We start from the raw sequence: 57,671 nt of genomic DNA, 5'->3' as shown, positions 1-57,671 counted from the left end.
CCGTCGGCGTCGACCGAGACCACCGCGGCCGTCAGGTCGGGGCTGTTCTCGGCCACTGGCGATCTCCTGAAGGACGTCTCTGATGCTGCTGGGGCCGGATGAGTCTACGAGGTCGGGCGTGGCTTGCCCGACCTCGCCGGTCCCGCGCCGAGGCGCGCCCGGACCGCCCGCACTCAGAGGACGTCCAGCCCGGAGCCACTAGACTTCACTCGCTGCTCGACGACGAGCCCCTGTCGCTCCGTCCAGGAACGGCAGGGCGTCTGTCCGGGCGCCACGCACGTGGCACGGCTTGGCGGCGTGGTACCGGAAGACCTACGAGCACCTTGGGAGCGATCGTTGATGCGGCGACGCAGTAGGATCCAGACGGCGCTGGCCGACGTCGGCACGGCGCACTTCGACGCCGTCGACGTCGCGCGCCTCCAACCGGTCGGCCAGCGCGAGCCACTGGGACGGTACGTCTCCTCGCTGTGGGGCCGCCGCCATTTCATCTGGGCGGACTCCCGGGCCCGGGCCTTCAGCGGCAACCGCGACACGGTCCTCGGCCGTTTCTGGATCGTCGGCCGCCCGATCCTCGACGGCGCCACGTACTTCCTGATCTTCGGCGTGCTGCTCGGGGCGTCGCGAGGCGTGCCCAACTACATCGGCTTCCTCCTGACCGGCGTCTTCATGTTCTCCTTCACGGGGCGGGCGCTCACCGGTGGATCCACGGTGATGAGCAGTGGCAAGACCTTGATCCGGGCCTTCTCGTTTCCCAGGGCGTCGATCCCACTAGGGTTGGTGCTGCGCGACGCGCTATCCATGCTTCCCGTCCTCGCGGTCATGATGGCCATGATCCTGGCCATCCCGCCCCACGCCGTGCTGACATGGCGCTGGTTGTTGTTCCCCGCTGTGGTGGTGCTTCAGGTCTGCTTCAACGCGGGACTCGTCCTCTACACGGCGCGGCTCACCAGTGCCGTGCCAGACCTGCGGATGCTGCTCGGGCTCTTCTCCCGGCTGTGGATGTACGGCTCGGGCGTGATGTTCTCCCTCGAACGTTTCATCACCCATCCGACCCTGCTCGAGATCCTGCAGCTCAACCCCGCGTACTGCGTCATCGAGCTCACCCGTGAGCTGCTCCTCTACGGCACCACCCCGGACCTGAAGCTCTGGCTCACGCTGGCCGCGTGGGCGGTCATCACCCCGATCTTCGGCTTCCTCTACTTCTGGCAGGCGGAGGAGGAGTACGGCCGTGAGTGAACAGGCACTGACCGGGGCCGACGTGCTCGGCGACGAGGAGACCACGGACCCGACGGACGAGTCGGCTCCCAAGAAGGGGATCGAGGTGCCCCTCGGTCGCCCCTCGGTCGTCGTCTCGCGGCTGTCCGTGCACTACCGCGTGCCGAGCAGCGAGCGCGGTGGACCGGACCGGTCCTCGAAGGTGCTGCGTCGCCTCGGCCTTGCCCGCAACGTGACGGTCCGCGCCGTGGACGACGTCTCCTTCGTGGCCCGCTCCGGTGAGTCGGTGGGGGTCGTCGGGCACAACGGCTCGGGCAAGAGCACGCTGCTGCGGGTCATGGCCGGCCTCGAGACACCCACGCGGGGCAGCGTGCTCGCGACCGAGACGCCGTCGTTCCTCGGCGTCAATGCGGCCCTGCTCCCGGAGCTGTCGGGGATGGAGAACATCCGCCTGGGCCTGCTCGCCATGGGCAAGACGCCGGCAGAGGTGAAGGAGACGATCCCCGAGGTGCTCGACCTCGCGGCGATCGGGCGTTCGATCCACCTGCCGATGAAGACCTACTCGTCGGGCATGGGCGCTCGCCTTCGCTTCTCCATCGCCGCTGCAGCGCGACCCCACATCCTGCTCATCGACGAGGCCCTCGCGACGGGCGACGCGGCGAGCAAGGAGCGGGGCGAGAAGAAGATGGCGGAGATCCGGGCCGACGCCGGCACGATCTTCCTGGTCTCCCACGCCGCGCAGACCATCGAGGAGATGTGCACGCGTGCCATCTGGCTGCACGAGGGCCAGATGGTGGCCGACGGGCCCGCCTACGAGACGGCGCGCGCCTACCGCTGGTGGGCCTGGAACATCGCCAAGGGCGAGACCGACAAGGCGGCGGGCCTGCTCGAGGACGCTCGCGCACGTCTCAGCGAAACCACCCCACCCCGTGAGAGCGACGAGCCCAAGGGACGCGCCGCGCGTCGCCGGGCCAGACAGGGACAGAACTGATGACGAAGCGGATCATGACGGTCTACGGCACCCGACCCGAGGCGATCAAGGTGGCGCCGGTCATCAAGGCGCTCGAGGCGAGTGCCGAACTGGACTCCATCACGGTGGTCACCGGGCAGCACCGCGAGATGCTCGACCAGGTGAATGAGATCTTCGGGATCACGCCCGACCACGACCTCAACGTCTTCGCCCACCGTCAGACGCTCAATGCACTGATGTCCAAGGTGTTCGACGGACTCGACGCGGTGCTCGAGTCCGAGGCGCCCGATGCCGTCGTCGTCCAGGGCGACACCTCCACGGTGGCCGCAGCCTCGATCGCCGCCTTCTACCGACAGATCCCGGTGGTGCACGTCGAGGCCGGCCTGCGCAGCGGCGACATCAGCTCACCCTTCCCCGAGGAGGCGAACCGCAAGATCACGTCGCAGGTGACGGCCCTGCACCTCGCCCCGACGTCCACCTCGCGAGACAACCTGCTGCGCGAGAACGTCGACCCGGCCACCATCGCGGTGACGGGCAACACCGTCATCGACGCGCTGTTCCACACGGTCGAGCAGGACATCCCCTTCAACGACCCGGCTCTCAAGGAGATCGAGGCGTCCGGGCGCCCGGTGCTGCTGGTCACGACGCACCGGCGCGAGAACTGGCACGTCATGGAGGTCGTCGGGCGTGCCGTGGCCCGCTTGGCCCGAGAGCTCCCGCACTACAGCGTCGTGCTGCCCGCCCACCGGAACCCGATCGTCCGCGACGCCGTGCTGCCCGCACTCGAGGGCCTCGAGAACGTGCTCGTCACCGAGCCGCTGGCGTACGGAGAGTTCACCCGGATGATGGCGGCCTCGACCATCGTGCTGACCGACTCCGGCGGCGTGCAGGAGGAGGCCCCCTCCCTCGGCAAGCCGGTGCTCGTCATGCGCGAGAACACCGAGCGGCCGGAGGCGGTCGACGCCGGCACCGTCAAGCTCATCGGCACCGACGAGGAGCGCATCGTCGCCGAGGTCTCGCGACTCGCCACCGATTCCGCGCACTACGCCTCCATGGCCAACGCGGTGAACCCCTACGGCGATGGCGCGGCCGCTGCGCGCTCGGTCGCCGCCATCGGGCACCTGCTGGGCGTGGACGATCGACTGCCCGACTTCGACCCGCGCTGACCTCGACGGCTCAATGACGTCCCTGCACACGCACACAACACCGCTGACGGAGGCCCCGCTTCGGGTCTTCCTCAGCGGCAGCTGCGTCTCGAGGGACACGTTCGAGTTCCTCCACCCGGAGTCCTTCGAGCTGGTCGACTACGTGGCGCGACAGAGCCTCATCAGCGCCTTCTCGCCACCGGCGCCGGTGCCTGCCGAGACCGAGGCCATGCCGAGCCCCTTCCAGCGACGCATGAGCGCGAGCGACGCCGCCTCCGAGCTGCCCGCCACCGTGGAGGCCGTGGCGACCGGCACGGACGTGGTGCTGTGGGACCTCGTGGACGAGCGCCTCGGCGTGTGGGAGCACCGCGGAGGCGGGTGGAGCACCGACTCGGTGGAGCTGCGTGCAGCACGAGCGATGATCGGCGCCCCGGCGTCCGACGCCGTGCACCATGCGTTCGGCAGCGCCGTGCACCGTCGGGAGTTCGATGCCGCGCTTCTGCGCTGGCGAGACCTGCTCATCGAGAGCGGACTGCGTGACAGGACGCTGCTCGTCGTCCCACCTTGGGCGGAACGGACGACGACCGGAGAGGCCACCCCTCCCAGCTTCGACCTCGGGGCAGGTCAGGCCAACGCACTCCTCACCGACTACATCGGCCGGGCCAGGGAGGTCGTGGGCGTGCCTGTCGTGGGCGCAGACGACCCGCTCGTGCTGGCCGACCCCGACCACAAGTGGGGCCTGGCCCCCTTCCACTACGACGACCAGAGCTATCTGCGCCTCGCCCTGGCGATCGCCGCCCGGTGCGCCCGGCCGCGCACCGGACACCAGGGCATTCCGGTCGACCAGCGGCCCCCCTCGGTTCGGGCCACCAGCATGCGTCGCCAAGACGCACCGCCGTCCGTGACCCTGTTCTCCGTGGCACCCAACACCGTCACCGCGACGGTTCACCGTTCGACCGGTCGCGCCTTCGCCTTCCACCTCTTCAGCGGACGTGCCATTCTCGCTCGACAACACTACGGGCCGTCCCGCGAGCACTCGTTCGACGTGACCGGACTGGGCCGTGGTCCCTTTCACGTCAAGGCGTTCGTCCTCGACGACGAACGTCAACGGACCTCGGTGGTCAGCCCGCGCGTCCGGCTGGGCTGACGTCAGCGCACGTGCAACGACGCGCTCGTCTCCGCGGTGATCGCGTCGTCCGTCGTCGTCCTGGCGAAGACGCGCACGCGGTAGCGCCCGGGAGGCAGTGCGTCCCACCGGACGGCCGAGCGGGCGGCGTAGGGAAGGCGCCCGACGACATCCTTGCCGCGGTACAGCCTGAACGCGTAGTGCTGGGCGCCCGGAACCCGCGCGACCGCGTCAATCACCCCGCCGGTCGCCTCCTGGTTCAGCTCGACGGTCAGGAACGAACCGCGTGCCTCTGTCCGTGGCTGCGCTGCCGCTCCGGGGAGACCCACAGCCTCGTCATGGAACCTGATGGTGGAGGTGACGTGGGCACGTGCACCGGACATGAGCATGCGAACCACCGGGGACGGCTCCCCCGCGCCGAACTTGGGGAAACGCCACCCCAGGTAACGAGGTGTCTGCTGACCCGCGTGCACCGACAGGTGGAGATCCACGTCCGATGTGAACGACAGGGACATCACGCGCCTCCCCGCGGCCACGAGATCGAAGCCGCCCTCGCCCAGGCGCACGTCGAGACCTTCGCCGACGTTCCACAGGATCTCGATGAACTTCGACTCGTCGCAGGTGATGACATCGTCCACCTCGATCGTCGGATGGCCGGTCGGATCCTCGGTGACGGACACGGCGCGCTCGTGCACGGCTCCTGCGAGCCGTGCGTTGCGGCCGGTGGCCCGGAATCCGTCGCCGCGCACGTCGTCGGCCCTCATCGAGACGTCGTCGAAGCGTCCGTCGTGCCGAGGGGTGCTCCGCCCGGCCACGATCGCCGTGTTGTGTGCGTACTGCGAGTACGCGTACTGGGTGAGCGGGTGCGCGTACTGGTAGCCGTTCGGGCCTGCTTCCCTGAGGAGGTCACGCCCGCCGTGTCGGATCCAGATCGAGTTGTCGTCGGAGTGCTTGTGGTATCCGGACCTGTACGCCGCATGGAAGAGGACGAAGGTGGCGTCAGGATCACCCCACGCCGAGCGGTAGATCGCGTAGCCCGAACGCGGCAGCACCAGCACGCGCGACGAAGGCATCGAGCCCTGGGCGCCTGACGTCGCGGCGTAGAGGAATCCAGCGTCCCGGAACACCTGTCGGGCGACCGTGGGTAGGTGCGTGGGCTGGGTGTCGCTGATGAGCGGGAAGGCCCCGGTGGGCATGACGGCGTGCGTGGCGTACACCGTCGCGCCCTGGAGCAGGGCATCGAGCTCATCGGCGTGATCGGACCCAACCGCAGCGAGGAGGTCGCGGTGCTCCTTGAGGTGACGTGCGACGAGGACGTGGTAGTTGGGGGCGTTCTCGACGTGAACGCCCTCGCTGGTGAAACTCACTCGGAAGTACCCCATGAGACGCTCGTCGGCCGTGCGGAAGTACCGCTCACGGTCCTCGAGGTCCCGCCACGTCCCGAGGGCGGCGTAGGACAGCAGCGCGATGTCCTGGAACATGCCGTGGTTGTTGCTCCCCGCATGGAAGTCGTCCGAAGCCAGCAGGTCGGCCGTGCGGTCCAGGAGATCGCGCAGCCACCCCGTCTCCGTGGGCACGATCTCGCTCAGCTGGGGAAGGATGCTGAGCAGCTGGGTGACGCGTTGTGCGGTGGTCTCGTCGTGGTAGGCCATCGGGTTGGCGGTCCCACCCAGAGGGAACCGGCGGTCCCACTCCTTCAGCAGCACGATGATCTTGTCGGCCATGGCCGCGCGATCCGTGGGCGAGGCGGTCTCGAGGAAGAGCCGGACGTCCGCTAGGAAGAGAAAACCGTGCAGCAGACGAGCCCTCGACCGCTGCTCCTGGTCGTCCCAGGCGGCGACCATGTCCGTGACGACCCCGTGTTCGGCGACGTCCAGCTCGTCGTCGGCCAGGAGCCGTCGTGCGCGCGCGACTCCTGCGGCCCCCGACCCTGCGGGCAGACGCGCTGCGACCTCAGGCGCCAGCCGAGCGAGCAGGGCCCTGCTCGCGTCAGCGCGAGACGACATGCGCAGCGATCGTGTCGGCGAGCCAGCCGTACGCCTCGTCGGTGTAGTGGAACGGGCTGGGACCCCACTTGTGCGATCGGGTCGAGCGCGCCAGGTCGTCAGGCAGCTGCGCGACGGGCAGCCCCCGGGCGGTCAGGTGGGCGAAGTAGCGCTCGTACTGGGCGTTCGCGATGTCGGGCCGCGTCATCCATGCCGGGATCTCGAGAGGCGAGCCGTCATCGAGGTGGTCCGCCCAGGCGGTGCGGAGCACGAGCACCTTGTCGGCGAGACCCACTTCGGCGAACCCGTCGACGACCCTGTCCATGCCGGCCCGCCACAGCTCGAAGTGCTCGTCCGAACCGAACGGGATGTGCTTGGCGTTCCCAGCGACCTCGCGACCGCCGCCACCCCAGAACTCGGCCAGCTTCGAGACGTAGCCGTCCCCGATCGCGATGACACCGCCACGCTCGTCGATGAGGTCGACCAGGACGAGGTCGACGTCCTTCACCCGAGCCGACACGACCTTCAGCAGGTCACCTCGGATGTCACCACGGACGACGCGGTCCTGGAAGGCGGAGGCGAGGGCGGGCAAGGCTTCGGCCACCCCACGCGCCGGCGCGTCCACGCTGATCGCCGACTGGCGGGCGACGTAGTGCACGATCCGGAACGAGTCCGGCAGGTGCGCGAACGTGTCGCGAGACACGCAGCTGCCGTAGATGAGGACACCGACCTGGTGCGCTGATTCAGTCATCACTTCCACGTCCCTCGAGGAGATCGAGCAGCTCGTCCATCACGGTGCCGGCATCGAAGCTCTCACGAGCGACGCGCTTGTAGGCGGCGGGGTCGCGGCGCGTGGTCGCGATTCGATCGACCAGCGCGCCGACGGACGGGCTCACCCAGTCGCGAGGGTAGACAAGATCGGACCCAGGCCAGGCAAGGAGGGCCGGCAGTGCCCCCGATGCCGCCCCGTCGGCGATGGTGAGGTGGAAGGACTCGAAGTCGCTGACCGACAGTGCGATCCCGATGCCGCGATACCACTCGGCCATGTCGTCGCCATGACCGTCCAGCTGGACCGCTCCCGGGTGGGCGGCGTTGATCTTCTCGATACGCGCGTACTGCTCGTCGTAGTAGGCCATCTCGTCGGGCCGGTCGAGCATCCAGGGATAGTCCGCGGGAGTACGGCCCTTGACGCGCAGGCGGTAGTCGTCCTCGCGCTCGAGCAGGCCCTCGAGGACGTCGAGCGCAAGATCCAAGCGCTTCGTGCGGGGCACGATCCCCACCAGTCCCAGCGTCTTCTCGGCCCCCGGATGCTTGTCGAGAGCCAGTCCCACGACGTCGACGGGGTTGGGCACGACGAAAGTCTTCGCCCGGGGCACCCCGTGGCTGTGGACGGCAGCCTCGCGCACGAGCTCGCCGACGAAGACGTACGCATCGACTGACGTGTGCTTGATCCGCGACAGGTGGGCGCGGCGCAGCTCCTGGGAGTGCACCCGCACGAGGAGCCGCTGCCCCGGACCCACGTGCTGCGAGTACCAGACGGCGTTGCCGAGCCCCCACTCGCACATGACGATGTCGGCCCGCGCCAACAGCGCCATGGACTGGTCCTCGTCGTGCTCGCTGTGGGAGACCCACTCGTCGAGGAGCACCTCGGCGCCGGCAGCCCCGAGCGCGGCGATGGTCGAGCGGGCGAACTTGAGGTCGTGGCCCGCGACGACGACCGTGCGACCTGCGAGCTCCCGCGACCGGTCCAGCGTTGCGTCCACGTCGGCATCCGCGGACCTGTCCAGCGGCACGACGGGCGCAGGGACGAGCAGCTCGACGGCCGTGGAGTCGGCGTGCAGGGCCTCGTGCAGGTCACCGTGTCGCGCGAGCAGCTCCCGCGAGGCGAGTCCACGCGTCGAGTCGATGCCCTGCCCCGGGTCGAGGGGGCGCGCCAGTGGTCGCCCGTGCTCGAGGGCGGCCTCGGTGTGCGGAACGATGCGCTCCCAGCTGCCGAAACGGGTGGCCAGGAGCAGGTCCTCGAAGTGCGTGCGTCCGACAGGCTCGGTGACGTGGCCGATGAAGTCGACCGATCCCGTTGCCTCCTCCCACGGCAGCACACGAACGCCCAGGGGCTCGAGGGCGGCACGCGCTTCGTCCGCTCCGGCTGACGCGCAGACGGCGCTCGGGAGCACGGACTGGGAGGCCACCGACGCCAGCAGGTCGGAGCGCGTGGCGTCGAGCACGACGGCATACGTCGGCAGGCCGGGAGCGTGCACCGGGATGCCGGCGGTGCGGGCGAGGATGGTCAGGGCCGAGTCGACCGTGTGCGCACGCAGGACGGCCCGCATCTGCAGCCACGCCTCGCGCAGACGGGCCTGCGGGTCGAGTGACCAGTCGCGCAGCATCGCCCGCCACGTCGCGGTCTGCCCCGTGCTGGGGATCACGGACCCGAACGTCTCCTCGATGCCGCGGCCCGGCCCCGAGAGCACGACGCCACCGCAGGCTGCGACCTCGACCACCCGACGCGAGAACATCGATGGCGAGTCCGCCACCGAGTTGACGTTGAGGTTGGCGATGTGGGCCTTGTAGGAGTCGATGACCTCGTCGTAGGGAAGGCTGCCTCGCACGTCACGCCGGAACTCGGCCGGGAAGTGGTAGGGCGAGTCGGGCACCGCGAGCTGACGGTCGTAGATGGCGAGACCGTGCGGTCTCGCGGCGCCGAGCAGGCGCGACAGCTCCGCTGAGCGCTTCGGGTACCGGTCGCCGTAGTAGGTGCCCGCGTAGGCCACGGTCTGCTCGAACGGTCGCCCGCCCGGCAGGGGGTTGTGGATGAGGGGCTGGGCGTAGAACGGCAACGATGCGGCGGTGCGCACCGTGCCGACACCGGCCTCGAGGTAGGGCACGACCATGTTGCCGTCGGTCGTGAAGACGTGGTCGCAACGCGAGGCCGTGCGCACGAACCTCGCGAAGTGGACCGGGTCCTCCTTGTTCCAGAAGACGCTCGGGATGCCTCGCTCGCGGCAGGCCTCGAGCAGGCCGGCCATGGCGCGGTCCTCCTCGTCGGAGTAGAAGCCCACTCCGCGGTGCCACTGCCCACCGTTGCCCGACCAGGCGGACTCGACGAAGACGAGGTCGAGCCCGTCCAGCTGCTCGGCATAGCCCTCGCGGTCGAGCGGCACGGTCTGTACCGAGGAGGAGAGCGTGCGGCTCGTGAACTCGTCGGCGATGAGTCCGAGGCGCAGGCTGCCGAGGGTGCGCGTCGCGTCAGCATCGACGAGGCTGTCGTGGTTCCTTCGGGCCTCCTCGTGACCCTCACGAATCGTCGACGCCAACGCGAGCCAGTTGCGCTCGTCGATGCACCAGAGGCGCCCGGCGCGACCGAGGTCCGCGCGCAGACCCGGATCGGTGATGAGCCGTTCGAGCACGTCCGCGAGCGCCACGGCGTCGCCGGCCGGGAAGAGCAGGGCCCGCTCCTCGTGCTCGCCCGCGAGATCGACATGGGGCGCGACGTCCGAGAGGACGATGGCCTTTCCGGCGCTCAACCCCTCGAGAGGCTTGAGCGGCGAGACCATCTCGGTGACGGGCAGGGAGAGCCGTGGGCACGGCATGATGTCGAAGAGGCTGAGCATCCGGGGCATCTGCGCCGCCGGCACCCGACCGAGGAAGCGCACCTGCTCTTCGAGGCCGAGTTCGGACACGCGGGCTTCCAGGTCGGGTTGGGCGCTGCCGGAACCCGCGAGGGCGACCTGGAAGGCGATGCCGCGCTCGTGGAGGACCGCGGCAGCGTCGACGAGGGTCGTCAGGCCCTCGTACGCGACCATGCTGCCCGCGAACCCGATGACCGGGACATCGGTGCGCACGCCCATCGCCGCGGCATACGCGGCATCGGTGGGCAGCGGAAGGTACTCGTCGGGGTCGACGGCATTGGTGGCGAGACGCACACGGTCAGCGGGCACGCCCCGTGCGACGAGCTCGTCACGCGTCTGCGCCGTGATGGCGAGCACGAGGTCCGCTTCGGTCGCGACGAGTGTCTCGAGCTGGACCTGCTCGGCGAAGCGCTCGGTGCCCTCCCACCCGGGCTTGTCCGAGGCCTCGGTGATCTCCCACAGGCCGCGCACCTCATAGACGAAGGGCAGCCCGAGCCGTCGGGCGGCGATGAGCGCGGCCAGTCCCACACGGTGGTTCGACGCCGCGTGGATGAGGCTCGGCCGCTGGAGACGGGCCTCTCGCACGAAGGCGTCGGCGCACTGGAGCACGTAGTGGTCGATCGGGGTGGTGCCGAGATTCGCTCCCGGCAGGTGAACGTAGTCGACCCCGCCGATCGTCGCGACGTGCCGCCGTGCGGGCGGCCGCGACCCGTCGGCCGCGGCGTCCCACGGGTAGCCCGCCCGGCCGACGACGACGACGTCCGCGCCGTCCCGACGCAGACCGTCGGTGACCCCCTTGGTGCGGATCGAGTAGCCGTTGGAGTTGAACGCCGGAGTCGAGTACGCGCAGTACATGATGCGGCCGCGCTCCGGCTGGTAGGCGGGGCCGTCCGCGCGCGGTGGCAGCTCGATGCCGTGTGCGATGACGCGATCCGCACCCTCGATGCGGGTCGCGAGGTCGCGACCACGCTGGTCGAGCTGCTCCGCGATGTCACGGTGGTCACGCAGCAACCGAGCAGGCAGGGCGACCATGCCCTGCTGGTACCAGGCCCGCGAGAGCACATGTCCGAGCCGGTCCGGCGCGGGCTGTTCCTCGAAGCGTGCCAGGAGCTCCTCGAAGGAGTACTCGCTCAGCCGCCGCGGGACCGGCGGCGGCGGGCTCGCGGTGCCCGGCGACTCCCCCACCGCCGGGTCGGTGACGGCGGCATCCACCGGAGCAGCCACCTCGATCCCGGCCGTTACGGCAGCGTTCGGCCCTGCCGGACGACGCAGGAGCCCGGCCGGCCGCGTCAGCGTCCGGCCGATCTTGTACGCCTGTGACGAGCGCAGCCGCTTCAGGTCGGCCTTCAGCCGAGCTGTCTCGCTCCGGTAGGCATCCAACGCGCTGTTCGCGCTCCCGAGGCGCTGCTCGAGGTCCTTGTTCTCCTTCTCCAGCCGTCGCAGCTTCGACAGCTGCTTCTCCAGCTCGGAGATCCGTTTGCGCGCCGCAGCGTCACGGGACTTGAGGCCGCGGTGCTTGACCCAGACACTCTGTGGATCGGCGAGGAAGTCAGCGAGCAGCTGACGGTCGAGGGCGGGCTGGTCGCGACTCTCGTCAGCGTGCATGAGGGTTCCCTGGGTGCGGTTCTTCGGACGGGCGGCAGCGTCAGCGCCAGACGCCTCGGGTGTCGATGACCGACTTGTCGGCGAGCACGCCCCGGTCGAGGTTCTTGAACTCCTTGTGGTCGACGAGGAGCACGACGATGTCGGCCTGAGCGATCCCGGGGACGGTGTCGGCCAGGGTCACGTTCTCGAGCGCGGCCAGCGCCTGCGGCAGCTCGTCGACGTTGGGCTCGATCGCGAGGATGCGGGCATCGGGGTGGCGCTGCGCGAGCTGCTTGGTGATGCTGAGCGCCGGCGACTCGCGCAGGTCGTCGATGTCGGGCTTGAACGCGAGACCCAGCGCCGCGATGACGGGCTCCTCGAGACGGCCTGCCAGGTCGGCCACCTTGCCGAGCACGACCTCGGGCTTGTGGTCGTTGACCTCGCGGGCCGTGCGGATGAGGCGGGCGTCCTCGGGGACCGCGCTGACGATGAACCACGGGTCGACGGCGATGCAGTGGCCGCCCACGCCCGGTCCGGGCTGGAGGATGTTGACGCGAGGGTGCTTGTTGGCGAGCTCGATGAGCTCGAAGACGTCGATGCCGAGGCGATCGGCGATGATCGACAGCTCGTTCGCGAAGGCGATGTTGACGTCGCGGAAGGAGTTCTCGGTCAGCTTGGCCATCTCGGCGGTCGTCGCGTCGGTCAGGTGCAGCTCGGCGTCGCAGAAGATCTGGTAGAGGTCCCGGGCGCGCTCCGCGGCCTCGCGCGTCAGGCCGCCGATGATGCGGTCGTTCGTGACGAGCTCGATCATGACGCGACCGGGGAGCACCCGCTCGGGGCAGTGCGCGAACTGGACGACCGGCCGGCCCTCAGATCCGTCGAGGGAGAGGTCGGGCCGCGCCTCGAAGACGCGGGCCGCCATGTGCTCGGTCGCGCCGGGGGGCGATGTCGACTCGAGGATGAGCAGCTCGCCACCCTCGAGCTGCGGGATGATCGCGTCGGTCGCGGCGTCGATGTAGCTGAGGTCGGCCTCGTAGCCGTCCTTGAACGGCGTCGGGACGGCGACGATGTAGGTGCTCGCCTTGGGCGTGTCCTTCTGGGCCGAGAGCATGCCCTGGCTCACCGCACCGGCCACGTGGGTCGCAAGGTCCGGCTCGACGAAGGGCACCTCACCACGGTTGACCGCATCGACGTGCCGGTCGCTGACGTCGACGCCGATGACCTTGACGCCGTTCGTGGCGAGGATCGCCGCCGTGGGCAGGCCGATGTAGCCCAGCCCGATCACTGCAACCGTCTGAGTTGCCATCAGGTTCCATCCTTTGAGGTTTCGCGGCATCATGCCCGCTCGAGCAGTCTGGAATCTACCGGAGAGCCTCCTGTCGCCCAATTTCACGCGGCGCGGAGGTCTCTCGCGGGAGGCACCGGGTGCCAAGCCTGTCTATCTCCTCGCGCCCACGCCGATTCCGAGTGCGTCCACCCATGCGGCGGCGAGTCCGCCCAAGTCGTATTGGGCTGCCAACGACTGCACTTCAACCGAAAGGTCTGCGTGCTTGCCTGCCGCAACTGCCTCTCGCACGAGGGCCGAGGCGGATGGCGAGTCGTGCACGATGACGCCCGCCGGGAAGATGTCCTCCGCGCCCTGCCGGTTCCACACCACAGGAACCGCGCCGGAGGCCATACCTTCCACGGCGGCGAGGTGAAACGACTCTCGGTCACTTGGAGAAAGAAGCCATCCGATCTCTGAGAGCCAGTCCGGCACGTCTGGCCCGTCTTCCTCGAAGAAGATGTGCGACGCCAACGCGGGTGTCCGCCGGATCTTGGCGAACACGGCATCGAACCGGACGCGTTCCTGTGGGTCCGTCCACATCCACGGCGCTTGTATCGGTGACTTGCCCTTGACGAATAAGGAGTATCGGTCGTCGTGGCTGACGAGCTCCTCCAGAACCGCGACCGCACGGTCAAGACGCTTGAGAGACGGCCGCCAGCCAAGAAGTCCGAGGTTGAACTCAGCACCCTGTGATTTGGGACGCGCCAACAGCTCGGTGTCGACGGCGTTTGGAATCACTACCGTCTTATCGGGGTCCAGTCCCCACTTCTCGATGCCTGCGCGGCGGGTGTGCTCGGAAACGAAGACGACACGGTTCACGCGTCCGAAGTGGACACCGTCCGCCCAAGGGCCCAGGAGTTCGTAGCCATGGACACGGATGACAAGCCATTGCTCCGCCGCGACGTTGTGCGAGTAGAACTCGGCAGCGCCTGAGGCGAACTCCACCCATACGACGTCCGCCCCGTCAAGGACTGCCCTCGCCTCCGACACGGGCGTGGCGTGCTGCGACTGCCACTTGGAACGGCTTAGCTGCACGTCCGACCGACGCGAAAGATCGTCCGCAATCGTGCGAGCGAATTTGAAATCGTGTCCGACAAGCGCCACACGGCACTTCTTGCCGCCCCGGACAGGCTTTTCGACCCTCCCGTACCGGGTCAGAGGATCGGCTGTGGCAATTGCACCTGACGGCGGCTGACAACCCAGCCCCCACGGCCATACCGTAACCCTCCCGATCAATGAAGGCTGGTGTCGCTCGAGGTCGTTCCTCTCCTCGGCAGTCTTCACCACCACCCGTACGACTCCTGCACTCTGGTGAAGCTCGCTCCATTCCGTGAGATCCCAAACGCCCCATGCCCCCTCGGGCAGGTCTAACCAGGGAAGATCTTCAGTCTTCTCGTGTTGGGCTAGGTAGGCCGCGAAGGCCACATCGGACGTGGCGACGGCGGTCAGGGGCCATCCTCGATGAAACTGGAGGAGACGCCACGTCTGACGCCCGAAGGTGTCGCTGCTGATGGCCGCCGACGCCTTGGGGTCCACTCGAAGATGCCCCCGGCCTGCGTTGTCGCGAACGTACGTCACTGTAGCGCCGCTGGCGTCCCATGCACCGCCTCCGCACGCTTCCCTCACGGCGGGGTCTGAGAGCCTCAACGAGAGCGTACGTGTGACGGCAAACGCACAACTTAGGTGCAGGTCGAGGGGAACCGTCTCTTCGCTCGCCACAAATGACCACAGCGACTCTGGCGGGGACAGTGCCCCTTCCGTCAGCTCGAGAAATCTTGAGGTGTCGAGATGTCCCATGGAGGCCAACTGGTCGTGGAGTGACTTAGGGCATACCACCAGAGCTGCGGAGGCAAGAATCGTCGAGATCTGATGGCGCAGTTGAGGCCGCTGGTATTCCGAACTGTCGTCGGCAGGGATGCACACCATCAGCCGTCCAGCGAACGTGGCGTTACCTGCCAGTACGCGCGCCATAACCTGCCCACGGCAGGCTATGCCGTCGACCCGCAGCCGCGACGCGATCTGAACAGCGAGCCAAGCCAGACGACGATGCTCTCCCGGGGCGCAGTCGACAGGTGCAGTCGACACCAGGGGGTGCGAGAGCAGCGGCGAAGCCTGGTCGGCGCCATCGGGCGTGGCCGACGTCGCCGTCACAATTGTGACTTCAACACCACCATTGCAGAGCGCCTGCACGAGGTTCTGATCGAACTCCGTGAGCACTTCTCCGCCGTCGGGAACATAAACTAGATGCACGTATTACTCTTTCTCGACGTTTGAGGCCAGCGCCAACGCCTGCAGCGTCTCTATTACAGGATGGGGATATTCCATGGATCCCCGCGTCGGCTGCGAACGCAGATTCGGCAAATACTCTGCACTACCTAGATCGATTGGCCTCCGGGCCGTCCTGTCCGCCAGGACGAGCACGGGAACGTGCATGGATTCGCAAAGGACAAGGAGGCGCCGCATCGCCCCGCAAGCCCTTCCCCTAGAGTCGAGATGTCGGCGCCAAACCGAACTCTTGACATAGCATTCATCGACAATGACGTGCGTCGGACGCAAGATCTCGAATGCCGCGTCCACCAGGCCGGGGCCGATCTTCGCCACGCGAAGATTTTCGCTCAAACTTCTAAGCAGGCCGGCGCTGGCTACCACACAAACGCTGAAGACTTGGTCAGATCCCTGTGTTCGCGAAAGTTCTAGTCCGAGAAGTCGAAGCAATTCGACGTCTGACGCAATTGGAGTATCACTCCGTGCCGCAGGTTCGGGAATCATGCCTTCTTGGGCATTCGCGCGAAGGATCTCAGTAATCGCCACCACCGCCTAGGCGCTTGACAAGTTCTTCGGTCACGTACTCATAGAAGGCAGCGGAGTAGTGGTAGGGAGCAATGCCCCAGCGATGGGCTCGGGTTGTGACACACAGCTCCGCCGGAACCTCCAACAGACTCACGGACTGATCCCGCAGGAAGTCGAAATACCGTCGGCTCAGGTCGTTTACGCGACTAGGGTCCAACTTGCTGCCACCGAAAGGAAAGACGTCCCCTTCAACACTTCTGACCGCCCAGTCATGCTGGAGGGCCAACAGCTTGTCCCGAAGGCCAAGACCGTCCAAGAAGACCAGCAACTCATTGACGGCCGCGCTCCACATCTTGAAGTGCTCATCCGTCGCGAACTTCACATGTACGTGATCAGGGGCAATTTTCTCTCCAAGGCCTGAGCGCGAGAACTCCATCGAGTTCGTGAGCACCGAACCGTCGGCGGAAACGAGCACCCCGTTGCGCTCATCGACGAGGTCCATCCACACCACATCGATGAGATCGTGACTAGCCCTCAACGACGCTACAAGACTCGCCGAAAGGTCCCCCCGGACGGCCTGAGACTGGAACGGAGAGTCCAGCCCCGGATCAAGGTCATTCCATCCCTCGCTCTTGGGACCGAACGAACTGATGAGGCTTTGCCGCGCGACGTAACCCACCAGTTTCAGTCGCTCAGGATCGAAGTACTCGACGGTGTCCCGGCAGACACAGCTTCCGTGGATAAAGACACCCGAGGGCCCACTCTGCTGGCTCACACCACACCCGCTTGCGCGAAAGACTCTTCCGCGGCTGCCATAACTGCCCTCAGCCGCCTGATGTAGGCGGTAGCAGAGAAGTGTTCGCGAACGAAGGCAAGGGCGAGCTCGCTCTGCCGCTGGAAACTCGCGTCGTCAGCCCAAGATGCGCTCACTATGCCTGCCACCTCGGCAGGCGTGGCGTAGATGGCAGCGCTGCCGAAGAGTGGTTCCATGTACGCGGGCAGAATCACCACGCAGCCGGACGCCATAGCCTCGAGCGCCGCCATTCCGAAGGACTCGATGAGCTGTGATGAATGCATGTACACCCAGAAGTCGACCTCTGAAACGAACGCTCGAGGTTCCACCGATCCGAAGGGATGCACCTGCACGCCAGCGACGGACAGGTCGATCAGACTCTTGATTGATCCCGCCCCCCCCAGAATGCGGGTTTCGTAGCGGTCGCCTCCTATGTAGGTCGCGCTGATCTCTTCCTTCGAGTCGGGCCACTTCAGCCGGTGGTCTCGAGAGTGCCGACCTAACACCGGTTGCCTCCGAGCAGGGTGCTTGGGCTCGTGCGCGATGTCGCGGTCAAAGACGAATCCTGGCCAATCGAAATCCGCGAGGGCAACTTCTGGAGCAAGGATACGGAGCAGGCTTCGAGTGTGCGGGGACTCAGGACTGATCGTGACGGGAGCGCCGAACGCGCGCTGAGCATTGAGGCGGCACCGTTCAAGGTCGTAGCACGCCTCGTCCCCATTAATGCCCATCGGCGCCGTGTTCGCGACGATCAGTGTGCGCTGGGAAACAACGTTGGGCTGCAGATTGTCCGCGTACTCAAGTACGGACGGGTTACGCACGAGAAGGACTCGCGTTTCGACCGTATCCTCCATGGCCAGGACGGGGATCCGCAATTCCGAGACGGTGCGCGCGACCGCAGCGTTGAACGGCCGCGGAGCCCGCAGCACCGGGCTGCTGAGCTGCAGTACGGCGACTCTCAGCCCGGCTTCGTGAGCGGCCCGAATCTCGGCGTTGGTGAGCGATGAGTTTCCTCCGGGAAACCGAAAATCGGTGCAATACACGACGTCAAACGGCTCGTAGCGTGGTCGTCGTTGGCCCGACAGGAAGTTCTGGGGTACCGGGAACGGTCGCTCGGAGCTGCTGAAGTCGACCGACACCTCTTCGTTCGGAACGATGGAACTCTTCAACTGCAGGTGCCAGTTCTGGTAGAGGAGCCCGTAGGTTTGACGGCCGAAGTCCAGCGCTCCCTTTCGAATCTCCCCAGAGGTCAAAGAGCCTTGGCGGGACCGCATGAATGAAAGAGGAGGAGTCTCGATAGAGGCGACACGCTTGCCCGTGGCAGCGAAAATGCGATCGTGAAACTCGGCGTCTGCGGCTCGGTTGAGGTCGTCCCACATACCGAGCCGTCTGACGTCATCGGCGCGAATCATCAAAGACGAGTAGTTGCGCTGGTTGAATTCCGGGTTGTCGTTGATGCGAACGAACCTCCCGTCTTCGTCAACGCGAGCCATATAGGACATATTTGCTACCATGCCGGGGTCCGCGATAAGTGCCTTGACCTGTGTCTCGACCTTCTGAGGGTGCGACCAGTCGTCGTCGTCATGAACGGCTACGAACTCGCCCTTGGCCATAGAGAATGCGCGGAGACGAGCCCGATAGGCACCCTGATTGCTTTCCAGGCGCACCAGCGTCAGGCGCTCGTCGGCCGGCGCGACGGACTTCAGGTACTCCCACTCACTGTCATCGCTGTGGTCGTCCACAACAATGAGCTCCAAATTGGCCCACGTCTGCGCCAGCACGCTCTTGATCGCTGTGAGAATGTGGGCGGAACCGTTGTACGTCGGCATCATTATGGTGACGAGCGGCCCGTTGGTGACGCTCGGGGCTTCCACCTCTAGACGCTCGAGCAGATCAGCACCACCGGCCTGGACGGTGATCGGAGCGATATTGGCTGCCGACAGCTGTCGATTCAGATGGCGAAGCGCGTGCTGGGCGTTCTGATCCGACCGCATTTCGTGGTTGTGCTCGAGCAGCGCGACCTGCACGGGAAACCGTTCTTCGAAATTCGTTTCGCGGAAGACCGATATCAGTTCTTCGTGCAGCCCTGCTGCCTCCAAGAGCTCGGCGTAGATCAACGTTGCTCGTTGGTCGAAGATGCTCAGACCCCACAAACGCGCAGTCAACCGAAACAAGCTGAGCGCGTCGTCGATGTCTTGCTGCGTGAAAGATTGGTCGGCTACGACTCGCGCGAGGCTGAGGAGTGACCGTGGATGCCAACTCCGAAAGACGCGCACACGCGTGTCGTCAATCAGTCCGCCCTGTGAAGAACGGGAGACTGTCACGACATCCTTGTAACCAAGCAGCAGGTTGGTGGCGCTCCGTGCGATCACGTCACGCGCCGCAACGCTCGCGTTCCTCATCGCGATCTGCTCCATCACGCGGATATCCTTGTGATGCTGACCACCGTAGAAATAGTCTGGTCCGAGTGCCACATTGACCGTCATCCTGGGCGCCGACGCGCCGATCGCCTGAGCGCGACGGATCTCGGCGGCGACGTGATCTTTGATGATCTGGGCTTGAGAGGCGGCGCTCGTCGTCGGCGCGCCAGCGGCACATCGCAGCGCTGCAGCGGCCTTCTCAGCGCGTTGCTCCATCGTGCGTAGCTGGTCGGTGAGGCCGGCCACCTGCGCAGCGTGGGTCATCTGCGCGTTTCGCAGCTGCACGTTCGCCGACTGCTCGCGTTCACGCAAGTGCGCCAACTCCGCAGTCAGGGTGCGAACTTCGTTCTGGTCTAGGTGTTCCGCCGTCATGGTTGTCCAAGTGTCAGGTTTGGACCCGAGCCCAGCGGATCCCGTGTGTCAGGCGCACCGAAACTACCGTATTGCCGCCCCTACCCGCGCGTCGGTCCCACCCGGGCGGGCCCCTGTGAGCCCGACACCAGGACCTGCCGACCACCCTCGACCCGTTGGCGCTGAGCCCTAGGCATCCCGGCGCAGTCTCCGCCTAACACAGGTCCGCCACGGCAGGTCGGAAGCGCGCGCGGCGCGACTCGGCATAGGATCGAGCGTCACAATATGCAAGGTAAGGGGCTCAAGGGTGTTCTTCGTTGGTCACACGCGATTCAGTTTGTATCTGCCGGGATCCACGGCGTGGGCCGCGACTCGTCGATTCTCGTCGGCGGAGGAGTATCAGGCATACCTTTTCTCGGAGGAGAGACTGGCACCCCGCGCTGAGATGTTCTTCGAGAGGTCGCTGCCTCAGATTGACTTGGCAGTGCGTTCGCACCGCGTCCAGCACATCGTGTCCTACTCGGATGTCCTTCCGTCGGACTACAAGAACAGAATGCACGAGGCGTCTACCAAATATCCCTGGCTGGTTCTTGACGAGTACGAGGACGGAAGGGGCAAGTACAACGCCGATCGCGTGGCGGCGAACATGCTGCGGCACAATGGCGTCGCCGGAGGCATCTACGGCAACTATCGTCTCGATGACGACGACCTTCTCGCCGTCGATTACTTCGATAGGATGGCCGCCCACATGCACGATTCATCGGTCGGCATGTACGTATCACTTGGGGCCGGCATCACAGCCATTCAAAGTGCTGGAAGATTCTGGAACGCCCGCCACGTCATGCAAAGGATGTTCTCGGCAGGTTTGCTTAGTGTCTGCCGTCGGAACGAGGACGGCACGGTAGATCGTCCGCTCAACTACTTCTCCCATCACTTGGCGGACCAACGCTCGCCAGTCATAAGCGACTCCCGATCGCCCGGCTTCTTCTGGAACCGGACGGTGCTTCAAGACACCAGCTTCAGCACGTCAGAAGTCGATCTACCGCGGCTCAACAACGAATTGTCACGGCTTCGCAGCCCAGCATCAACTCATGAAGTTATTGACCTGTTCCCTGTAATGCAGGGACTGGTTGAGCTGGAGGCTGCTCCCGTGGCCTCCTAGACCGAAGTCAGAGCCGTCGGGCCGAATCCGCGAGTTTGTTCCTTCACACCATCACGTGTGCGATTGACGTCCCGTAGGCATGCACGCGGGAGTTGGCGAGCAGTTCGGCCGAGCTGGCCTCCCACGTGTGGTGGGCGGCACCGTAGCGCATCTGCACGAAGTTGAACCGGTCGCTCGAGTAGATCGACAGCCCGTCCGTCGCCACCTGCCGTAGGAAGTCGGTGTCCTCGCCCCGGCCGAGGTCGCCGAAGGGGTGCGCGAGCGCCACCTCGCGGGAGGTCACGATGGTCGGGCCCATGACGAAGTCGGTGAACTTGTGCTCCCGCTCGGGGAACCGCACGATCGTCAGGTCCTGCGCCTCGAGGTACATGTGGTGGGCCTGCTTGCCGACGAGCGCGGCGCCGGAGTAGTCGAGCGCGTGCAGCTGGTCGGAGAGGTAGTGCGGCCCGTAGAGGTCGTCGTCGTCCATCTTGGCCACGAGATCCCCCGACGCCGCCGCGACGAGCTGGTTGAGACACGCTCCCAACGACTGCGTCGACGGCGCGTGCAGCACCTGCACGTTCTCGAGCCCCAGCTCGCGCGCCCGCTCGACGACGGCCGCCTCGACCTCGAAGCCGTGGCCGAGCAGCAGCAGCTCGACGTCGACGCCCTGCTGGGCCGCCACGGTCTCGACGACGTGCATCATCTGCTGGGGGCGGTTCGACGACACGAGGGCGCTCACCGTCGGACGCCGCCGCACCTTCGACCCGAGGCCGGCGGCCGCGAGCACCTCGTCCACGCGCCGCTCGTACGTGTGCTCGGTCCAGATCCGCCGCTGCGCGACGTGCACGAGGTGGTCGCGCAGCTCGGGGCTGTTGACGAGCGCGCGCAGCGTCCACTCCGCCTCCTGCGGCTCGTCGACCTGCAGCACCTCGTCGGCGGCGAAGAAGTTCTCGATGGCCGGGCTCGCCGTCGACACGACGGGGGTCCCGCACGCGGTGATCTCAAAGATGCGCCGCGCACACATGCTCGGGCTGTCGACGATCGAGTTGACGTTGAGGAAGACCTTGTAGAGCCGGTATGCCGTCAGCATCTGCGCGTAGTCGAGCGAGCCCACGACGCGCGAGCCGAGCGGCTCCGGGAACTGGTAGTTCGCGTCGCCGCCGAGGTAGCGCGAGAAGATCTCGAGGCCCACCGGCATCCGGGAGCTGACCTCCGCGGCCGCGCCTAGCAGCAGGTCCATCTGCGCGCGGCGCTCGGGGTACTTGTGCGCGAAGTACATCCCGGCGAACGCGACGTCGCGCGACTGGTGGCCCGTGCCGGGCCGCACCGGGTTGTGGATCGCCGGCTGCGCAGCGAAGGCCATGACGCCGACGCGGTCGTGGCCGAGGTCGCGCCGGTAGTCCTCGAGCCGCTCCGAGTCGGTCGTGCGCACGTGGTCGAACAACTTCGCGGTGTCGAGGAACTCGGCGTAGTGCACCGGGTCCTCCTTGTTCCAGAACACCGTCGGTATGCCGTTCTCCCGGCACCACGCGACGAGCTCGACGAGCGCGGGGCGGGGAGCCGACGTGCCCGTCAGCGCGTACTGCCAGGCGTCGCCGTTGCCGTGCCACGCCGACTCGACGAAGACCAGGTCGAGCGGCGCCTCCGCGACCTGCTCGCGCCAGCGCGAGGGCACGAGCTCCACCTGCTGCCACTCGTAGCCGAGGGCGAGGCGCGAGAAGTCGTCGAGGATGACCCCGACCCGCAGCTGCGGGCGCCGGGGAGCCCGGTCGGGCATCGGCCACGCCGCGACGTCGAGCGAGCCGTCGGCCCGGCGCGCCAGCCCGGCAGACGGCTGGTGCCCGGCGATCGACCGGCGACGCCGCCACGTGCGCAGCTGCGAGAGCCCGCCGCGCCGCAGGTGCCAGAGCGCCGTCCGGAGGTCGCTCGGACGGCGTCGGTCATCAGGCATGAGCACCTCGGGTGGTGGGAGCGGGGGCACGGCGCGCTCGGGCGGAGCGGCCTCGCCCGTCCGTGGCGCGACCAACGTAGCCGACCCGGCAGGCGCCTCCGGGCACCCGCGCCCGACCTGGGGCAGAATGACGCAATGCGCAGGAGCCGCGGGCGGGACCTCGCCCTGGGAGTGGCGGCCGTGCTGGCGAACGTGCTGCTCGTGCTCGGCGTCGTCGCCCTCGCGACCGGCCGCTTCAGCCAGTCGGGCGGCACTCCCCCGACCGCGACGACGAGCCGACCGGCCACGACCGGGCCCACCACGGCGAGCCCGTCGCCCAGCACTTCGACGTCGACGACGCCCGCGACGCCCGCGACGCCCGCGGCGCCGGCGATCTCGACCCTGCTCGGCTCCGGCCGCGACGCCACCCTCGTCGTGCTCGGCGACGGCACCGGCGACGAGGCGGGCGAGTGGGTCAGCGCCTTCGCCGAGCAGGCCGGCGACAGCCACCGGGTGACCCTGCGTGGCCTCGACCCCAACGACCCGACGCAGTACGCCTCCAAGGAGAAGATCGGCGCCGCCGGCCCCACCCTGACGATCTGGAACGGCTCGCGCACCGGTGTGACGGCTGACTACCCCGCCAAGCGCCTCGACTTCCTCGCGCCGCGCACCCCTGACGCCGTGCTGCTCAGCTTCGGCCGTGACGACACGGCCTCGGGCATCACCGCCGGGCTCGAGTCGACGTACCGCGCCGTGACGGCCCGCTGGCCCGGCGTCGCCGTCGGCGTCGTGCTGCAGGGCCAGGACCGCGACGACGCCATCGGTCCCGTGCGCACCGCCACCCGCGCGTGGGCCGACTCCCACGGACTGCCCACCGTCGACGTCGCCGCCGCCTTCTCGGCGGCCGGCGACCCCAACACCTTCGTCTCGGTCGTCGACCCGCCTAGCACCAACGCCAAGGGCGGCCGCCTCTGGGCGCGCACGGTGCTCACGGCCCTCGGCGGCGTCGCCCCCTGACGCTCAGGCCGTCCACTACGCTGCGAGCACCGGGAGCCGCCCGGGTGGATCGCGACGCTCGTCCCGCTGGAGGACCCCGGTGTACACGCCCAAGCTGAGCTCACGGCTCGCCGTCGAGGCCCTCGGCACCTTCTGGCTCGTCTTCATCGGCTGCGGGTCGGCGGTCTTCAACACGAAGTTCGTCGTGCGGGCCCTCTCGGACCCTGCGCCCGTCGACCTCGGCATCGGCCACCTCGGCGTCGCCATCGCTTTCGGGCTGGCGGTCACGACGATGGGGTATGCCGTCGGCCACGTCTCGGGGGCCCACTTCAACCCCGCCGTCACCATCGGCATCGCCGTGGCCAAGCGGTTCGAGTGGCGCGAGGTGCCGGCCTACGTCGCCGCGCAGCTCGTCGGTGGGCTCCTCGCCGGCGGCGCGCTCGCCGGGCTCGTGACGTCCCGCGGCCTCTCGGTGACGGGCAACCTCGCCGCCAACGGCTACGGGGCGCTCTCCCCCGGCGGTTTCGGCCTCGGGGCCGTGCTCGTCGTCGAGGCCCTCGTCACGGCGTTCTTCGTCTACATCATCCTCGGCGCGACGAAGGACGACGCCCCGAAGGGGTTCGCGCCGCTCGCGATCGGATTCGGGCTGCTGCTCGCCCACCTCGTCGCCATCCCGATCAGCAACGCCTCGATCAACCCGGCCCGCTCCACCGCCGTGGCCTTCTTCAACGGCAACGGCGCCGTCGGCCAGCTCTGGGTCTTCTGGGTCGCGCCGGTCGTCGGCGGGCTCATCGCCGGCACGACGTTCGCGTGGATCACCGGCGAGCGCCGGGACGACATGGACATCAGCGGGTCGACCGACACCGTCACCAACGCGGCGGTCGACGCCGAGGGCCGCCCCGTCCTCGACGACTGAGCTCGCTCGACGACGGTGCTGCGTGCCGGGCCGTTCAGGCCCTCGCGGTGAACAGCCCGAGGCGGGCGCTGGCGAGCTGCGGGAAGACCGTCGAGGCCGAGATGCCGGCCCGCCGCTCGAGCGCCTCGGCGAGGATCGTGCGGTAGTCGGTCGTCCCGGCGAGGTCGCCGTTGTCGAGGGCGGCCGGGGCGAGCCCGGGCCACCGGCCGTAGACCTTCCCGCCGCGCACCCCGCCGCCGAGCACGAGCGAGACGTTGCCGTGGCCGTGGTCGAGGCCGCCCGAGCCGTTCTGCGCCACGCGCCGGCCGAACTCGCTCAGGGTCACGAGGGTGACGTCCTGCATCTGCGCCCCGAGGTCGCGGTGGAAGGCGGCGAGCGCCTGGCCGAGCTCGGTGAGCTGTCGGAACATCCAGCCGCCGTCGCTGCGCCCGAGGTCGGAGTGCATGTCCCAGTTGCCGACGTCGACCGTGGCCGCACGCAGCCCCACGCGGGCCTTGATGAGCCGGGCCAGGTCGCGCAGCGCGTCACCGACGGCACCCTGGGGGTAGGCCGCCCCGTTCGCCGGCGTGTAGCCGGCCGCCCGCAGCGGGTTCATCGTCGCGAGCGCACCGAGGGTCGCACGGGCGGGAGCGGCGACCGTGGCGGGGGCGCCGGCATAGAGCGCCGACAGGGCCGTGGTCCAGCGTGCCCGCTCCTGCGGGTCGTCGGCACCGCCGAGGCTGAAGCTGTCGACGGTGCGGACCGCGACCTCGGGGTTGGGCCCGATCATCGAGGGCGGCGACGACGCCGCCCCTACCGCGGCGGACGAGAAGCTCGTCACAGGGCCGGTCAGGCCGATCATCCGGTCGAGCCAGCCGGTGCGCAGCGTGCTCCCGGGCGCCGCGTTCTCCATCGCCGCCATCGCCTCGAAGTGCGAGCGGGTCGGGTTGACCTGCCCGACGGCGTGGACGGCCGCGAGGCCGCCTGCGTCCCAGATCGGCTTGAGCGGCGCGAGCGCCGGGTGCAGGCCGAACATCGCGTCGAGCTTGAGGGCCCGGGACGCGGGGATCGCGATGTCGGGACGCGCGGCCGCGTATGCCGGGTCGCCCACCGGGGCGACCGCGGACAGTCCGTCGAAGCCCCCGCGCAGGCTGAGCACGACGACGGTGTCGCCCGTGTAGCCGGCGCCGGCGAACGCGAGCTGCGTGGCGGCGCTCGGGCCGGCCGTGCCGACGACCGCCCCGAGCGCGCCGAGCGCGGAGGCGCCGGCGAGCAGGGTGCGGCGCGAGACCTGGGCGGCGAGCGCCTGCCCGTCGGGGCAGCCGCAGCCCGCGGGGGCGGGCGAGGCAGCCGGGGCGACGTCGGGGGTCGGGGTGCTCGTCATGGTGGTCCTCAGCGGATCGCGAAGTTCGGGGAGTCGAGCAGGAGCGCGACGATCGAGGGCAGGCGCCACGTCACCGCGGCCGAACCGGCCCGCAGCGGGTCGCTCGGCGCGTGGTCGACGAAGCGACAGATCGCCTCGCGCTGCGCGGCGGTCAGCGTGACGAAGAGGCGCGCGGCGAGCGCGTCGACGAGGGCGGCATACGTGCTCGGCAGCGGGGAGGGCACGAACGTCGTCACGGCCGGGCGCGTCATCGCCTTGAGGGTCCAGTTGCCCGCGAGGCCGAGGTGGAAGTTCCAGCGGTTGAGGGTGCTCGACGCGCCGTTCCACGCCGCCGCGACGTCGGGGTAGCCGTTCGGGGCGGGCCAGCCCATCGGCGCCTGGCCGAAGGAGCCGAGGGCCCAGAAGAGGTGGCGCAGGTTGCTGTCGCCGGACGTCGGCGCCGGCTCGGGCGTCAGGCCGAGGACGCGGCACGACGCGAGAGCGTCCTCGTAGGGCGTACGCACCTTCTGGCCCACCGACGCGGCGAACTCCGGCGAGAGGAAGAGCGCGCGCAGCACGGGCGCGATGGCGGTGCCGTTCGCGAGGTAGACCTGGGCGAGCTTCGTGACGAGGGTCGCGGGCGGCGTGTCGGAGACGTAGCGGACGGCGAGCTTGCGGGCGATGCGGTTCGCCGTCGCGGGGTGCTGGGCGAGGTAGGTGAGGTAGCGGGTGGCGACGGCGACACCGTCCTCGGCCACCGGGTTGGGGTCGCTCCAGCCGAGCACCTTGACGGGTCCGACGTAGCGGCGCTGCGGCTTGTAGGAGAAGAGGCCCGACTCGCCGTCGACGCTGAGCCCGGTCAGGACCCGGGCCGACATGCGCACGTCGGTCTCGGTGTAGTTGCCGACGCCGACGGTGTGCAGCTCGAGCAGCTCGCGACCGTAGTTCTCGTTCGGGGCGCGCTTCGTGCTGTCGGCGTTGTCGAGGACCTTGAGCATCGCCGGGTGGCGGGCCGCGGCGTTGAGCATGTCGCTGTAGCGGCCGAGCGCGTGGCGCCGGACGACGTCGCGCTGGAAGAGGTGCGCGTTGTCCCAGACCTCGCTGCTCGGCACCGGGACGACGAGGTGGTTCGTCCAGAAGTCGACGACGGTCTCGAGCAGCTGGCGACGGGAGAAGAGGGCCCGCGCGAGGTGCGACTCGACGACCTCCATCATGACGGCCCAGCGGTCGGTGTCGGGCAGCCGCTCGCGCACCTGCCACGTCTTCCAGCCGAGGCGGGTCCAGCGCTTGAGCAGGGCGTCCATCGCGGGGTCGGGCACGGCCGTCAGCGGGGCGAGCTGGGCGTCGAGCCAGGCGGTGGTGCCGGTCTTGCGCACCTCGGCGACGAGGGCCGGCGTCGGGCCGAACGTGGCGCGGCGGAGCAGGTGCAGCACGGGGTCCGTCGTGGTCGTCGCAGCGGCGAACGGGGCGGCGGCAGGGGTGGCGGCGGGGGTGGCTGCGGGGGCAGCGGTGGGGGCAGCGGTGGCGGAGCCGGCTGTCGCGACGGCGACGGCGCCCAGGGCGGTGCCCGCACCGAGACCGGACAGCACGCGCCGTCGCGCGGGGGCGGCGGCCGGCGACGAGTCGGGGGTCGGAGCGGTCATGCGCATGACGGTAAGCAGCCAACCCCCTCATTGACTCCGTTTTCGGACATTTCGGTGCAGAACTCTCCCCCCGGCGCTCCGTCGCTGACCCGCGGAGCGACTCAGTGACGGAGGCGTGGGCGCGGCGGCGTGATCGGTGCGAAGGTTGGACCTTCAGATCGGCCCACTGAAGTTATGATCTTCACATGACGTCACTGGAGCCCACACCTTCACCTGTCGCGCTCATCGGCGACATCGTCGGGTCGCGCGCCGCCGCCGACCGCGCCGGCCTGCACGCCCGCTTCCAGTCCGTCATCGAGGAGGTCACCGAGGCGGTGCCGGCGCTCGAGCCTCCGGTCATCACGCTCGGCGACGAGTTCCAGGCGGTCTACCCCTCCCTCGGCGACGCCCTGCGTGCCGCCTTCGTCGTCCGCGCCGGGCTCCACCCCGTGGCCGACGTGCGCTTCGGGCTCGGCCGGGGCGCGGTCACGACCCTCGACGCCGCGCGCGGCGTGCACGACGGCCCGGCCTACTGGGCGGCCCGCGACGCCATCGTGCTCGCCGAGGAACGCGCCGGGCGCCCGCAGACGCGGACCGCGCGAACGGCATACCTCGCCCCCGACGAGCCCGCCGCGCTCGTCACCGCCGTGCAGGCCTCCCTCGACTGTCTGGACTTCATGGTTGGCTCGTTGTCGACCACCTCACGCGAGATCCTCGGAGGACTGATGCAGGGCGAAGCGCAGGCCGACGTCGCCGACCGCCTCGGCATCAGCGCCTCGGCCGTCTCGCAGCGGGTGCGGCGCGACGGCCTCGGCGTCGCGCTCGAGGCGCTGGCCCGGCTCGAGGAGCTCCCGTGACCTGGCTGTCGATCGTCCTCGTCGGCCTCGGCGTCGGCGACCTCGTGCGCTCGACGTCGTGGCGTCCGGGCCGGGTCGTCGCCCACGCGACGACCCCGGTCGTGATCCTGCTCGTCGCCCTCCTCGCCGGCATGCACACGTGGGCCGACGCGCTCGCGCTCGCGCTCGCCGCCGTGGCCGGCGCCGCCTGGATCGAGCTCTCGCAGCGCACCCACGAGACGGGGCGCGGCGCCCTGCCGGCGCTGTCGGCCTTCGCCGCCGTCGTCGTCGGCCTGCTCGCGGCCTCCGGGGCCGCCAGCCCCGCCGGCGGGCCGCTCGCGACGTGGCTCGCCTGGGCCGACCTGCCCGGCGCGGGCACTCCCTCCGCGTCGCGGGTGCTGCTCCTCGCCGGCCTCGCCGCCGTCAACCTCGCCACCGCGAACCTCATCGTGCGGCTCGTGCTGCTCGCCATCGGCGCCCTGCGGCCCTCCGACGTCTCGGCGGCGGCGACGGCCGCCGCGGCGGCCGCCGGTGGGGGCGGCAGCCCGTCCTCGGGCACGGGCCAGCAGCCCTCCGACCGGCTCAAGGGCGGCCGTCTCCTCGGACCCATGGAGCGCCTCGTCATCGTCGGCCTCGGGCTGGCGGGCGAGTTCGGCGCGGCCGGGCTCGTCATCGCCGCCAAGGGCCTGCTCCGCTTCCCCGAGATCCAGGCGACGGCCCGCAGCCGCACGGCCACCGACCCGGGTGCCGCGCCGGGCGCCGCGCCCGGCACCGACCCCGGAGCCGACCCGGCCGGCAGCTACCCGGGCGGCCCGGCCGGCATCGACGACGTGACGGAGTACTTCCTCGTGGGCAGCTTCGTCAGCTGGCTCATCGCCCTCGCCTCGCTCGCCCTCGCCGCCTGAGCCTCCGGCCCGCACTGGTAGCGTCGGAGCGTCCAGCGCCACCCATGTGAAGGGCCTTCCTGTGAGCACAACCCCCGTCAAGGTCGCCGTCACCGGCGCCGCCGGCCAGATCGGCTACAGCCTCCTGTTCCGCATTGCGAGTGGTGCCCTGCTCGGGCCCGACACCCCGGTGGAGCTGCGGCTGCTCGAGATCACCCCGGCGCTCAAGGCGCTCGAGGGTGTCGTCATGGAGCTCGACGACTGCGCCTTCCCGACGCTCGCCGGCGTGCAGATCGGCGACGACGCGACGAAGGTCTTCGACGGCGTCAACCACGCCCTCCTCGTCGGCGCGCGCCCGCGCGGCCCCGGCATGGAGCGCGGTGACCTCCTCGAGGCCAACGGCGGCATCTTCGCGCCCCAGGGCAAGGCCCTGAACGAGGTCGCGGCCGACGACATCCGCATCACCGTGACCGGCAACCCGGCCAACACCAACGCGCTCATCGCCATGAGCAACGCCCCCGACATCCCCACCGAGCGCTTCTCGGCCCTGACGCGCCTGGACCACAACCGCGCGATCAGCCAGCTCGCCGCGAAGCTCGGCGTGCCGGTCACCGAGATCAAGAAGATGACGATCTGGGGCAACCACTCGGCCACGCAGTACCCCGACCTCTTCCACGCCGAGGTCGGCGGCCGCACCGCCGCCGAGGCCGTCGGTGACCAGGACTGGCTCGCCGGCACCTTCATCCCGACCGTCGCCAAGCGTGGCGCGGCGATCATCGAGGCCCGTGGGGCCAGCTCGGCCGCGTCGGCCGCGTCGGCGACCATCGACCACGCCCGTACGTGGGTCGAGGGCACCGCCGAGGGCGACTGGGTCTCGATGGCGGTCCGCTCCGACGGCTCCTACGGCGTGCAGGAGGGGCTCATCTCCTCCTTCCCCGTCACGGTCCGGGACGGCCGGTGGAGCATCGTGCAGGGCCTCGACATCAACGACTTCTCGCGCGGCAAGATCGACGCGTCCGTCGCCGAGCTCGCCGAGGAGCGCGACGCCGTCAAGGGTCTCGGCCTCATCTGAGCCCCCGCACCACCTGAACCACCAGCGCGAGCGCCGGTCACCCCAGCGGTGGCCGGCGCTCCCGCGTTCGGGGGCCACCGGCATACGCAAGACCGGTCACGGACCCGCCCGCCGCGGCTGCAACTGCGCCACGGCGCACCTCCAGCCGCCAACCCAGCCTCCGCCCGGCTGCAACTGCGCCACGGCGCGCATCCAGCCGCCAACCCAGCCTCGTCCCGGCTGCAACTGCGCCACGGCGCACCTCCAGCCGCGGGGTCGCGGCGGACGGGCCCGGCGGCACACGGCGTCGGGATGCTCCGCCGGTCAGCCCGTGGAGAGGTCCTCGGTCACGCGCGAGGGCACGTCGGCCGCGACGTTGACCGTCGCCGAGGCGATGAGCACGCCCACGCCGAGGGCGAGCAGGATGAGCACGTCGAGCGCCCGTGAACGCACCGTGAGCCCGCCGGCCTTGCGCGCTGGGCGGGCGACGAGGCGGACGCTCGCGCCGACGAGGAACGCGGCGGCCACGATCCGGCCGCCCCACCGCACGTCGACGAAGGCGATGACGAAGACCCCGGCGGCCGCGACGGCGGCGACGAGGTACCACCAGCTGAGGACGACGAAGCCGCTCCCCCGCCACTGCATCAGGGGCTGCTCAGGCGCCGGCGGCGAGCGAGGCCTCGGCCGCCTCGACGATGTTCGTCAGCAGCAGGGCGCGGGTCATCGGGCCGACGCCACCGGGGTTCGGGCTCACCCAGCCGGCCACCTCGGCGACGTCCGGCGCGACGTCACCGGCGATGTTGCCGTCGACGCGGCTCACGCCCACGTCGAGCACCGCGGCGCCGGGCTTGACCATCTCGCCCGTCACGATGCCGGGCACACCGGCGGCGGCGATGACGATGTCGGCCTGGCGCACCTCGGCCGCGAGGTCCTTCGTGCCGGTGTGGCAGAGCGTCACGGTCGCGTTCTCGCTCTTGCGGGTGAGGATGAGCCCGAGCGGGCGGCCGACGGTCAGGCCGCGGCCGATGACGACGACCTTGGCGCCGGCGATCTGCACGTCGTGCCGGCGGAGCAGCTCGATGCAGCCCATGGGGGTGCACGGCAGCGGCGCGGGCTTGCCGAGCGCGAGCCAGCCGAGGTTCATCGGGTGCAGGCCGTCGACGTCCTTGCCCGGGTCGACGCGCGAGAGCAGCGCCATCTCGTCGAGGCCGGTGGGCTGCTGGACGAGGAAGCCGGTGCACTCGGGGTCGGCGTTGAGCTCGTCGATGACCGCCTCGACCTCGGCCTGGGTGGCCGTGGTCGGCAGGTCACGGCGGATGCTCGTGATGCCGATCTCGGCGCAGTCCTTGTGCTTGGCGTTGACGTACCAGTGGCTGCCGGGGTCGTCGCCGACGAGCACGGTGCCGAGCCCGGGCACGACGCCCTGCTCGCGCAGCCGGGCGACCCGCTGGGTCAGCTCGACCTTGATCGCCTTGAGGGTGGCCTTGCCGTCGAGGATCTGTGCCGTCACGCAGGCCATCCTGCCATCCCGGTCACCGGCCGCCGCACCTCAGGTGAGCTCCGACAGCGCGACGTCGGGGTCGGCGAGCCGGTCGCGCTCGACGACGGTGCGGTCGCGCACGAGCCGCTGCACGTCGTCGATGGTGTCCCAGACGTTGACGTGCATGCCGGCGAGCACCCGCACGCCGTCGCCCTCGGGCACGACCCAGAACGCCATGAACTCGTTGCCCGACGGCTCGCCGCGCAGCACGACCTCGGCATCGGTGCCCCGCGCGACGTGGCCGGCGTACTCCAGCCCCACGTCGTACTGGTCGGAGAAGAAGAACGGCACCGGGTCGTACGTGACGTCCTGCCCGGCCATCGACCGGCCGGCCGCGAGCCCGCCGTCGTTGGCGTTCGCCCAGTGCTCGACGCGGACGTTGGTGCCGAGGGTGACGCTGCGCCAGCTCGCGACGTCACCGGCCGCCCACACCCCGTCGGCGGCCGTGCGGAGCGAGGAGTCCGTGACGATGCCGTTGTCGGTGCGGATGCCGGCCCCCTCGGCGAGGCCGGTGTTCGGGGTGATGCCGACGCCGACGACGACGACGTCGGCGGGCAGGGTGTCGCCCGACGTCGTCACGACGCCGGTCACGGCGTCATCGCCCTCGATGCGCTCCACACCCTCGCCGAAGCGGAACTCGACGCCGTGGCCGCGGTGCAGCTCGGCGAACCACGCGCCCACCTGCTCGCCCATGACCCCGAGGAGCGGGGCGGCCTGCGGCTCGACGACGGTCACGGCGCAGCCGGCCTCGCGCGCGGCGGCCGCCACCTCGAGGCCGATCCAGCCCGCGCCGACCACGACGACGCGCGCGCCGTCGGTGAGGCGGGCCTTCAGCGCCTCGGACTCCTGCATCTCGCGCAGGTAGAGCACGCCGTCGAGGTCGGCCCCGGGCACCTCGAGCGCGCGGGCGGACGAGCCGGTCGCGAGCAGCAGCCGCTCGTAGGAGAGGGCGGTGCCGTCGGAGAGGGTGAGCGCGTGCCCCTCGGCGTCGAGCGAGGTGGCCGGCGTGCCGAGCCGCAGCTCGACGTCGTGGTCGGCGTACCAGTCCCGGTCGTGCGTGTAGGCCGACTCGAGCTCGTCGTCGCCCTTGAGCGCGCCCTTCGACAGCGGCGGGCGCTCGTAGGGCAGCCGGTCCTCCTCGGTGACGAGCACGATCGAGCCCGTCGTGTCGCTCTCGCGGATGCCCTCGATCGCCTTCGCTGCCGCCAGCCCCCCGCCGACGATGACGTATGCCGTGCGCTCCGGCCCTGCGGTCGTGTCAGTGTCCATGCCTCACCCTCACATGCGGACGGCCCACCGTCGAGGGCCGCCCCGGCCGGGTGGTCAGGACGTCCAGGCCCGCCACAGGGCGGCGTACTCCCCGTCCTGGGCGACGAGCTCGTCGTGGCTGCCGAGCTCGGCGACCCGCCCGTCGATGACGACCGCGATGCGGTCGGCGTCGTGCGCGGTGTGCAGCCGGTGCGCGATGGCCACGACGGTCCGGCCGGTCATCAGCGCGTTCATCGAGCCCTCGAGGTGACGCGCGGTGCGCGGGTCGATGAGCGAGGTCGCCTCGTCGAGCACGATGGTGTGCGGGTCGGCGAGGATGAGCCGGGCCAGGGCGATCTGCTGGGCACGACCCGGTGTCAGCGCCTGGTGACCCGAACCGAGCTTCGTGTCGAGCCCCTCAGGCAGCCGCTCGACCCAGTCGAGCGCGTCGACGGCGCGCAGCGCGTCGCGCACCTGCTCGTCGGTGGAGCCCTCGCGGGCGAGCACGACGTTGTCGCGCACCGAGCCGATGAAGACGTGGTGCTCCTGGGTCACGAGGGCGACCTCGGTGCGCAGCACGTCGAGGGGCAGCGACGTCAGCTCGACGCCGCCCACCGCCACCGAGCCGGTGCGCGGGCCGTGGATGCCCGACAGGAGGCGACCGAGCGTCGACTTGCCCGAGCCGCTCGGCCCGACGACGGCGAGCCGCTCACCGGTGGTGAGGCTGAGGTCGATGCCGTGGAGCACGTCGTGGCCGGCGCGGTAGGCGTAGCGCAGGTCGCGCCCGACGAGGTCGGGGCCGGCCGGCAGGTCGTCACCGGCCTCACGGTCGGGCGGCACCGTGGCGATGCCGAGCAGGCGGGTCGTCGAGGCCATGCCGACCTGCACGCGGTCGACCGTGTGCACGAGCATGTCGAAGGGGCCCCAGAGCGCCTCGGTGTAGAGGATGGCCGTCGTGATCTGGCCGAGCGTGGCCCAGCCCTGCGTGTAGCCGATCGCGCCGAGGAGGAGGACGAGCACGCGCGGCGTGCTGAACGCGATGTCCATGACGGCGAAGAGCAGGTTGCGCATCGTCAGCGTGTAGCGCTCGGCCTGGCCCGAGACCTCGATGTCGTCGTCGCCGCGACGCAGGCGGTGGCTGCGCAGGCCGAGCGCCTCGACGGTACGGGCACCCTCGACGGTCTCGGTCAGGGTCGTGTTGATCCGCGAGTAGGTGCCGCCCTCGGTGAGGTAACCCTTGGGCGCGCGCTGCAGGTAGCGACGGACCTGGATCAGGGCCAGGCCCATGAGCACGATCGACGGCGCGGAGAGCAGCGCCGAGTTGCTGAGCATCGCGACGAGCGTCAGCACCACCGTGATGCTCGCGACGATCGACTCGGGCAGGGCCCAGCGCACGCTCTCGCTCATGGTGCCGACGTCGCGGGTGACGCGCGTGACGAGGTCGCCGGAGCTCGCGCTCTCGACGCGCGAGAGCGGCAGGCGCAGGATGGCCCGCACGACGAACTCACGGGCGCTGGCGAGCACGCTCTGCCCGAGCACCGCCGAGGAGATCTTCGCGGCGAGGGTGAAGGCGCTCTGCACGATGACCAGCCCCGCCACGACCAGGGCGGCCGAGTTCGCCCCGGCGAGAGCGGCGTCCACGCGCCCGGCCTGCACGTCGGCGACCGTCGAGTCGACGAGCTCACCGAGCAGCCGGGGCACGAGGAGGCCGGCCGTGGCGGCGAGGGCGTTGGCGAGCACGACGACCACGACGAGGCGCCGCTCGTCGGAGAGCAGCCGCCCGACGAAGCGCACGACGCGCCGGTTGTCGGCGATGGGCAGGCCGGTGCGGGCGTTCATCGTGTCGGCGACGAACTCCTGGGCCCGGCGCTCGCGCAGCAGGTGGCGCCGGTGCAGGGCCACGACCCGCTCGCGCACCGAGACGTCGGTGGGCGGTCGCAGCTCGTCGGGCACGGCGGGCGGCGCGGCGGGTGCGTCCCAGGTGCGGGCCGACTCGGCCGCGAGGTCGGCGGGCAGGTCCGGCGACAGGGCCGGCACACCTGCTGTGGCGCCGGAGGGCGGCGGGGAGCCGGCGGGAGACATGTGCTGGTCGACGTCGGTCATCGCAGCTCCTCCCGGTCGTCGTGGTGGACGGGGTCGACGTCGACGTCCTGGGGCCCGTGGGCGACGGTGAGGGCGTCGAGGTCAGCCGGCTCTGGGCTCGAGCCGGGGGTCGCCTCGCCACGCACGACGACGGACCGGTAGGCCGCGGACTCGGCGAGCAGATCGGCGTGGCGGCCGCGCGCGGTGGCGGCGCCGTCCTCGAGGAGGATGACCTCGTCGGCGTGGTGGAGCAGCAGCGGCGACGCCGTCATGACGACCGTCGTGCGGCCGTGGCGGTGCGCGCCGAGACGCTCGGCGATGCGGGCCTCGGTGTGGGCGTCGACGGCCGAGGTCGGCTCGACGAGCACGAGCACGTCGGGGTCGGCAGCGAGCGCGCGCATGAGCACGAGGCGCTGGCGCTGGCCGCCGGAGAGGCCGCGGCCGCGCTCCTCGAGCTCGCCCTGCCAGCCGCCCGGGAGCGCGTCGAACACGTCGTCGGCGGCGGCCGTGTGCAGGGCCCGCTCGGCCTCCGCGCGGCTCAGCCGACCGAGCGGGTCGATGGCCGAGCGCAGCGTGCCGGCGAAGACCTGGGGCGCCGTGTCGCTGACGAGGATGCGGGCGCGCACCTCGTCGAGGTCCACGCGCGAGAGGTCGACCCCACCGACGCTGACCCCCCACGGCTGGCGGGCGCGCTCCTCGTCGCGGCGGGCCTGCTCCTCGCGGGCCCGGGCGCGGGCCGAGCGCTCCCGGCGTGCGGCGCGGCCCTTGAGCTCCTCGGGGATCTCGTCGCTGACGAGAGCACCCTCCTCGCTCGGCAGGTAGCGCCCGAGGCGGTCGGCCAGCGCCGCGGAGTCGTCGGGCACGGCCGAGACGACCATCGTCAGCACGCCGGGGCGGATCGTCGTGCCCGACTCGGTGTCGACGATCTCGGCGGTGGTGTCGAGCGGTTGCGGCGCGTCGGGGTGCACCCACGGCGGTCGCTGCGACAGCACGGCGACGGCCTTGCGGGCCGAGACGACCGACCGCGTCCACTTCTGGGCGAACTCGACGAAGGTGCGCATCGGCTGCACGAGGAAGAGGCCGTAGCCGAGGAAGCTGACGAGCTCGCCGACGGTGAGCCGGCCCTGCGCGACCTCGCGCGTGCCGAGCCAGAGCAGCGCGACGACGAAGCCGCCGGAGAGCAGCACGCCGACCGACTCGACGGCGGCGAGCCACCGGCCGGCCGACACGCCGGAGTGGCGCACGCGCTGGGACTGGGAGGCGTAGTTGCCGCCGAAGGTCTCCTCGCCGCCGATGCCCCGCAGGATGCGCAGGCCGCCGACGATGTCGGTGGCCATCGACGTCAGCTCGGAGTTGCGGGAGCGCTCGACCCCCTGCCAGCGCTGCATGGGGCGCAGCAGGGGCGTGCCGAGGAGCACGAGCAGCGGCGCCGACACGAGCACGAGCACGCCCATGCGCACCGACGTCGTCAGCACGATGGCTGCGACGGCGAGGTAGGCGACGAGCTGCGAGAAGGCGCGCGTGCAGATCTCCATCAGGGCGCCGAACTGGTCGCCGTCACTGCCCGAGACCGAGAGCACCTCACCGGTCGGGGTGCGGCGGGTCAGCACGTGACCGAGCTGCAGGGCCTTGCGGGTGACGAGCTTCGTCGTGCCGTACAGGGCGATGAGCCACTCGCGGACGATGATCGTGTGGAAGACGATGCCGCTCGCCGCGCCGAGCGTGGTGACGACGGCGAGCGCGACGACCCAGCGCGTCGTCGCCGACGAGTCGCCGGTCACGATGCCGGTGTCGATGGCGCGACCGACCATCCACGGCCCCAGCGTCTGCGGGACCATCCACGCCAGCGCCGCGAGCAGCCCGGCCCAGAAGAGCACGCCGTTCTGGCGCACCATCCACCACAGGAAGGCCCGCGGGGTGCGCGTGTCGGGCACGTCGGCGCCCCGGTCGGTGTAGGCCCGGATCTCGGGCGGGAAGTCTCGCATGGCGTGTCCACCCTAGGCGGGCGCACCGACACGCACCCACCCAATTTCCCCGGGCGGGTGCGCGTCGCGCTCCTACCGCGCGGCTGCCTCGGCGAGGGCCGTGAGCGCCTGGGTGAAGCACTGCTCGGGCGGCGTCACGAGACCCGCGCCGACCTGGCCGGTGCCGGCCACGCGCCCCGCCATGCCGGTGTTGATCTGCGGCAGGATGCCGGTGCGCGCCACGGCCGCGACGTCGATGCCGGTCGGCGTGCCCCGGAACTCGAGGATCGGCACCTGGTAGGCCGTGTGCTCCCCCACGGCGATCTCGTACATCGTCTGCGTGGCCCGCAGCGCGAACGGCACGTCGCCCCCGACGAACTTGACGATGGCCGGGGCCGCCGCCATCGCGAAGCCGCCGATGCCGGCCGTCTCGGTGATCGCCGAGTCGCCGATGTCGGGGTTCGCGTCGTCCGGTCCGTAGGAGCCGAGGAAGAGGCCCTCGGGCGTGTTCGCCGGTCCGGTGAACCACTGGTCGCCGGTTCCGGAGACCCGGATACCGAAGTCGGTGCCGTTGCGAGCCATCGTCGTGACGACCGACGAGCCCGGGATGCCGTGCGCCGCAAGGGTGCTCAGCTTGCAGGCCGGCATGCCGAGGTTGAGGAAGAAGTGCTCGTTCGCGCCGGAGAACCGCACGGCCTCCGCGATGTCGGTCGACGAGGCGTCGGCCGTGATCATCGTCGGCAGCAGCTCGCGCAGCAGCATGAGCGAGCCGGCCCGGTTGCGGTTGTGTCCCTCGTCGCCCATCTGGAGCATCTGGGCGATGATCGCCTTGACGTCGATCGGTCCCTGCTGCTCGACGCGGGCCCGCACGGCCTGCTGGAGGATCGGGCCGAGCACCGTGTTCATCCACGTCAGCCGCTCGATGACCTCGGGGCCGTACGCGCCGTAGCGCAGCACCTTGCCGAGGCCCTCGTTCAGCGAGCACCACGACGTGTTGTCGTGCACCTCGTCGCGCAGCTCGTAGACCCACATCGAGGGGCTCGTCACGCCGGCCATCGGGCCGACCGCGTCGCGGTGGTGGCACGGCTCGAGCGTGATGCCGTCACCCTTCTCGAGCTTGGCCTCGGCCTCCTCGGCGGTCTCGGCGAGGCCCTCGAAGAGCATCGCGCCGATGAGGGCACCGCGCAGCGGACCGGAGGCCCGGTCGAAGGTGATCGGCGGCCCGGCGTGCAGGAACGTGCCCCGCTCCAGCCCGAGCACCTCGTGGGCCGGGCGCACGTCGACGAGGTCGGCGCCCGCAGCGGTCATGCGGCGCAGCGCCTCGGCGTTGGCGGCGTCGCGCCGGGAGTCGGCGAGCACCCGCGAGAGGTCGCCGGCCGTGCCGGGCATCGGCGGCTGCCAGGCCGCCTCGGTCACCGAGACCGCCTGCGCGCGCAGGGCGTCGGAGAAGAGGGAGACGCCGGCGGCGGCGACGGACAGGTCGTGCGAGAGCAGCCCGTGCAGCGGCTCACCCCCGGCCTCACCCGCGTCCTCGCCCGCGGCCTCGCCTGCGGGCTCGCCCTCCGTCTCGCCCTTCGCGGGGGCGCCTTGAGTCGACGACGCGGCAGCTCCGTCGGTCGAGGGGGCACCGGCCTCGTGGCCGAGGAGGCGCAGGGCCTCGCGCGTGGCCGCCGCGTTCGAGAGCAGGACGGCGGCGCCCGCGTCGACGAGCAGTCCCGCGCTCTTCTCGAGCCCCTGCGGGTCGCCCTCCGACCCGGTCAGCGAGACGACGACGTCGAGGCGCCGCCCGTCCGCGGCCGCCGTGGCCCGCGCCGCGCGCACCGCCTCGGCGAGCTCCGGCGCCGGGTCGGCGTGGGCGCCGTGACCGAGCACGAGGTCGAGCAGCAGGACGCCGCACGTCGGGTCGGCCGCCTCGGCGGCGATCCGCTCGAGACGCAGCGAGGGGTCGATCATCGGGTGCGCGCGGCCGACCGTCATGGCGTCGTCGCCGAAGTCGAGCACGACGTGCCCGGCATCGCGCAGGTCGGCCCCGAGGGCGAGCTCGGGCCGGAGCGGGATGTTGGATCGGATGTCGCCGAGCACCTCGCCGGCGACGAGCATCGCCTCGTCGGCGAGCGTGCCACCGCAGAACAGGCCACGCAGCGAGCTGCCCTGTGCACCAGAGGTGTTCGAGGTAGCGGCTCCAGTCGAACCCCAGGACGGCCAGGCCTGCGGCACCTCGTGACCGGTGGCCGCGAGAGCCACCTCGACGGCCGACGTCAGGTCGGGGCGACCGGCTCCGAGCGTCGCCCAGTGGACCGGCTTGCCCAGTCCGGCGGCATACGCCTCGAGGTCGGCGAGCACCTCGGGCGCCGGGGGCTTGGACACGACGACGATCGACGTCGTGTCGGGGTCGGCGGCGAGGGCCGCGAGCGCCTGCTTCGTCGAGCGCGCGGCGACGGCCGAGGACAGGTCGCGCCCGCCGACGCCGAGGCAGTGGCTGATGCCGACCCCGGCCGCGTCGAGCAGGCACATGACCTGCTGGGCCCCCGTGCCGGACGCCGCGACGAGACCGACCGAGCCGGCCCGCACGACGTTGGCGAAGCCGAGGGCGACGCCGCCGACCACGGCCGTGCCGCAGTCCGGGCCCATGACGAGCACGTCGGCCGCGGCGGCCGCCTCCTTGAGGCGCACCTCGTCCTCGACCGGCACGTTGTCGGAGAAGACCATCACCGAGACGCCGGCGCGCACGGCGTCGAGCGCCTCGGCCACGGCGTGCTCACCGGGCACCGACACGAGGCCGAGCTCGGCGCCCGACAGGCGAAGGGCCCCGCCGAGGGTGCGCGCAGCGGGCGCGTCGCCGAAACCTCCGGAACCGCTAGCTGCAGAGTGCTTCTGGGTCAACGCCGCCTCGAGGGCAGCGGTGCCGGCGGCGATGCCGGACTCGTCGCCGCGGATGGCGACGACGAGGTCGTTGGGCGCCGACTCGGGCACCTCGAAGCCCATGCCCCGGATCACCTCGAGGTTGAGCTCGGTCGCCATGGCGACCTGGGCGGCCTCGACTCCGGGCGCGGCGGCGACGGTGCGCGACACCTGCATGAGCGTCACGGAGTCGAAGTAGGCACCGGTTCTCAGCTCGACGTGGTCAGCCACGATGGGCTCCTTCCTGGGGGGCGGTTTCGAGGGAGGCGTCGACGGCGCGCAGGGCACCGGAGACGCCGGAGAGCAGGTCCCGACCGGACGAGTGCCCGATCGAGAGCACGCGGTCGACCAGGCGGTCGCGGTCGAAGAGAGGCGCCCCGCCCGCGGCGACGAGGCTGACGAGGCGCGCGACGTCGGGCACGGCATACCCGGCGCCGGCGGCCACGAGGAGGGCGGCCGAGAGGCTCGTCGTCGAGGGCAGCGCCTCGCGGACGGCGTCACGGAGCGAGCCGAGGGCCCGCCGGGGGGCCGGGGCGTCGACGGCGCCGAGCGTCAGCAGCACGCCGCAGAGCGCGTCGTCGCCGCTCGGTGTGAGCCCGCGGCCCACGCCGACGAGACCGCGCACGCCCGGACCGACCGGCCGCCCGGCCAGCGCGGTAGCGGTCAGGTCGTGTGCGAGGTCACCGAGCACCCCCGGCTCAGGCAGGCGCACGGGCACCGCGCCGACGCGCAGCAGCCGGCGACGTCTCGGGGCCACCGGCCGCACGCGCGCCGGGCGCTGGGTGCGCGAGGCGACGACCTCGAGGCCCGGGAGGACCACACGGCCCTCGCCGACGGCGACGACGTCACCCGGCTCGACGCCCCACCGCACCGCGGCGGCAGGCACGGCGAGCCGCACCCCGATCGGCAGGGCCAGCGCGTCGGACGCGAGCACGGCGAGGACGCGCTCGTGCGCGCCGAGGTCGAGGTAGACGCACGTCGGGAAGGCGGCCAGCACGCGGGCCCGTCGCGGCGCACCCGTCACCTCGGCCAGCACGAGGGGCGACACCGCGCCGGGCAGCAGGGCGGTGCCGGGTCGCTCGCCCATCGCGCCTCCGCTCCTCGAACCGTGTGCCGTATGCCGTGTGTGGGTGTGCCTGTGCCGTGCGGTCGCGTGGTGCTCGCCGGACGCGCGTGCGGGCTCCGGTGGAGCGTCGTCCACGCGGACCGCTGCCGCGACGCTACCGACGCTGGGTAGGGTGCGCTCATGGTGAAAGTTGCCAACGATCCGTCCCGCACCGAGGGTGACTTGCCAGCGGTGGGTCGCTCCGGCGAGCCCGAACCCGAGGTGTCGGGCATCTCGCTGCGGCTCATCGCCGGCCTCGCGGCGACGGCGCACGGGTCGGTGCGGGCCGGTTCCAGCCGCCTCGACGTCACCGTCGACGGCACCGCACCCCTGCGCACGGCCCTCCGCGACGCCGTCGCCGGGGCGCACCTCGGCCACCGCCTCGTCCTCGCCGACGCGGCCTCGCTCGCCGAGTCGGGCGAAAGTGGCGCACCGTCGGAGGACGGCGGCTCCCGGATGGCCGGCGTCGTCGCGCTCCTGCACTCCGCCGAGGCCGCGGGCCTCGTCGTCTCGGGCCTCGACGACGCGGCAACCGCCGAGCTCGTCGCGGCGGCGGAGCCGGTCGCCCTGCCCGTCATCGAGATCCCGCTCGACCGCATCGCGGCCTTCACGACCGAGGTGCTGAGCGCGATCCTCGACCACCAGACCGCGACCCTGCGCCGGCTCGAGGACGCCGACCGCGCCCTCGTGCAGATCGTGCTCGCCGGCGGCTCGCTCGACGACCTGTGCGAGCAGGTCGTCGGCTTCCTCGACGGGGCGGCCATGGTGACGACCACCGACGGGCGCGTCATCGCCCGCGCCGGCTCGGCCCGGGAGCTGGCCCACGCCGAGGGCCTCGACTGCTTCGACCGCACCGGGCGCCTCCTCACCGAGGCCGAGCCCACCGGCCCCCGACCCGACGGCCCCAACGCCAACCGGGCCGCCGTCCGGATCGTGGCCGGGCACCTCGACCACGGCCTGCTCATCGCCTTCTGCAGCCAGCGGCGGCTGACGACCGACGACGTGCGCCTGCTCGAGCGGGCCGCCACGGTCGCCGCGCTCGCCATCACCAAGGACTCGGCCGTGTCGGCCGTCGAGAGCAAGTACCGCGCCGAGTTCCTCCGCGACGCCCTCGCCGGCCGGGCCGGCACCCCCGTCGACGCCGTCGCCCACGCGCGCTCGCTCGGCTGGGACATCGACCGACCCCTCGTCGTCGTCGTGGCCGAGACCGACGAGGACGACGACCGGTCGACGCGCGACGGCGAGGAGGTGCGCTTCCTCCAGCAGCGCTTCGCCCGGGCCTGGACCCACGCCGTCGCCGTCCGCGACGCCGCCTCGCCCGTCATGGGCTTCAGCCGCGAGGTCGTCGCCCTCATCGGGGTGCCCGAGGGCTCCGACACCGACCAGGTGATGCGCATCGTCGGCGAGTACGTCCGGGTCGTGCGCGGTGACGGCGGCGGCGGCCGGCGCAGCTTCTCGGCCGGTGTCTCCCGCCCGATCGGCTCGGTGGCCGGCCTCCCCCAGGCCTACGACGAGGCCCTCTCGGCCGTCACGGTCGGGCGCCAGATGCACGGCGACGGGGCCCTGACCCACGTCGACGGCCTCGGCATCTACCGCCTGCTGGCGCTCATCCCCGACGGCACCGACCTGCGCCGCTTCGTCCACGAGTCGCTGCGCGAGCTGGCCACCGACGACTCACCGGAGTACGCCGGCCTGCGCCAGACCCTCGGCATCCTCATCGACACGAACATGAACGTCGCCGAGACGGCCCGGCTGCTCTTCTTCCACTACAACACGCTGCGCTACCGCATCGGCAAGCTCGAGAAGATCCTCGGACCCTTCACGACCGACCCCGACCTGCGCCTCACCCTCGCCTTGGCCCTCAAGATCCACCAGATGCGCGGCATCTGACCCGGTCCCAACCCGCCGACGTATGCCGTCCGCCTCGTCCGTGGAACATCGCACCCCCGCGACGGGGACCGATGTTCCACGGTCACGGGCCCTGTGGAGAGGCGTGACGCCCGGTCGTCGCCGCGGGTGACGATCGCGGGGTGCACCCACTCCTCCGGGCCCGGGCCGCCGGGCAGGCCGGGCTGCTCACCCGGGCCCAGGCGCTCGACGGCGGCCTGACGCGCAAGGCAGTGCAGTGGCGCCTGGCGAGCGGTCGGTGGCTGCTCGTGCACCCGGGCGTCTACCAGACCCTGCCCGGGCGGGACGACTGGGAGGCCGCCGCCGTCGCCGCCCTGCTGCACGCCGGCGCCGGCTCCGCCCTGCACGGCACGAGTGCCGCCCACCTCTGGGGGCTCGTGCGGGCAGCCCCCACCCCCATCACGGTGGTCATCCCGGCGACCCGGCGCGTGCGTCCGGTGGCCGGCGTCGTCGTGCTCCGCAGCCGGCAGGCCGACGGGCGCGTCGACCCGTTCGCGTGGCCGCACCGCACGACCGTCGAGCACACGGTCATGGACCTCTGCGACCATCAGGGCGCCGACCGCGTCGTCGCCGTGACCGCCAAGGCCCTGGGTCTCGGTCTGACGACCCCGGCACTGCTGCGCGAGGCCCTGGCGAGCCGGCCGCGGCAGTCCGGCCGGCGATTCCTGCTCGAGCTGCTCACCGAGGTCGCCGACGGTTTTGAGAGCCCGGCCGAGCGGCGCTACGTCCGGGACGCCGAGCGGGCGCACGGACTTCCCCGTGGCCGTTCCCAGTCGCCGTTCGGCCGGTCGGGGCGCCGCGACCGCGAGTACGAGCAGGGCGTCGTCGTCGAGGTCGACGGCCGCCTCGGGCACGCCGGGTGGCTCGAGGTGCAACGCGACGGCCGGCGTGACCGGGCCGCCACCGTCGCGGGCCGGACCACCCTCCGGTGCTTCTGGAGCGACCTCGTGCCCTCGGCGTGCGTGCTCGCGGGGGAGGTCGCACTGGTGCTCCGGGCGAAGGGCTGGCAGGGAGCCGCCTGCCGCTGCGGCTCGACCTGCGCCCTCGGTGCCACCCCACCTCCGTGGAGCATCGGTCCCCCGTGAGGGAGCCCGAAGTTCCACGGTGGACGGGAGGAGGCCGCGCAGGGTGCGGGCACGGGGTGGGGAGCGGGCGGCATACGTCATCTCCTGCCAGAGCGTCCACCTCGGCGTGTATCAACGTTTGACGAACGGAATCGCCTGCGGTGGGAGTAGTTTTCGGCCAACCCCGACTGGGGGCGTGACCCACGTCACGAGACGTGGCAACCAAGGGAGTCGGAATGGCTTTGGGCTGGAAACTTCACGGGGACGGCAAGACGATGGGCCCCGACGACGTCGTCGCTCCGGACGAGCGGCTCGCGTGGGGCAGGACGATCGGGCTCGGTGCGCAGCACGTCGTGGCGATGTTCGGGGCGACCTTCGTCTTCCCGCTCGTCATGGGTCTCAACCCGCAGCTCGCGATCATGATGAGCGGCATCGCGACGATCTGCTTCCTGCTCATCGTCAAGGGCAAGGTGCCGAGCTACCTCGGCACGTCGGCCAGCTTCGTCGGCGCGGTCGTCGCGATCCGCGCGCAGGGCGGCACCTCGCAGCAGGTGACGGGCGCGATCCTCGTCGCCGGCCTCGTGCTGGCGCTCGTCGGCGTCGCGATCCACTTCCTCGGCTCCGCGATCGTGCACAAGGTGCTGCCGCCGGTCGTCACCGGCGCCGTCGTCATGCTCATCGGCTTCAACCTCGCGCCGGTCGTCGCCGGCATCTACTGGCCCCAGGACCAGTGGGTGGCCCTGCTCGTCATGACGTTCACCGTCGTCTGCGCGGTCGCCTTCCGCGGGTTCGTCTCGCGCATCGCAGTCTTCCTCGCGCTGATCTTCGGCTACGTCATCAGCTGGATCTTCGACAAGGCGTTCGGCCAGATCACCTCCTACGACGCCGGCGCCGGCAAGGTGACGACGCACTTCCGCACGAACTTCGACAACCTCGCCGCGCAGCCGTGGTTCGGCTTCCCGCCCTCCACGACGATGGGCTCCGACGGCAAGGAGATCGTCGGCATCCACGCCCCGTCGTTCTCGATCGCCGCGATCCTCCTCGTGCTCCCGGCGGTCATCGCCCTCGTCGCCGAGAACACGGGCCACGTCAAGGCCGTCGCCGAGATGACGAAGTCCGACCTCGACCCCTACATGGGCCGGGCCATCGCCGCCGACGGTGTCGGCACGGTCATCGCGTCCGCGGTCGGCGGCTCGCCGACGACGACGTATGCCGAGAACATCGGCGTCATGGCGGCCACCCGCGTCTACTCGACGGCCGCCTACTACGTCGCGGCGATCGTCGCGATCGTCTTCGGCCTCTCGCCGAAGTTCGGCGCGCTCGTCGCCTCGGTGCCCGGTGGCGTCCTCGGCGGCATCACCGTCGTGCTCTACGGCATGATCGGCCTGCTCGGCGCGAAGATCTGGAAGGAGAACGGGGTCGACTTCGGCAACCCGATCAACCTCGTCCCCGTCTCCGCCGGCATCATCATCGGCATCGGCAACGTCGAGCTGAAGTTCACCGACAGCTTCACCCTCGGCGGCATCGCGCTCGGCACGATCGTCGCGGTCGCGGCCTTCCACCTGGCCCGCAGCCTCGCCCCGGCCGACCTGCGTGCACGCGCCGACAGCGCACGAGGCACGATGATCTCGCTCGGCGAACGCGAAGGCGACTACGGCGATGCCGACGGCATCGACGACCTCTACCAGGACCGTCCCGGCGGGCCCGACCTGCGCCGCCGCTGACGCACCTGCTCCCCCGCGGCCCGTGGGCCCCCGATCTCGAATCGGGGGCCCACGGTCGTTCACGGCAGATGTTGCCAAAAGCCCACGCCCAGCCATGCACAACCGTCACTAGTACCCGACCGTCATCGAGAGGCAGGATCAGTTCGGTGAAGCCCGCCCCCTTCGTGCACCACGCCCCGCTCACCGTCGAGCAGGCCGTCTCCGTCCTCACCGAGGTCGGTCATGACGGCAAGGTCCTCGCGGGTGGGCAGAGCCTCATCCCGATCCTCAACATGCGCCTCGCGTCACCGGCGCACCTCGTCGACATCAACCGGGTCGCCGGCCTCGACGCGGTGGAGGTCCGCCCCGACGCCGTCCGCGTCGGCGCCCTCGTGCGCCACGCCGGCCTCGAGCGCTCCGAGGTGGCGTATGCCGCCCTCCCCCTCCTGCGCCAGGCGCTCGTCAACGTCGCCCACCCCGCGATCCGCAACCGCGGCACGACGGTCGGCTCGATCGCGCACGCCGACGCCGCCGGGGAGATGCCGGCCGTGCTCGCCCTGACCGACGGGGTCATCGAGGTGGCCGGCCCGTCCGGGTCGCGCGAGGTGGCGTGGTCGGACTTCTTCCTCGGCGCGCTCGAGACCTCCCTCGCCGCCGACGAGCTCGCCGTGGCGGTGCGCTTCGGGCAGTTCCCCGCCGGCACCGGCACCGCCTTCGTCGAGGCCGCCCGCCGGCACGGCGACTACGCCATGGCCGGGATCGGCGTCGCGGTGACGGTCACAGACGGCGTCGTCTCCGCCGCCCGCGCCTCCTTCGTCTCCGTGACCGACGTGCCGTCGGTGCTCGACCTCGCCCCCGCGCTGGGCGGCGTCGAGCCGGGGTCGGGCGCGTGGGACTCGGCCCTCGAGGCCGCCGCCGACGCGGTCCACGCGCACGTCGAGCCGGAGGGCGACATCCACGCGAGCGCCGACTACCGCCGCATGCTCGTCACCGAGCTGACCCGACGGGTCCTCCCCCAAGCCGCCGACAGTGCAGGAGCCAGCGATGTCTGAGACCACGAGCGAGACCACGAGCGAGACCCTCCACGACGTGACCGTCACGGTGAACGGCCTGCGCCGCTCGGCCGCCGTGCCGGCCCGGCGCCTCCTGTCCGACTTCCTGCGCCACGACCTCGAGCTCACCGGCACCCACGTCGGCTGCGAGCACGGCGTCTGCGGCGCCTGCACCGTGCTCGTCGACGGTCAGCCGATGCGCTCGTGCCTGATGTTCGCCGTCACGGCCCAGGGCCACGCGATCACGACCGTCGAGGGCCTCTGCACGGCCCCCGACGCCCGGGTCGCCCCCACCGGCGAGTCGATGAACCCGGTGCAGCAGGCGTTCGCCGAGTGCCACGGCCTCCAGTGCGGCTTCTGCACCCCCGGGTTCCTCACCACGGTCACCGCCTACCTCGAGGAGAACCCGGCCCCGACGAGCGAGCAGGCGCGCGAGGCGATCTCGGGCAACCTGTGCCGCTGCACGGGCTACCAGAACATCGTCAAGAGCGTGCTCCGCGCCGCCGAGATCAAGGCCGAGATCAAGGCCGAGCGCGCTGACGGCGCGTCGGGCGAGGAGCAGGCATGACGACACAGATGTTCGGCGCGCCGATCAAGCGCAAGGAGGACCCCCGCCTCGTCACGGGCGGCGGGCGCTACCTCGACGACCTCGGCCAGGACGCGCTCGCAGCCGCCTTCGTGCGCAGCCCGCACGCGCACGCCCGGATCGTCGACATCGACGTGGCCGACGCCATCGACGTCGAGGGCGTCGTCGGCATCTACGTCCACGAGGACCTCCCCACCCGCGTCGGCGAACCGATGCCGCTCCTCATCCCGCACCCGACGCTGACGCACGGCCGCACCGGCTACGCGCTCGCCAAGGACCAGGTCAACCACGTCGGCGAGGCGATCGTCATGGTCGTCGCGACCGACCGCTACGTCGCCGAGGACGCCTGCCAGCGGATCCGCGTCAGCTACGAGCAGCTGCCCGTCGTCGTCGGCATCGAGAAGGCCCGCGACGGCGACCTGCTCGTGCACGACGACGTGCCGGGCAACGTCGCGGCCCACATGCTCCAGGAGGTCGGCGACGTCGACGCCGCCATGGCGTCGGCACCGCACACGCTGAGCCTCGACCTCGACATCGAGCGCAGCGCCTGCATGCCGATGGAGGGCAAGGGCGTCTACGCCCGCTGGGACTCCGAGCGCGGCGAGCTGCGGATGTACTCCTCGACCCAGACCTCGACGGGCGTGCGGGCGGCCGTCGCCGCGCGCCTCGAGCTGCCGCTGGCGAAGGTCGAGTGCATCGCGCCCGACGTGGGCGGCGGGTTCGGCGTCAAGATCATGCACCCGTGGCCCGAGGAGGTGCTCGTCCCGTGGGCAGCCCGTCTCCTCGGCCGCCCGGTCAAGTGGGCCGAGGACCGTCGCGAGCACTTCATCTCGTCGGCCCACGAGCGCGGCCAGCTCCAGCGCGTCACGGTCGGGTTCGACAACGACGGGAGGCTGCTCGCCCTCGACGTGAAGTTCTGGCACGACAACGGCGCCTACACGCCCTACGGCATCATCGTCCCGATCATCACCTCGACCCAGCTGCTCGGGCCCTACAAGCCCGGGACCTACCGCTGCGAGTTCTGGTCTCTCTACACGAACACCGTTCTCGTGACGCCCTATCGGGGTGCTGGTCGTCCGCAGGGCTGCTTCGCGATGGAGCGCACGATGGACGCCATCGCCGACGAGCTCGGCCTCGACCGCACCGAGGTGCGCGCCCGCAACTTCATCCTCCCGAGCGAGATGCCGTTCGACCACGGACTGCTCTTCCAGGACGGCCGCCCGCTCAAGTACGACTCGGGCGACTTCCCGACGAGCCTCGCCAAGCTCAAGGAGCTCGTCGGCTGGGACGACTTCGCCGACTACCGCCGCGCCGCCGAGGCCGAGGGCCGCAAGGTCGGCCTCGGGATCGGTTGCTACGTCGAGGGAACCGGAGTCGGCCCCTACGAGGGCGGCCACATCCAGATCGAGACGAGCGGCCGGGTCAACGTCGCGACCGGCCTGACGTCGCAGGGCCAGGGACACGAGACGGCCTTCGCGCAGATCGTCGCGCAGGAGCTCGGTGTGCGCATGGAGGACGTCCACGTCACGACGGGCGACACCCGCAAGATGCCGTACGCCGTCGGCACCTTCGCGTCCCGCGCCGCGGTCATGAGCGGCAGCGCCATCGCCCTCGGGGCCCGCAAGGTCCGCGAGAAGGCCCTGCGCATCGCCGCCGACGCCCTCGAGGTGTCGCCCGACGACCTCGAGATCGTCGAGGGGACCGTCCGCGTCAAGGGCGCCCCGACGACGTCGATGAGCCTCGGCACGGTGTCGGTGCTCTCCAACCCGCTGCGCTACGCGTTCGACGAGGCGGCCCAGGCCGCGACGCAGTTCGCCGGGACCTTCGACCCCGACAAGCCGCCCGTCGCGGAGGGTGAGGAGCCCGGCCTCGAGGGCAAGGGCTTCTACTCCCCCACCCAGGCGACCTTCGCCAACGGCATGCACGCGGCGATCGTCGAGACCGACCCCGTGACGGCCGAGATCCGCATCCTGCGCTACTGCGTCATCCACGACTGCGGCAACATGATCAACCCGATGATCGTCGAGGGCCAGGTGCACGGCGGCGTCGCGCAGGGGGTGGGCGGCGCGCTCTACGAGCGGATGGCCTACGACGAGTCCGGCCAGCTGCTCAACGCCTCCTACATGGACTTCCTCATGCCCTACGCGTCGGAGGTGCCGACCATCGAGGCCGACCACCTCGAGACGCCCAGCCCGCTCAACCCCTTGGGCATCAAGGGCGCCGGCGAGGCGGGGTGCATCCCCGTCACGGCCGTCATCGCCTCGGCGATCGAGGACGCCGAGGGCTTCCCGATCACCCGCATGCCCATCTCGCCCTACGAGCTCTGGGAGCTGCGCCGCCGGCACGCCGACGGCGAGATCCCCTCGCTGCACCGCACGACCCGCCCGTCACGCCCGCTCTCGAAGGAGCCGACCGCATGAAGATCACCGGATCCGCCACTCTCGCGGCCGACCCGCAGCAGGTGTGGGACGCCTTCCACGACCCGGCCGTGCTCGCGCGCTGCCTGCCGGGCTGCGAGCGCCTCACCGAGGTCGGCCCCGACCACTACGCCATGACCGTCACCGCGGGCGTGGCCGCCATCAAGGGCACCTACGACGGCGAGGTCTCGCTCCGCGACCCGCACCACCCGGACTCCTTCACCATGAAGGCCACCGGCTCCGGCGCGCCGGGCACCGTCGACGCGGACGTCGTCGTGCGCCTCGCCCCGGCAGCCGGCGGTGGCACCGCCCTCACCTACGACGCCGACGCGGCCGTCGGCGGCGTCATCGGCGGGGTCGGGCAGCGGATGCTCGCCGGCGTGACGAAGAAGATGGCCGGTCAGTTCTTCTCGGCCGTCGACGCCGACATCAGCGGGGTCCGCCCCGCCGCCAAGGCCGCTCCCGCCGCCGCGCCCGCCGCGGCACCCGGCATCCCTGCGGTGACGACGGGCGAGGCGGTCGCCGCGCCGACGACGTATGCCGGACAGCCCGGCCCCGCAGCCGGGTTCGCCGGGCGCGAGTTCGCGCTGGGCGTCGTGACCGGTGGGGTGGTCGCCCTCGTCGGAGTCCTCGTCGGCTGGGCCGTGGGACGGAGGGGCTGACGTGCGCGCCTTCACCGCCGCGGCCGTCCAGGTCGCCCCCGTCGCCGGACCGCTGACCGCCGAGTCGATCCGGGCCAACCTCGAACGCTGCGTCGAGATGACTCGTGAGTGCGTGGCCGCGACGGGCGCCGAGCTCGTCGTGCTGCCCGAGTCGGCGACGACCGGGTTCACGCCGAACTGCTCCAAGGAGGAGCTCTGGGACCTCGTCTCCGAGCTGCCCGGCGCGATGACCGAGCCCCTCCAGGATGTCGCCCGCGAGCTCGGCGTGCACCTCTGCTTCGGCACCTACGAGCGCGGGCCCGAGCGCGGCGTCGTCTACAACTCGTCGGTGCTCGTCGACCCGGCCGGCGAGGTGCTCGGCGTCTACCGCAAGACCCACCCGTTCTGCTCCGAGATCGTCTCGGGCGGCGGCTGGGTCACGCCGGGCGACACCGTGACGGTGTGCGACACCGAGCTCGGCCGCATCGGCATGATCATCTGCTTCGACGGCGACTACCCCGAGCTGTCCCGCATCCAGGCGGTGCAGGGCGCCGAGGTCATCTGCCGCCCGTCGGCGCTGCTGCGCTCGGCCGACATCTGGGACCTCACCTCGCGGGCCCGGGCGTACGACAACCACGTCTACGTCATCGGCGCCAACGCCGTCGGCGCCGACCCCGCCGGGGTGCTCTACTTCGGCAACTCGCACATCGTCACGCCGATCGGGCACATCGTGGCCAAGGCCGCGACGCACCCCGGCTGGGTGGCGGCCCGGCTCGACCCGGCCGACGCGCTCGCCTCGCTGACGCCGGGCTCGAACGTCGGCCAGGCGTTCGACCACCTCCGCGACCGCAACCTCGACCTCATCCGCAACCACCGGGTCGAGCTCGAGGGCGCCGCCGAGACGTCGTTCCCGCACGCCCCCATCCACCGCGGCGACGCCGGCTGACGCCGAGCGACACGCACGACACCGCCCGGCCGGGCCGACCGACGACCGTTGGTGGGCCCGGCCCCGCGGCGAGCCGGCTCCTGCCGCGTGCCGGCGTACGCGTGGGTGGGCAACGGTCGTCCGTCGGCCGGTGGGCTCAGCTGCCTCCCGCGCGTCGGACCGCCGCGGCCCGGCTGGCGAGGTGCCGACGCTCCGCCTCGTTCGTCGCGATCCCGGCCGCCCGCTCGAGGTGCTGGGCCGCCTCGTCGGAGCGACCCGCCATCTCGAGCAGCCGTCCGCGCACCGCCAGCCACCGGTGCGTCGCGCCGAGGTCCGGCTCGACGGCGTCGACGACGGCGAGGGCCGCGTCGGGTCCCTGCGCCATCGCCACCGCGACAGCGCGGTTCAGCGTCACGACGGGGTTGCGGGTCACCCGCTCGAGCAGCTCGTAGAGCCGGAGGATCTCGGCCCAGTCGGTGTCGGCCGCCGTGGCGGCGCGGTCGTGCACGGCCGCGATCGCCGCCTGCAGCTGGTAGTTCCCGACCGCGCCGTGGGCGAGCGCGTCGTCGAGCACGGCGAGGCCCTCGGCGACGAGGTCGGCGTCCCAGAGCGAGCGGTCCTGCTCCGGCAGCGGCACGAGCTCGCCGCGGCCGTCGGTGCGGGCTGGGCCGCGCGCCTCGAGCAGGAGCATGAGGGCGAGCAGACCAGTGGCCTCCGCGTGGTCGGGCACGGCCGCCACGAGCAGGCGCGCCAGGCGGATCGCCTCGCGGGAGAGGTCGACCCGCCGCAGCTGCACCCCACGGGAGCTCGTGTGGCCCTCGTTGAAGACGAGGTAGAGGACGTGCAGCACGGACGGCAGACGGGCGTCGAGATCGGCAGCGGGCGGCATACGGAATCGGGCGCCGGACGCGCGGACCGTCGCCTTGGCCCGGCTGATCCGCTGCGCCATCGTCGGCTCCGGAACGAGGAACGCGTGCGCGATCTCGGCCGTCGTGAGACCGCCGACGGCACGCAGCGTCAGGGCGATCGCCGACGCCGGCGTGAGCGAGGCATGGCAGCAGAGCAGCAGGAGCACCAGGCTGTCGTCACGGTCGTCCGGGTCGACGGCCGGCACGTCCCAGGCGATGACGCGGGCCTCCCGCGCGCGGCGCGCCAGTCGCTGCGCCACAGGTCGACGAGCCGGCGCGACGCCGTGGTGACGAGCCATGCCCGGGGTTCCGCGGGCACGCCGTCGACGGGCCAGCGCCCGGATGCCGCGAGCAGCGCCTCCTGCACGGCGTCCTCGGCCGCGTCGAAGTCGCCGAACCTGCGGCTGACGATGCCGACGACCTGCGGCGCGAGCTCGCGCAGCAGGTCGTCGACGGGCGCCGGTGCGCTCAGGACGCGCCCTCCGCGGTGCGGAGGAAGGCGTCCATGCCCTCTGGGTCGGCGGGCGGCTCGTCCATGACCTGCCGCACGTGGACCGGCTGCTGCGTCGGGCGTCCACCGCGTCCCGGAACGGCCGAGACCCGCGCGGCGATCTCGATCGCCCGCGCCTCCGAGGCGACCTCGACGACCTGGAAGCCGGCGAGCCACTCCTTGAACTCCGAGAACGGCCCGTCCGTCACGACGGGTGCGCCGCCGTCGCTCGTCACGATCTTGGCGAGGTCGGGGCCGGTGAGGATCGTCCCCTCCACGAGCTCGCCCGAGGCCATCAGCTCGTCGTTGAGGACGCCGTAGTGGTCGAGGTGCGCCTGCACCTCCGCGGGCTCCCACTCCGACATGGGGGTGTCGTCCGGGCCCGAGCGGAAGTCGACGCCGATGAGGTACCTGGCCATTCGTCTGCTCCTTCGTCGTGTCGTGCCAGCGTGGCACGCTCACCCGTGGGACGGAGCCGGCGGCGCGCCCTCGACATCCTCCCCGAGTGCCGTTCGGGGACCACGCGCGACGAGCGCCGCACCCCCGGCCAGCACGAGCAGCACGACGACGAGGACGGTCAGCACCACGGCGCCACTCGGGTCGTCCCACAGCACGATGACGAGGGCCCCGAGGGCGACGACGGAGCCGGCCGCCGCGCGCGGGCGACGCGTCACGGCGACACCGAGGGGGCCACGCGACAGGTCGTGCCACAGCCCGCGTCCGACGGCGAGCGCCCGCCCGCCGAGGCGGGCCACGGTGGCGCGGTGGCCGAGCAGCGCCGTGAGCCCGGCGACGAGGAGGACCACGACGAACGCGAGCCGGATGCCGTCGCGCAGGAAGCGCGTCAGGGTGTCGAACACGGCGGCGGAGGCCGACGTCGACAGGACCGTGGTCGGCATCCGGTCGAGATAGACCTCACGGGCCACGAGCAGACCGGCGCGCAGGAGCAGCAGGCCGAGCGCCGTCGCGAGCGCGGCCCGCAGGACGGTCCGGCGCCGGCGACCGCGCGCGAGGGCGACGCCGCCGGCGACCGCCGCCAGCCCGATCCACGGCAGCCAGTCGGCGAGGGTGCGCAGCCACCGCACGAGCTGCTGGGCTCGTTCGACGCCGTCGAGCCGGGCGATCTCGATGGAGGTCCCCACCGCCGGGATCGACTGCGCCACCGTCAGACCCGAGGCCACGAGCCGGGCCTTGACGAGCTCGATGACGGGTGCGAGATCGAGCAGCACCGCGCCCCCGGCGACCGTCACGGCCTGCCCCTCGTCCTCGCCCGTCAGGATGCCGACGAGCGTCGCGTGCGCCGCCCGGTTGGCGGCCGTCCACACCGCCGCGAACTGCTCGCTCACCACGGCGCGGTGCACGGCGGTCGCGACGAGGCCCGTGACCGCGGACGCGATCGGCGCGCGCAGCCGCTGCGCCTGCTGGGGCAACGCCTGGGCGACGAGCGCGCCCACGTCGAGGCGCGCGGCGATCTGCCGGTTGGCCACGCCCTCGACCGCCGCCTGCACACCCGGGTCGGTGGCGAGCGGCGCCGTGTTGGCCACGTAGCGCTCCGTGTCGAGCACCTGGTTGCGGGCCCAGACGGCCGGCACCGTGAGGGTCAGGCAGAGCGCCCCGACGACGACGAGCACGGCGACCGCGACGCTGCGGGAGAGGCGACGGGCCCGGGCCCCGCCGGGCGACTCGAGCGCGGCGTTCCGGCGGCGCAGCCGCTCCACCTCCGCCTCGAGCGCAGCGACGTCGGCCCGCCTGTCCTCGTCGGCCATGCCGCCCTCCTCCCACCCGCGCCCGGATGCCGGGTCGCCCACCCAGCGTCGCCGCGGCGGCCGCGCGCGGCATCATGCGCCGCGGGTGAGAGCACGCGGGGGCGACGGCCTGCGGGATTGGCGAGGTGTGAGCCGGGAGGGCCGTTCCGTTGGCAGGTTGTGCCAACGAAACGGCGCGGCCATCTGCCGTTGAATCGGTGCAGCCCAGCCAGCACGTCACACCCGAGGAGCGCGCATGCCCGACGCGACCACCCAGCCCGCCGAGACCGGGGCGGCCGCCACCCGTCGCATCCGCATCGGGATCGACACCGGCGGCACGTTCACCGACGTCGTCGCGCTCGACGAGGTGTCGGGCGAGCTCGTCACGACGAAGACCCCGTCGACGCCCGGCAACCCCGCCGACGGCTTCCTCAACGGCGTGCGCAAGGTGCTCGACCTCATGGGTGCGAGCGGCGACGACATCACCGCGGTGTCGCACGGCACGACCGTCGCCACGAACAAGCTCCTCGAGGGCAAGGTCGAGGCCCTCGGCTTCATCACGACCGAGGGCTACGAGTTCATCCTCGAGATCGCCCGCCAGGCCGTGCCCGACGGTTACGGCAACTCCTACTTCTGGGTCAAGCCGCCGCGCATCGTCCCGGCCGACTACGTCAAGACCGTCGGCGGCCGCATCGACTTCGAGGGCAACGAGATCCGGCCCTTCGACGAGCAGAGCGCCGTGCGCGCGGCCCGCTGGTTCAAGGAGCGCGGCATCACGACGATCGGCGTCTGCCTCCTGCACTCCTACGCCGACGACAGCCACGAGCTCGCCCTGCGCGAGGTGCTGCGGCGCGAGCACCCCGAGGCGGTCGTCTCGATCAGCTCCGAGGTGCTGCGGGAGTACCGCGAGTACGAGCGGTCGATGACGACCCTCGTCGACGCCGCGGTCAAGCCCAACGTGTCGCGCTACGTCGCCAACATCCACCAGCGGCTCGACGACTTCGTCAGCAGCGGCGCGAAGCTGCCCTTCTACATCATGAAGTCCAACGGCGGCGTGCTCTCGGCCGACGAGGTCGTGCACCAGCCGATCACCACGGTCCTCTCCGGGCCGGCGGCCGGCGCGCTCGGCGCGGGCCTCATCGCGAGCCGCGCGGGCTTCGAGAAGGTGCTCACCTGCGACGGCGGCGGCACCTCGACCGACGTCTCCGTCGTGCTCGGCGGCGAGCCGACCCTGACGACCGAGGGCTCGGTCGGCGCCTACCCGAGCAAGATCCCGATGATCGACGTCGTCACGGTCGGCGCGGGCGGCGGCTCCATCGCGTGGGTCTCCCCCGAGGGCTCGCTCAAGGTCGGCCCGCAGTCGGCCGGTGCCGACCCCGGCCCGCTCTGCTACGCCAAGGGCGGCACCGAGCCGACGATCACCGACGCCCACGTGACCCTCGGACGCATCCCCCCGCACCTGCTCGGCGGCGAGATCCCGCTCGACGTCGACGCCGCCCGGGCCGGCATCACCGAGCTGGCGGCCCGCCTCGAGCTCGACTTCGAGCGCTGCGCCACCGGCATCCTCGAGATCTCCGCGTGGAACCAGGCCAACGCCCTGCGCCAGGTCTCGGTCAAGCGCGGCCTCGACGTGCGCGACTTCATGCTCGCGACCTTCGGCGGCTCGGGCTCGCTGCTCGCCTGCCGCCTCGTCGACATCCTCGGCCTCGCCGGCGTCGTCGTGCCGCAGAACCCCGGCAACGTCTCGGCCTTCGGCCTGCTCACCGTCGACGTCAAGAACGACTACGTGCAGACCGCCGTCGCCCGCCAGCACGCCCTCGACTTCGCGGCCGTGCAGAAGACGTTCGACGACCTGACGGGCCGCGCCGCCGCGGCGCTCGACGCGGAGGGCTTCCCCCGTGACGCTCACCGCTACACGCGCACCGTCGACCTGCGCTACTTCGGCCAGGCCTACGAGGTGCGCGTCAGCGCCCCCGACGGCGAGGTCGACGCGGCGTATGCCGCCGGAGTCGCCGAGCGCTTCCACGACGAGCACCGCGCCCTCTACGGCTACGACTTCCGCGACGACCCCACGCAGCAGGTCGAGTGGGTCAACCTGCGCGTCACCGGCGTCGGCCCGATCACCCGTCCCGAGCTGCGCGAGCTCGCCTCCGCCGAGGGCGCCGCCGACGTGCGCGAGCGGGCCCACCGCAGCACCCGCCCGGTCTGCTTCGACCCCGAGGACGGCTACGTCGACACCGACGTCTGGTGGCGTCCCGACCTGCTCGCCGGCGACGTCGTCACCGGCCCCGCGATCGTCGAGGAGTTCGGCTCCACGGTCCCCGTCCACCCCGGCTTCGTCGTCCGCGTCGACAGCCTCGGCAACCTCGTCATCACCAAGGAGGCCTGAGATGTGCTTCTCCTGCCAGACCGCGGCCACGCGCCTCGCCCCCGTCGACGCCGCCGTCGGCTCCCACGCCAGCAGCACGGAGGCCGGCCACACGGACGGGCCCGTCAACCCCGCGGGGCTCCCGACGGCATACGAGCACGGCAACCGGCTGACGCCCGAGGGCAGCTCGGTCGACCCGATCCTCGTCGAGATCGTCGAGGGCACCCTCGCGAGCGTCGAGATGGAGGTCGAGACGGCCATCGCACGCACGTCGCGCTCCCCCATGATCCGTGACGCGCACGACTTCCGCGCCGGCATCCACGACCGCCAGCTGCGCAAGCTGACCGGCCGCTCCTACAGCGCGCTCGTGCACCCCATCGCCCGCGACTTCCCGCTCTCCGAGATGAGCGAGGGCGACGTCTTCTTCCACAACGACGTCTACGAGTCGGAGGGCGGCATCGGCCACCTGCCCGACCTCTGCGTCACCGTGCCGGTCTTCTCGGGCGGCGAGGTCGTCGCGTTCGTCCAGGCCTTCGGTCACCACGACGACATCGGTGGCGCCGTGCCCGGCTCGATGCCGAGCAACGCACAGACCGTCTTCGAGGAGGGGCTCTCGGTCCCGCCGATCAAGCTGTGGGACAAGGGCGTCCCGAACCAGGCCGCCCTGCGCATCATGACGCGGAACAGCCGCATGCCCGACAGCCTGGCCGCCGACCTCGACGCCGAGTGCTCGGCCTGCCTCATGGGCGCGCGCCGCCTCAGCGAGCTCTTCGAGCGCTACGGCCGCGACACCATCGAGGCCGCGTTCGACGCGATCCTCGACAAGACGACGGAGACCTACCGCCGCGAGATCCTCAGCAAGATCCCCGACGGCACCTACGTCTGGGAGGACTACGCCGAGCACGACGGCGTCGACGAGCCGATGCTGCACACGCAGCGGATCACCCTGACCAAGGTCTCGACCGGCG

At 71.1% G+C, this 57,671-nt stretch carries 41 protein-coding genes and 1 pseudogene (2 of these 42 running past the window's edge); 20 read left to right on the top strand and 22 right to left on the bottom strand.

Annotated features, from left to right (window positions below; genetic code table 11):
* Positions 1 to 56, bottom strand: the beginning of a protein-coding gene (locus ABD979_RS06795; protein ID WP_345506692.1) for a hypothetical protein. Its footprint begins 1,528 nt before the window's first position; only the first 56 of its 1,584 coding nucleotides appear in the window; the start codon lies at positions 54 to 56; the stop codon falls past the left edge of the window.
* 283 nt (positions 57 to 339) lie between these two features.
* On the opposite strand from ABD979_RS06795, the gene ABD979_RS06790 reads away from it, so the two are divergent.
* The 4 genes from ABD979_RS06790 to ABD979_RS06775 are packed head-to-tail and all read left to right on the top strand — an operon-like array spanning position 340 to position 4,477.
* Positions 340 to 1,236, top strand: a complete 897-nt coding sequence (locus tag ABD979_RS06790) for an ABC transporter permease (protein WP_345506691.1) — start codon at positions 340 to 342, stop codon at positions 1,234 to 1,236.
* Complete coding sequence (locus ABD979_RS06785; RefSeq protein ID WP_345506690.1) at positions 1,229 to 2,206, top strand: ABC transporter ATP-binding protein; 978 nt, start codon at positions 1,229 to 1,231, stop codon at positions 2,204 to 2,206. The genes ABD979_RS06790 and ABD979_RS06785 overlap by 8 nt, the downstream gene beginning before the upstream one ends.
* Complete coding sequence (gene wecB, locus ABD979_RS06780; protein ID WP_345506689.1) at positions 2,206 to 3,351, top strand: non-hydrolyzing UDP-N-acetylglucosamine 2-epimerase; 1,146 nt, start codon at positions 2,206 to 2,208, stop codon at positions 3,349 to 3,351. Before ABD979_RS06785 ends, wecB begins: the two co-directional genes overlap by 1 nt.
* Positions 3,266 to 4,477: a DUF6270 domain-containing protein gene (locus tag ABD979_RS06775; protein WP_345506688.1), complete on the top strand. Its 1,212-nt coding sequence runs from the start codon at positions 3,266 to 3,268 to the stop codon at positions 4,475 to 4,477. The genes wecB and ABD979_RS06775 overlap by 86 nt, the downstream gene beginning before the upstream one ends.
* Before the next feature lie 2 nt (positions 4,478 to 4,479).
* Here the strand turns inward: ABD979_RS06775 and ABD979_RS06770 are convergent, their stop codons facing one another.
* The 7 genes from ABD979_RS06770 to ABD979_RS06740 form a co-directional block, all read right to left on the bottom strand.
* Positions 4,480 to 6,462: a heparinase II/III domain-containing protein gene (locus ABD979_RS06770; RefSeq protein ID WP_345506687.1), complete on the bottom strand. Its 1,983-nt coding sequence runs from the start codon at positions 6,460 to 6,462 to the stop codon at positions 4,480 to 4,482.
* Positions 6,446 to 7,192, bottom strand: a complete 747-nt coding sequence (locus ABD979_RS06765; protein WP_345506685.1) for a DUF6270 domain-containing protein — start codon at positions 7,190 to 7,192, stop codon at positions 6,446 to 6,448. The genes ABD979_RS06770 and ABD979_RS06765 overlap by 17 nt, the downstream gene beginning before the upstream one ends.
* Positions 7,185 to 11,675 (bottom strand): glycosyltransferase, encoded by a 4,491-nt coding sequence (locus tag ABD979_RS06760; protein WP_345506684.1) that lies wholly within the window; start codon positions 11,673 to 11,675, stop codon positions 7,185 to 7,187. Before ABD979_RS06760 ends, ABD979_RS06765 begins: the two co-directional genes overlap by 8 nt.
* 40 nt (positions 11,676 to 11,715) lie before the next feature.
* Positions 11,716 to 12,960 carry a UDP-N-acetyl-D-mannosamine dehydrogenase gene (gene wecC, locus ABD979_RS06755; protein ID WP_345506683.1) on the bottom strand — a complete coding sequence of 415 codons (1,245 nt, stop codon included), beginning with the start codon at positions 12,958 to 12,960 and terminating at the stop codon, positions 11,716 to 11,718.
* 132 nt (positions 12,961 to 13,092) lie between these two features.
* The gene (locus tag ABD979_RS06750; RefSeq protein ID WP_345506682.1) at positions 13,093 to 15,198 is read right to left on the bottom strand and encodes a glycosyltransferase; all 2,106 of its coding nucleotides are present in this window, start codon (positions 15,196 to 15,198) and stop codon (positions 13,093 to 13,095) included.
* Between the two features lie 580 nt (positions 15,199 to 15,778).
* Positions 15,779 to 16,546: a DUF6270 domain-containing protein gene (locus ABD979_RS06745; RefSeq protein WP_345506681.1), complete on the bottom strand. Its 768-nt coding sequence runs from the start codon at positions 16,544 to 16,546 to the stop codon at positions 15,779 to 15,781.
* A complete protein-coding gene (locus ABD979_RS06740; protein WP_345506680.1) occupies positions 16,543 to 19,356 on the bottom strand; it encodes a glycosyltransferase in 2,814 nt (937 codons plus the stop codon). The genes ABD979_RS06745 and ABD979_RS06740 overlap by 4 nt, the downstream gene beginning before the upstream one ends.
* Before the next feature lie 286 nt (positions 19,357 to 19,642).
* Here ABD979_RS06740 and ABD979_RS06735 point away from each other — a divergent pair, with 286 nt between their 5' ends.
* Positions 19,643 to 20,497 carry a glycosyltransferase gene (locus tag ABD979_RS06735; RefSeq protein WP_345506679.1) on the top strand — a complete coding sequence of 285 codons (855 nt, stop codon included), beginning with the start codon at positions 19,643 to 19,645 and terminating at the stop codon, positions 20,495 to 20,497.
* A 43-nt stretch (positions 20,498 to 20,540) separates the two neighbouring features.
* Here the strand turns inward: ABD979_RS06735 and ABD979_RS06730 are convergent, their stop codons facing one another.
* Positions 20,541 to 22,430, bottom strand: a complete 1,890-nt coding sequence (locus tag ABD979_RS06730; RefSeq protein ID WP_345506678.1) for a glycosyltransferase family protein — start codon at positions 22,428 to 22,430, stop codon at positions 20,541 to 20,543.
* Between the two features lie 135 nt (positions 22,431 to 22,565).
* On the opposite strand from ABD979_RS06730, the gene ABD979_RS06725 reads away from it, so the two are divergent.
* Together ABD979_RS06725 and aqpZ are read left to right on the top strand one after the other, a co-directional pair.
* Entirely contained in the window at positions 22,566 to 23,426 is an 861-nt protein-coding gene (locus tag ABD979_RS06725) for an SGNH/GDSL hydrolase family protein (RefSeq protein ID WP_345506677.1), read from the top strand.
* Positions 23,427 to 23,505: 79 nt separating this feature from the next.
* Positions 23,506 to 24,321 (top strand): aquaporin Z, encoded by an 816-nt coding sequence (aqpZ, locus tag ABD979_RS06720; protein ID WP_345506676.1) that lies wholly within the window; start codon positions 23,506 to 23,508, stop codon positions 24,319 to 24,321.
* Between the two features lie 34 nt (positions 24,322 to 24,355).
* Here aqpZ and ABD979_RS06715 read toward each other — a convergent pair whose 3' ends face one another.
* The gene (locus ABD979_RS06715; protein WP_345506675.1) at positions 24,356 to 25,684 is read right to left on the bottom strand and encodes a DUF1501 domain-containing protein; all 1,329 of its coding nucleotides are present in this window, start codon (positions 25,682 to 25,684) and stop codon (positions 24,356 to 24,358) included.
* Positions 25,685 to 25,692: 8 nt separating this feature from the next.
* Entirely contained in the window at positions 25,693 to 27,306 is a 1,614-nt protein-coding gene (locus ABD979_RS06710; protein ID WP_345506674.1) for a DUF1800 domain-containing protein, read from the bottom strand.
* 185 nt (positions 27,307 to 27,491) lie between these two features.
* On the opposite strand from ABD979_RS06710, the gene ABD979_RS06705 reads away from it, so the two are divergent.
* From ABD979_RS06705 to ABD979_RS06695, 3 genes are all read left to right on the top strand, one after another.
* Positions 27,492 to 28,142 carry a SatD family protein gene (locus ABD979_RS06705; RefSeq protein WP_345506673.1) on the top strand — a complete coding sequence of 217 codons (651 nt, stop codon included), beginning with the start codon at positions 27,492 to 27,494 and terminating at the stop codon, positions 28,140 to 28,142.
* Positions 28,139 to 29,026 (top strand): hypothetical protein, encoded by an 888-nt coding sequence (locus tag ABD979_RS06700; RefSeq protein WP_345506672.1) that lies wholly within the window; start codon positions 28,139 to 28,141, stop codon positions 29,024 to 29,026. The genes ABD979_RS06705 and ABD979_RS06700 overlap by 4 nt, the downstream gene beginning before the upstream one ends.
* Positions 29,027 to 29,087: 61 nt before the next feature.
* On the top strand, positions 29,088 to 30,077 hold the full coding sequence (locus ABD979_RS06695) for a malate dehydrogenase (protein ID WP_345506671.1): 990 nt from the start codon (positions 29,088 to 29,090) through the stop codon (positions 30,075 to 30,077).
* 303 nt (positions 30,078 to 30,380) lie between these two features.
* On the opposite strand, the gene ABD979_RS06690 is transcribed toward ABD979_RS06695, so the two are convergent.
* The 7 genes from ABD979_RS06690 to ABD979_RS06660 form a co-directional block, all read right to left on the bottom strand.
* Positions 30,381 to 30,701 (bottom strand): DUF3017 domain-containing protein, encoded by a 321-nt coding sequence (locus tag ABD979_RS06690; RefSeq protein WP_345506670.1) that lies wholly within the window; start codon positions 30,699 to 30,701, stop codon positions 30,381 to 30,383.
* 10 nt (positions 30,702 to 30,711) lie between these two features.
* On the bottom strand, positions 30,712 to 31,566 hold the full coding sequence (locus ABD979_RS06685) for a bifunctional methylenetetrahydrofolate dehydrogenase/methenyltetrahydrofolate cyclohydrolase (RefSeq protein WP_345506669.1): 855 nt from the start codon (positions 31,564 to 31,566) through the stop codon (positions 30,712 to 30,714).
* Positions 31,567 to 31,605: 39 nt separating this feature from the next.
* A complete protein-coding gene (locus ABD979_RS06680) occupies positions 31,606 to 32,865 on the bottom strand; it encodes an NAD(P)/FAD-dependent oxidoreductase (protein ID WP_345506668.1) in 1,260 nt (419 codons plus the stop codon).
* 54 nt (positions 32,866 to 32,919) lie between these two features.
* Entirely contained in the window at positions 32,920 to 34,947 is a 2,028-nt protein-coding gene (locus ABD979_RS06675; protein ID WP_345506667.1) for an ABC transporter ATP-binding protein, read from the bottom strand.
* A complete protein-coding gene (locus tag ABD979_RS06670; protein ID WP_345506666.1) occupies positions 34,944 to 36,911 on the bottom strand; it encodes an ABC transporter ATP-binding protein in 1,968 nt (655 codons plus the stop codon). The genes ABD979_RS06675 and ABD979_RS06670 overlap by 4 nt, the downstream gene beginning before the upstream one ends.
* A 72-nt stretch (positions 36,912 to 36,983) precedes the next feature.
* Positions 36,984 to 40,022, bottom strand: coding sequence for a bifunctional FdrA/YlbE family protein (locus tag ABD979_RS06665; RefSeq protein WP_345506665.1), 3,039 nt, complete (start codon positions 40,020 to 40,022; stop codon positions 36,984 to 36,986).
* Complete coding sequence (locus ABD979_RS06660) at positions 40,015 to 40,878, bottom strand: oxamate carbamoyltransferase subunit AllH family protein (RefSeq protein ID WP_345506664.1); 864 nt, start codon at positions 40,876 to 40,878, stop codon at positions 40,015 to 40,017. The genes ABD979_RS06665 and ABD979_RS06660 overlap by 8 nt, the downstream gene beginning before the upstream one ends.
* A 159-nt stretch (positions 40,879 to 41,037) precedes the next feature.
* Between ABD979_RS06660 and ABD979_RS06655 the strand changes: the two genes are divergently transcribed.
* From ABD979_RS06655 to ABD979_RS06620, 8 genes are all read left to right on the top strand, one after another.
* Positions 41,038 to 42,786, top strand: a complete 1,749-nt coding sequence (locus ABD979_RS06655; protein WP_345506663.1) for a helix-turn-helix domain-containing protein — start codon at positions 41,038 to 41,040, stop codon at positions 42,784 to 42,786.
* Between the two features lie 140 nt (positions 42,787 to 42,926).
* Complete coding sequence (locus tag ABD979_RS06650) at positions 42,927 to 43,889, top strand: hypothetical protein (RefSeq protein ID WP_345506662.1); 963 nt, start codon at positions 42,927 to 42,929, stop codon at positions 43,887 to 43,889.
* Between the two features lie 215 nt (positions 43,890 to 44,104).
* Positions 44,105 to 45,592 carry a uracil-xanthine permease family protein gene (locus ABD979_RS06645; RefSeq protein ID WP_345506661.1) on the top strand — a complete coding sequence of 496 codons (1,488 nt, stop codon included), beginning with the start codon at positions 44,105 to 44,107 and terminating at the stop codon, positions 45,590 to 45,592.
* Between the two features lie 146 nt (positions 45,593 to 45,738).
* Positions 45,739 to 46,623 carry an FAD binding domain-containing protein gene (locus ABD979_RS06640; RefSeq protein ID WP_345506660.1) on the top strand — a complete coding sequence of 295 codons (885 nt, stop codon included), beginning with the start codon at positions 45,739 to 45,741 and terminating at the stop codon, positions 46,621 to 46,623.
* Entirely contained in the window at positions 46,616 to 47,191 is a 576-nt protein-coding gene (locus tag ABD979_RS06635; protein WP_345506659.1) for a (2Fe-2S)-binding protein, read from the top strand. Before ABD979_RS06640 ends, ABD979_RS06635 begins: the two co-directional genes overlap by 8 nt.
* Positions 47,188 to 49,629: an aerobic carbon-monoxide dehydrogenase large subunit gene (gene cutA, locus ABD979_RS06630; RefSeq protein ID WP_345506658.1), complete on the top strand. Its 2,442-nt coding sequence runs from the start codon at positions 47,188 to 47,190 to the stop codon at positions 49,627 to 49,629. Before ABD979_RS06635 ends, cutA begins: the two co-directional genes overlap by 4 nt.
* A complete protein-coding gene (locus ABD979_RS06625; protein ID WP_345506657.1) occupies positions 49,626 to 50,288 on the top strand; it encodes an SRPBCC family protein in 663 nt (220 codons plus the stop codon). Before cutA ends, ABD979_RS06625 begins: the two co-directional genes overlap by 4 nt.
* Before the next feature lies 1 nt (position 50,289).
* A complete protein-coding gene (locus tag ABD979_RS06620; protein WP_345506656.1) occupies positions 50,290 to 51,213 on the top strand; it encodes a carbon-nitrogen hydrolase family protein in 924 nt (307 codons plus the stop codon).
* 136 nt (positions 51,214 to 51,349) lie between these two features.
* Here the strand turns inward: ABD979_RS06620 and ABD979_RS06615 are convergent, their stop codons facing one another.
* The 4 genes and pseudogenes from ABD979_RS06615 to ABD979_RS06600 all read right to left on the bottom strand — a co-directional run bounded on the left by ABD979_RS06615 (position 51,350) and on the right by ABD979_RS06600 (position 54,356).
* Positions 51,350 to 52,360 (bottom strand): RNA polymerase sigma factor, encoded by a 1,011-nt coding sequence (locus tag ABD979_RS06615; protein ID WP_345506655.1) that lies wholly within the window; start codon positions 52,358 to 52,360, stop codon positions 51,350 to 51,352.
* A 41-nt stretch (positions 52,361 to 52,401) separates the two neighbouring features.
* Positions 52,402 to 52,512 (bottom strand): annotated as a pseudogene (locus tag ABD979_RS06610) (hypothetical protein); the annotation flags it as partial.
* A gap of 56 nt (positions 52,513 to 52,568) precedes the next feature.
* Complete coding sequence (locus tag ABD979_RS06605; protein ID WP_345506654.1) at positions 52,569 to 53,009, bottom strand: YciI family protein; 441 nt, start codon at positions 53,007 to 53,009, stop codon at positions 52,569 to 52,571.
* A gap of 39 nt (positions 53,010 to 53,048) precedes the next feature.
* Positions 53,049 to 54,356, bottom strand: a complete 1,308-nt coding sequence (locus tag ABD979_RS06600) for a hypothetical protein (RefSeq protein WP_345506653.1) — start codon at positions 54,354 to 54,356, stop codon at positions 53,049 to 53,051.
* A 235-nt stretch (positions 54,357 to 54,591) separates the two neighbouring features.
* Between ABD979_RS06600 and ABD979_RS06595 the strand changes: the two genes are divergently transcribed.
* Positions 54,592 to 56,724 (top strand): hydantoinase/oxoprolinase family protein, encoded by a 2,133-nt coding sequence (locus ABD979_RS06595; protein ID WP_345506652.1) that lies wholly within the window; start codon positions 54,592 to 54,594, stop codon positions 56,722 to 56,724.
* 1 nt (position 56,725) lies between these two features.
* A protein-coding gene (locus ABD979_RS06590) for a hydantoinase B/oxoprolinase family protein (protein ID WP_345506651.1) crosses the window boundary here: on the top strand, positions 56,726 to 57,671 show its 5' end (the start). The gene runs 1,085 nt beyond the window's last position; the window shows 946 of its 2,031 coding nt (coding positions 1-946); its start codon is at positions 56,726 to 56,728; the stop codon falls past the right edge of the window.

The sequence above is a fragment of the Terrabacter aeriphilus genome, from assembly GCF_039542985.1.
GTDB classification, from domain to species: domain Bacteria; phylum Actinomycetota; class Actinomycetes; order Actinomycetales; family Dermatophilaceae; genus Terrabacter; species Terrabacter aeriphilus.
Note: the sequence above shows the minus strand (reverse complement) of the source record. Positions and strands in the feature narration are given on the sequence as shown.

Bases quoted from the DNA above. Each gene is read 5' to 3' on its own strand.
- ABD979_RS06690 (WP_345506670.1), bottom strand. From the start codon at position 30,701: ATGCAGTGGCGGGGGAGCGGCTTCGTCGTCCTCAGCTGGTGGTACCTC.
- ABD979_RS06645 (WP_345506661.1), top strand. From the start codon at position 44,105: ATGGCTTTGGGCTGGAAACTTCACGGGGACGGCAAGACGATGGGCCCC.
- wecB (WP_345506689.1), top strand. From the start codon at position 2,206: ATGACGAAGCGGATCATGACGGTCTACGGCACCCGACCCGAGGCGATC.
- ABD979_RS06790 (WP_345506691.1), top strand. From the start codon at position 340: ATGCGGCGACGCAGTAGGATCCAGACGGCGCTGGCCGACGTCGGCACG.
- ABD979_RS06675 (WP_345506667.1), bottom strand. From the start codon at position 34,947: ATGACCGACGTCGACCAGCACATGTCTCCCGCCGGCTCCCCGCCGCCC.
- ABD979_RS06760 (WP_345506684.1), bottom strand. From the start codon at position 11,675: ATGCACGCTGACGAGAGTCGCGACCAGCCCGCCCTCGACCGTCAGCTG.
- ABD979_RS06710 (WP_345506674.1), bottom strand. From the start codon at position 27,306: ATGACCGCTCCGACCCCCGACTCGTCGCCGGCCGCCGCCCCCGCGCGA.
- ABD979_RS06680 (WP_345506668.1), bottom strand. From the start codon at position 32,865: ATGGACACTGACACGACCGCAGGGCCGGAGCGCACGGCATACGTCATC.
- ABD979_RS06625 (WP_345506657.1), top strand. From the start codon at position 49,626: ATGAAGATCACCGGATCCGCCACTCTCGCGGCCGACCCGCAGCAGGTG.
- ABD979_RS06635 (WP_345506659.1), top strand. From the start codon at position 46,616: ATGTCTGAGACCACGAGCGAGACCACGAGCGAGACCCTCCACGACGTG.
- ABD979_RS06730 (WP_345506678.1), bottom strand. From the start codon at position 22,430: ATGCCTGATGACCGACGCCGTCCGAGCGACCTCCGGACGGCGCTCTGG.
- ABD979_RS06770 (WP_345506687.1), bottom strand. From the start codon at position 6,462: ATGTCGTCTCGCGCTGACGCGAGCAGGGCCCTGCTCGCTCGGCTGGCG.
- ABD979_RS06775 (WP_345506688.1), top strand. From the start codon at position 3,266: ATGGCGCGGCCGCTGCGCGCTCGGTCGCCGCCATCGGGCACCTGCTGG.
- ABD979_RS06705 (WP_345506673.1), top strand. From the start codon at position 27,492: ATGACGTCACTGGAGCCCACACCTTCACCTGTCGCGCTCATCGGCGAC.
- ABD979_RS06715 (WP_345506675.1), bottom strand. From the start codon at position 25,684: ATGACGAGCACCCCGACCCCCGACGTCGCCCCGGCTGCCTCGCCCGCC.
- ABD979_RS06725 (WP_345506677.1), top strand. From the start codon at position 22,566: ATGCGCAGGAGCCGCGGGCGGGACCTCGCCCTGGGAGTGGCGGCCGTG.
- ABD979_RS06765 (WP_345506685.1), bottom strand. From the start codon at position 7,192: ATGACTGAATCAGCGCACCAGGTCGGTGTCCTCATCTACGGCAGCTGC.
- ABD979_RS06670 (WP_345506666.1), bottom strand. From the start codon at position 36,911: ATGCGAGACTTCCCGCCCGAGATCCGGGCCTACACCGACCGGGGCGCC.
- ABD979_RS06740 (WP_345506680.1), bottom strand. From the start codon at position 19,356: ATGACGGCGGAACACCTAGACCAGAACGAAGTTCGCACCCTGACTGCG.
- ABD979_RS06655 (WP_345506663.1), top strand. From the start codon at position 41,038: ATGGTGAAAGTTGCCAACGATCCGTCCCGCACCGAGGGTGACTTGCCA.
- ABD979_RS06595 (WP_345506652.1), top strand. From the start codon at position 54,592: ATGCCCGACGCGACCACCCAGCCCGCCGAGACCGGGGCGGCCGCCACC.
- ABD979_RS06605 (WP_345506654.1), bottom strand. From the start codon at position 53,009: ATGGCCAGGTACCTCATCGGCGTCGACTTCCGCTCGGGCCCGGACGAC.
- wecC (WP_345506683.1), bottom strand. From the start codon at position 12,960: ATGGCAACTCAGACGGTTGCAGTGATCGGGCTGGGCTACATCGGCCTG.
- ABD979_RS06660 (WP_345506664.1), bottom strand. From the start codon at position 40,878: ATGGGCGAGCGACCCGGCACCGCCCTGCTGCCCGGCGCGGTGTCGCCC.
- ABD979_RS06600 (WP_345506653.1), bottom strand. From the start codon at position 54,356: ATGGCCGACGAGGACAGGCGGGCCGACGTCGCTGCGCTCGAGGCGGAG.
- cutA (WP_345506658.1), top strand. From the start codon at position 47,188: ATGACGACACAGATGTTCGGCGCGCCGATCAAGCGCAAGGAGGACCCC.